Below are 57,671 nucleotides of genomic sequence, written 5' to 3'. Positions count from 1 at the left end.
CGTAAGGAATCTGCATCTTTTTCAGGAACATAAGTAAGTAGTCGCTGTATGGTATGGCATTGTGGCATAAGAATCTGTCGATTTGTCAGTCCTAAGCGATCACAAATACGTGCATTTACTCCCTGAAAAGAATTGTCAAGAGCTGTGTGAATGGCATAAATAGCTATATCATTCTTAATAGCTTTCATAACAGCACGTTCTACATAGGTTTTTCCGGTGAGCTTTTTAAGACCTTGGAAAATAATAGGATGGAAACTTATAATGAGGTTACAATTTTTGTCAATTGCCTCCTGCACTACTTCCTCCAGTGTATCCAGTGTAACCAGAACTCCTGTAACCACATTATTAGTATCTCCTACTAATAAGCCTACATTATCAAATCCCTCGGCATATGCTAAAGGAGTAGTCTCTTCTAGGAAATCTATAACTTCTTGTATTATCATTAGTAAAGACCGCTTTCAGTGAGATTATTTATCTTCAAGTATTTAGAGGAAGAAAGATATTGCTTGTTATTATAATAAGCGAAAACTAATGTACCTTCTTTAATAGTCTCAATGACATCTTTGTATATAGAGGCGGGAAGCACAGGACAGCCTAGACTTCTACCAAAGCGTCCATTTTTCTTTAGAAAAGACTCATCCATATACTCAGCCGTATGAATAACAATTCCTCTTTTATAGGCGTTAGAATTATAATTTCTTTCGTCACCGTGTAACTTTAGACTGAATCCAGCATCGCCATTGTAAGTTTTCCCTGTAACATAGAATCCTAGACTACTTTTATTGGAATCATTTTTGTCAGAGAAATAAGTAGCTGTCTCTATACCTGTTTTTTTCCCGTGGGCTACAAAAGTATGATATAGAATCAGCTGATTCTCTAAATCAATAGTATAGAAGCGTTTCTGGCTACTATTTTTGGTAAAATCAATAATAGAAAGTAGCCGTTTCTCATTGAGTTTATTTTGGATTTTCATATTCTGATATCCTATATAGGCATATCTAAAGGCGTTGTAATCAAGTCCATAAATATCTCCTTGTATTTGCTTGTAAATTTTTTTGATACTATGTTCAAAGATTTCTCTTTGTGAAAGTATATTCTCAGCTACAGCAGAAAGTTTATTGGTGCGAACATTCTGCTGTCCATAGGAAAAAAAGGGTAATGAGAAAAAAAGAAAAAGAGGATAAAATATATATTTTTTCATTTCTTAGGAATATTAGTTATTATGGTCGCAAATATCTAAAAAAGAAATGAAATACGCAATAGTCTTATAAAAGGGTTTTGTTAATAACTTGTGTTTCTGTCAATAAGCAAAATAAATTATATTTTATTAATTTACAGTATTTCAGATATTTATAAAATATTCTTTTAAATAAAGTAGTTTGTGTAAGGTGAAATATTTAACTAAAATAAAATTTTATTTAACTTTATAGCTTGTTTTTATTAAATATTTTATAAATCCAGGTTGCTGTAGCAATTAGAAAAAGTAAGCTAAAAAAAACAAGCAAAGAGAAATAATTAGCAGGCATAGTCAAATACTTCCAAATAGCCAAACCTTTGTAAGTGATAAGAGCTTCTGTTCCTATAAATGCTGTAAAATATAATGATATACTCCAATCAGGAAAGTGAATATTCATATTTTTTTCTAGAAAATGCAAAACTCCAGATACAATAACTCCTAGAAAAGTAAAATGTAAATAACTGATAATAAAATCTTTATTCAGAAGAAATACTTTTGCAATCCAAGGAAAAGAACCAAGAAACATAAGAACTGTTTTGATACTTAGCAAGAATAAAAAAATACTTAATAAAAGGGAGTTGTCCTTAGATTTTAGATATGTTCTATAGAGTTGGTAGATACTTATTAGGAGAAAGAAAGCACTTATATTTCCTATAATATAAAGAAGTGGATGTGCAAAAAAGCCTACTAGAGATAGGCTCACAGATCCTAAAGTACCTATAATAAAACAATAATAAGCTGTAGATAGTTGCTCATTTGAGTAGGTATTTTTCTTTTCTAATTCGCCTACTAAGAGCCCTATGAGTACTGCTAGGAACCAACCATTATACTGGAAATGTAGAAAAAAATAAATAGCACTCTGGTACCATTCACTATTCTTTCCTGTTAGCTGGATAGCAACAGGTAGAAGCCATATTCCTAAGCTGGAGATAATTAGGAAAAAGATTCCCCAACGGACAAATTGTACAGAAAAAGGCAGTTTAGGTAAGGAATGCTTAAGAAGAATGTTTTTTTTGCATCTTCTGAGGAAAAAAAAACTGAACCAATAACTAGAAATAATAAATAAAGAAGAAAAGATAATGGAATAAAGAAAATATCCTCCGAAAGGAAAAGTAAATAACATTCCCCAAATACTAATCTGTGTGAGGATAAGAATAGGAATGTAGGCTTTCCGGTCACTCTCTTCTAGGAAATATTGCCCTATAAGAGCTGTAAGAATACTATATACCCAGCCTAATAACCCTGTATGAGAATGGGCATGAGTAACATAACGAAAGTCAAAGAAAGCTCCTGTAATAAAAGCTATCCTTAGGATAAAACCAAGAGAGATAGTTATTATAAAATAAATGAATGCCCACCGAATATCTTTCCGAGTATCCATAATTAATGCTTAATAAAGGATTGTTTTATCTGAAATTCATAACAGCACAAAGGTATAAATAAAATATGATATAACAAAAAAATAGTTTGCTTATAAGCAAACTATTTTAATGCTAACAAAAATCAAACTAAGATATGAATATAATTTTCTATAAGAAATAACGCTCTTTTTCACCATTTTTGTTTTGTACAATGATAGCATTGCGTTGTGAATTACTGTTCTCAAGGATTTTTTTCACTGAATCGGTATTAGTAATCTCTTTTCCATTAATAGAAATAAGTACTTTTCCGGTTAAGTCTACACCATTTTCTATGAAAAGAGGGCTTGTTTGAGTGATTTTTACACCATTTTTTAGCTTAAATTCTTTTTTATCCTTTTCAGATAAGTCTTTTACAATAATTCCTAAATCATTAGCTACATAAGAACTATTTTTTTGTAAGGTAACAGTAACATCTTTGCTCTTACCATCTCTAAGAATAGTAACCTTTACAGTATCATTAGGACGTTTTGTGTTGATATGCCCACTAAGGTCAGAGAAAGTACGTATTTTTAAGTTATCCATCTGGGTGATAATATCCCCTTTCTTGATTCCAGCTTTTTCAGCTCCTGATTCCTCATCTACACTATCTATATAGAACCCTTCAGTTTGCTTGGTTTTGAGTTTTTCAGCTGTTTCAGAATTAAGTTCTGTACCTGCAATACCTAAAACTCCTCTTTGTACATTTCCATATTCTATAAGGTCTTCTACTACCTTTTTGGCAATATTACTAGGAACAGCGAAAGAATACCCTACAAAAGTACCTGTATTAGCAGAAGCTATGGCGGTATTGATTCCGATAAGGTCTCCATTGAGATTTACCAAAGCTCCCCCACTATTTCCTGAATTTACAGCAGCATCTGTTTGTATATAGGATTCTACTTTCCCATTATATTGGTTTCCTAAGTTACGTGCTTTGGCACTAATAATTCCAGCTGTAACGGTAGAGGTTAAGTTGAAAGGATTTCCCACGGCCAATACCCATTCTCCGATTTGGGTGTTATCAGAGTCTGCGAAGGTAAGATAAGGGAGTTTCTCTGGAGCTTTGATTTTCAGCAAAGCTATATCAGAACTACTATCAGAACCAATAATTTCTGCCTTATAAGTCTGGTTATTATTTAGGGTGACCTGAACAGAAGAAGCGCCACTAATTACGTGATTATTAGTGACAATGTAACCGTCAGGGGAAATAATAACACCTGAGCCAGTACCAGCCAAGCGTTCTTTACCATTACCTCTTTGTGGAGTATTTCCACTGAAAAGATCAAATATAGAAGTAATTTCAGGGGATATAGTCATATTCTTCACGTGAACGACACTATTTACAGTCTTGTTGGAAGCATTGATGAAACTATTTTCATCAAAATTGAAATTAGCTACTCGTTGGAAGTTTGAGGAAATTCCTTGAGAACTTTCAGAGATAATAGGGTGAGAATGCTCAGAAATATTTTCTTTTACAAGAAAATGATACCCTCCGATGGCTATAGCTCCTCCCATAATGGCAGAGAGTAAAGAAGTGAAATGTTTTTTCATATCAAAAATCTTAAAATAATTAATTATATTTATGCTTTTAACTTTTTAATTGCGAATAATACTATTCAAAAACAATGCCAAAATGAGAAAAAATAAAAATTTAACTTTTTATTAATGAATAATTTAATTTTTAAATAGTCTAATAGATTGATAGATAATAGCTTGCGAATAAAGAGTTTTATTACGTTACCTCAGTAGCTAATCGAGTGGAGATAATTAATTATTTTCTGTACAAACAAACCTTAAGATTGTATTTTTTTATATCATTTCTTTTTTGTAAATTTGTGCTTACAAAACTTGGATAAAAAGAACTTCTTATGAAGCATTTAAAAGATGGAGTAATTCCTTTAGAGAAAGATAAGATGGATCTCTTAGATGATGCTACCTTGGTGGATAAGGTAGAGAAGAGCATTATAGATTATATTAAAAATAACGCACTCAAAGTGGGTGATGCTTTGCCTAAAGAATTAGAAATAGCAGAATCATTAGGAGTAAGCAGAACCGCTGTTCGTGAGGCTATGCTACGCTTAAGAACTCTAGGGCTTATAGAATCACGAAAACATAGGGGAATGGTTATTTTGGAACCAGATTTGGTGCATAATTTTGAGAAAATGCTAGATCCTGCTCTGGTAAATGTGAAGAAACTTTCTTTACTTTTCGAATTGCGCTTGATGCTTGAAGTGGGAATGTCTGATTTTGTTTTTGCTCGCAAAACACCTCGACAACTTAAGGAATTAGAAGATATTGTAGACAATTCTGAGGAACAGCGCTGTGATGGTTTTAATTTCTCACTGGAGGCGGAGCGTCAGTTTCACGGGAAGCTCTATGAAATGGCTGGGAATGATATTCTAAGGAAATTTCAGGATATATTTATACAAATCTTCGAGTATATACACGATTTGAATAGGTATCAGGCAGCTTACATCCTTCCAGAAGGAGGCAAGCAGGTAACTCATCGTGATTTATTAGAAGAACTTAAGCACGGTACTCCTTCCTCTTTCCGAGAACTAATGAGAGAGCACCTGAATGCTCATTATATAAAGGTTCTAGGAATTAGTTATTAAACTTATTGTTTAAATGCCTCAAAAATACGATGTAGCTATCATAGGAAGTGGTTTGGGAGGACTTTTTTCGGCTCTTATTCTTGCTAAAGAAGGGAAAAAAGTAGCTGTCATAGAAAAAAATAGTCAATTTGGAGGGAACTTACAGACATTTTCTCGCAATTCTATTCTTTTTGATACGGGAGTACATTATTTAGGAGGTTTGGCAAAAGGACAGGCTCTTTATGAGTACTTTTCTTATGCAGGTATTGCTTCACGTCTGGACTTAGAACGTATGCCTATTAATGGGTATGATTATGTTACCTTTGGGACAGAGCCTATTTATTACCCTCACGCACAAGGGGGGGAGAACTTTATGAGGCAATTATTACCTTTTTTTCCTAGAGAAGAGGTTGCTCTTAGTCGCTATATAACTAGATTACAAGAATTATGTGATAGTTTTCCATTGTATAGATTTCGTAATGGGATAGGGTATGATATACATACTCTATCTCTTAATTTGAAGGAATATCTTAATGAGATTACCTCAGATACTCTTCTTCAATCGGTTCTTGTAGGAAATAATTTTTTATATGGAGGAGCTACGTCTTATACACCTTTGTACCTACACGCTCTTTCAGTGAGCTCCTATATGGAAAGTGCCTGGCGACTCAAAAAGGGAGGTTCTCAGATTACACATTTATTATTGGAACAATTACAAGCTCTTGGTGTAACTCTTTTTAGAGAGCATCAGGCTCTTGCCTTTGAAATTCGAGAGGAACACATATATTCTGTAATTACATCACAATATAAAAAAATTGTTGCTACGGATTTTATATCGGATATAGACATTAAGCAGTTACTTCAAATTGTAGGAAAGGAACACTTCAAACCTTCTTATTATAAACGTATAGAAGCACTTACCCCAACGAGAGGTGTTTTTTCCTTACACTTGGTTCTTAAGCCTGATAACATTCCTTATCAGCCTTATAATCTCTATTGGTTCAAAAGCTCTGAGCAGGTATGGAGAGATGCTGGGATTCCAGAAGAGAATTTCACCTCCTATATGCTTTCTATGAATCCTCCTAAGAAGGGAATTTATACAGATAATATGACGATTATGGCTTATATGGACTATAATCAGGTGAGAGAATGGGAAAATACTTTTAATACTGTAGGAGAACCTGAAGAGAGGTCTCAAGACTATACTCATTTCAAGAATAAGAAAGCACAGGAATTACTCTCCCTTTTATACCAGCGTTATCCCCAATTGAAAGGTAATATATTGGCAATTTATACAGCAACTCCCTTAACTTATAGAGATTATATAGGGAATCCTACTGGAGCTGTATATGGCTACCAGAAAAGTAGTGATAAGGTAGCTCATACACGTATTATGCCACAAACACATATTCCAAACCTATACCTAACAGGACAGTCTGTAAATATGCACGGACTTCTAGGAGTTGTTATAGGAGCGGTGGTTACTTGTAGTACATTACTTAGAAGAAAAATTAAGGATATAGGATAAATAAAAAAAACCTCTGTAGAATTTACAAAGGTTTTTTTTATCATTTTAGAAATCAATTATTACTTCTGAGTCTCCTCCAGAGGATTCAACAGGGTCATTTCCTTGGCAATTTAAGGAATAATTCTCTCCCTTAGGTTTTGCAAAGGCATCTTTTGAAATACCTAAGTCCTTATTTTCATATCCTTTTTTCATATAATATCCCCAGATAGGTAAGGCCATTGTTGCTCCTTGTCCAAGTTGTAATCCTCTGAAATGTACAGCTCTGTCTTCGGCACCTACCCACACTCCTGTAACTAGGTTGGGAACCATCCCCATAAACCATCCATCAGATTGGTTTTGAGAAGTTCCTGTTTTCCCAGCTATAGCATTAGTGAAAGCATACGGATAGCCTGTAATAACATTCTTATATACTGCATTATAGGAATCAGCACCTTTTGTGCGTAAGCGTACTCCAGAACCTGATTGAGTAACTCCCTCCATAAGATTAATTACTGTTCTGGCGACATCTTCACTTACTACATCGTGAGTTTCGGGAGTGTATTCAAAAAGAACACGTCCATTTCTGTCCTCAATTCTGGTTACTATAATAGGTTTCACATAGATACCATCATTAGCAAATACACCATAAGCACCCACCATTTCTAGTAAGGAGATATCAGCAGAGCCTAAAGCGATCGAAGGAAGCTCCGGAATTTCAGCAGTAACACCTAGTTTCTTTACGAGTTTCACTACAGGGACAGGTCCTACCTTATCCATTAGGTTTGCGGTAATAGAATTGATAGAGTTTGCCAGTGCAGCCTTAAGGGTCATCATTCTACCAGAGAACTTGCCATCAGTATTATGGGGGCACCATTCTTTTCCATTTCCATATTTGTTTGCCTCAATACAAGTTTTTACATCAGGAAGTTGATCGCAAGGGGTGTAATGTAATTGGTCAATGGCAGCTGTATATACAAAGGGCTTAAATGCAGAGCCCACTTGTCTGGCTCCTTGTGCTACCTGATCATACTTAAAATTACGATAATCAATACCTCCTACCCAAGCCTTGATATGTCCCGTTTGAGGTTCCATAGAAAGAGTGGCAGCTCGCAAGAAAGCTTTATAGTAACGAATAGAATCCATAGGTGTCATAATTGTATCTATCGTTCCTTTCCAAGAGAAAACTTGCATAGGGACTTTTTCCTCAAAAGATGCACGAATTTCCTTTTCAGAACGTCCTAATTGCTTAAGATGATACCATCGGTCAGAATTTTTTATAGCCCGTTCCATAATACGGTTCACTTCTTCTTGAGAAAGATTTACAAAAGGAAAATTTTTATTCTTTTTGGGATTATTTTCGTTGAAAAAAGCCTTTTGTAGGTTTTTCATATGCTTTTGTACAGCTTCTTCAGCGATAGATTGTAATCGGGAATCGATAGTTGTATATATTTTTAATCCATCAGAATAGATATCGTATTTGGAACCATCAGGTTTAGGGTTTTTCTCTGTCCAATCTTTCATAAAAGAGCGTAGATGTTCCCTAAAATAAGTTGCAATACCTTCATTATGACCTTCAGGATTAAAGTTTAGCACTAAAGGGAGTTGTTGTAGAGAATCTTTTTCCTTAGTGGTTAGGTAGTGGTTTTTTTCCATTTGTGCAAGCACCACATTACGACGGTTGGTTACTCCTTGAGGGTTCGTACGAGGATTATATAAGGAAGAATTCTTGAACATTCCCACAAGAGTAGCTCCTTCCTCTATTTTTAGGTTTTTAGGTTCTTTTCCGAAATAGATACGAGCAGCAGAACGGATTCCATCTGCATTATTTCCAAAGTCATATTGGTTAAAATACATTGTAAGGATTTCCTTCTTAGTGTATTGTCTTTCTAATCGAATGGCAATAATCCATTCTTTTATTTTTTGTACATAACGTTTGCTAACTTTTTTAGAACCTTCACGATGGAAAAGGAGCTTAGCAAGCTGTTGGGTAATGGTAGAGGCACCTCCACGCTTACCCAAGAATACAAAAGCACGCAGTGTTCCGCGCCCATCAATTCCGGAATGCTTTTCAAAACGCTCATCCTCAGTAGCAATAAGAGCATTCACTAGGTGTTCAGGTAACTCCTTATAAGTAACTGCTGTACGGTTATCATTGAAATAGAACTTTCCAAGAATTTTACCATCTGCTGAGATAATTTCAGTAGCTAAGTTTGTCTCAGGGTTTTCCAAACTCTCAAAATCAGGCATTTCTCCAAAAACGCCTAATGAAGCTAAAAAGAAGATAAAAATTACTGAGCCTATTCCTGCTAGAATACTTCCCCAGAAATATTTTAAAAGCCTTTTACGTGTGAAAAAAGGGGTTTTCTCTCTTGTTTTTGTTGTTATCATTTTTTATTCTATTAGAACTTCCAAATTCTGGGCAAAAATACAATATTATTTGTAAATATCACTTTTTTGCTGTGAATTTATGATTTGTTTAGAAGGAGCTAAACTCTATTCTTAATTATCTTAATCCCATAGTAGCTTTTAAGGGAAAGTGATCAGAGTAATTAATATGATTATATACTTTGTGGGAAGTAATTTTAAAATAAGGATCAGCAAAAATATAATCAATACGGAAAGGAAAATAAGGAAAATTATAAGTCTTACCAAATCCACTGCCACATTCTTGGAAGCTGTCAATAAGCCCTTGATCTTGTATTTTCTGATAAAGATAAGAGAAGGCAGTGTTGTTAAAATCCCCACATACAATAATAGGATAGGGACAACCAGAAGCGTGCTTACTGAAAAGCTCTACCTGAGATTGTTGGATAGCAAATCGTTTATGTAAGCTCAGGAGTATTTTGCGGGAATTTTCCTGAGTAAATTCGGTATCATCAATATGAAATGATTCAAAATGTAGGCTATAAAGACGCAGAGTATCACGTCCTACAATAATATCAGCAAAGATACCATTATTACCTGTATGAGGAAAATCCAAGGAACCGCTTCCTATAATAGGGTAATCACTAAGGATAGCCTGTCCTATTTTATCGGTATTATTTTTGTAGATAAATTTTTTATATTTATAAAAAGGGAAGCTTTCACTTTCTTTCTTATAGAATTCCTGTAAAGCAACAATATGAGGATGTTCTTCCTTGAGAAAATCAATAATTTTTTCACGAAGAGTTGTATCCTTACTCCATTGATAATGATTCATTAATCGGACATTAAAGCTCATCAGGCTCAGCTGTCCTTGCTCTGGAGTTCCCCCAGAGAATTGTATAAACCGATGAATAAAAGGTAATCCTACTAAAAAAAGAACTGAAGAAAAAATAAAGTTCCATTTTCGTAGCAATATCCATAAAAAGATAAAAAATATATTCGTAATCAGTAATAGTGGAGTAAAAACACTCAAGGTAGCATATTCGAAATACTTAGGAGGAATAAAAGGGAGTAGGTAAGCAAAAAGCAAAGTTAAGCCTACTCCCAGATTGATTATGAAAAAAATTTTTTGAATAAAAGTAAGATTTCCCCACATACTACTGAAATATAACTATTTATAGATGATATTATTCACGGATAACAAGAATTTGTCCTAGGCTTAGGTTAGCATTGTCCATTTTATTTAAGCTCATTAGTTGAGTTACACTGATTCCTGTTCTCCTTGAGATACCATAGAGAGTATCTCCTTTTTCTACAATATACATCTTAATTTTCTCCATATTGATTGGCTCTTTGGAAGAAGTATCTTCTGAGGGAGTAGTTTTTACTATTTGTTGCTTATCACCCTTAGGAACTACAGAAGTACTATCTTTCTTAGGGGCAATAGTTGTACTATCCTTCTTAGGAGCTATGGTTGTACTATCTTTCTTAACAGAAAGAGTTTCCTTTTTATTCGTATTAGCTACTATGGGAGCCTTTGCAGGAACAGCCTTTTCTTGGGTATTATTACCATTTGTTTTGGTGGAAATAACTTTTGTGGGCTGTTTCTTTTGGCTTACCACTACAGGAGGGGTATTAGGAATAGGCGAGAGAGGCTTCTCTTCCTTGAAAGCGTATCCTAATACTTGCTCATCATATTGATGAAGCTCATATTTATGAATTAGACTAATTAGCTTCTGAGCATAAGAAGGATCTGTAGCATATCCAGCTTTTTTGAGTCCGTGAGCCCATCCTTTGTAATCTCCTTGCTTGAGCTGGAATAATGAGGCATAACGAGAACGGTTTACAAGGAATTGAGAATGATCCTCAAAAGATGCTTCTGCGTGCTCATACTTCCGGAAACATTCTCCTATGGCGTCATCATCGTGGAAGATAGTCCCTCCTTCCCATCCATAATGGCACTTGATACCAAAATGATTACGGGCATGACGCGCAAGTCTTCCTTGTCCAGAACCACTCTCAAGGATAGCTTGGGCAAGAGTAATACTAGCAGGGATATTGTACCGTTGCATCTCTACCATAGCAATATCCTTATAGGTAGCAATGTACTCACGAATTACCGCAGGAGTTACCTTTACTGCCGAAGTAGCTTCGAGCTCTTCTGTGGTCTCGGGAACTTCTTTGTTAATAAAAGTTTGCGTATGCTTCTCTGTTAGTACTTTATCCACAGGGCGAGGTGTGATAGGTTTCCGTGAAGAGGAAACACGTTTTTGAGGTGCTTGACAGCTTACCAAAAAGAATAAGCACAAAAGGCTAAGTAATTTTTTGTTCATAATCAAGTATTTGTTTTCCTTTATTTTTAAGTTTTTGATTCATTCCATAGATTCCTTGTAATCCCCCTGTATGAATAGCCAAAATAGAACTATTCTTAGGAAAATAACCTTTGTAAATTAGGTCTGTAATTCCATAAATCATTTTTCCTGTATAGACGGGGTCTAGAGGAATATTTGTTTGTGCAAAGAAATCATTCAGGAAAGTAATAAATTCATCATTGACCTTTGCATATCCTCCTAGGTTATAATCGTGAATAAGTTCCCAATAATTCTGATTATCGGGCACCCATTTTCTAATTTCTTCTTCTAAGAAAACACCTTTTAGAGCAGGGAAACCTAAAACTTTCTGATGACTTCCAGCACTCTGAATCAGTCCTGCAATGGTTCCTCCAGTTCCTACCGCTGTGGTGATAAAATCATACTTTTGGTCTTCAGGAGTTAAAATTTCTTTTGTTCCTTCTATTGCTAGGGCATTTGTTCCACCTTCGGGTACATAATAATGAGCACCTAGAAGATTTCTGAGCTCTTCTTGGAATGCTAAAGTATGTTTTTCTCTGTATTTTTCTCGTGTTATGAAATGGAACTGCATTCCACATTCTTTAGCAAAATGTAAGGTTGGGTTTTCTTCCACACAAAGAGCTAATTCATCTCCACGAATGACTCCAATAGTCTCCATTCCCACTACCTTACCTGCATATGCTGTAGCGGCAATGTGGTTAGAATAGGCTCCTCCAAAGGTAACTAAGCGTTGGTAACCTTCTTTAAGAGCTTCTGCCAAGTTGTATTTTAATTTCCTATACTTATTCCCTGAAATATGAGGATGAGTTCTATCTTCTCGCTTGAGATAAAGCCTAATCCCCTCAGGATATAAAATAGGAACTTCCTGAGTCTCTATGATTGGAATGGGCAACATTTCTAGCCTTAATAGTAATTTTTGAGCAAAAGTACAAGCTATTTTTCTATAACCTTATCATTAAGAGAAATAGAGTGGTTTATAATACTTTATTTTTAAGAAAAAGAGAGAAAGTAAGAATATTAATTAAAAGATTGTGTTCTAATGAATTAGAAAGATAAATAGAAAGATATGAAGACAGATTTTTAACAAATAAAAAATAATTTTCAACAAAAAGGCTTTCGTTGTTAATTACCTATAATCATAAGAATAAATAAAAAGTTAATAAAATTCACAAAAACACCATAAATATAAAAAATTAATTAAATGAAGGTTAATTTCATAAATATAAAAATACTTTTCAATTTTATTTATTTTTTCTGAATAAAAATAGAATATCTTGAAAAAAAGTTGTACCTTTGCCTTAAAATTTCTAATTAATAATCAATCTAAATCAATCTAAAAGAAGATGAGAAAGAAAATTCTATTACTTATTTCTCTGTTATTACTAGTGGGAGGGGGGTATTTTACTTATTGTAAATATGTATCGCCCACACGTATAGCTCTAGTAAATTACCTGAGCTATCAGGCATCCAATATGGCTCTTTCTAATACAGATAAATTCATCAAGTATGAGGAAGTTCCCTTAGAAGAGCTTGATAGGCTTAAGGATTATGACTTTGTATTGGTATGGGCAATGGGCTTAAGGGTTACAGATCAGCAACGTAATCAGCTGATAGAAGCGGCTGAGAAAGTACCTTTTCATAGCTTTATGGTTACTAATCCTGATAATGATATCAGTAACTTAGACGAAAAGGATCTAGAACGTATCTCAAAGTATCTTGAGAGTGGAAATAAGGAGAATTATAAGAACTTGGCTCTTTATGTGCGGAAATATATTGATAAAAAATGGTTTGTTACAGAACCCTCTCCAGCGATAGGGCGTAAGGATAATGCTTATTTTCACTTAGATGATCAGCTTTCCTTTGATACACTTTCTTCCTATGAAGCCTATATAAAAAAGTATCATTTCTACAGAGAAAATGCTCCCAAAATAGCCGTATTAGCAGGTATTCACGATCCTTTTGCGGGGAATAAGGAGCACCTCAATGGAGTGATTACTGCCTTACAGAATAAAGGCTTTAATGTATATCCTTTTACAGCTCAGATAGATAAGCGAATGGAATTTCTCAAGGAAATAAATCCTGATGCAATTGTATATTTTCCTCACGGTCAATTGCTTATGGGGAATCCAGAACCATTTATCACTTACCTGAAGGAGAAAAATATACCTTTATTTACAGGGCTTAGTATTCTTTCCCTTAAGGAGAAATGGGAAGAGGATCCTATGGGGCTTTTTGGAGGATTCCTAGGGCAGACTGTAGTAATGCCAGAACTGGATGGGGCTATTTACCCTTATGTAGTCATTGCTCAAAACCAGAATAAGGATGGATATTATTTTTTGGATGCTATCCCCAACAGAGCTGATAAGTTTGCTCAAATTATACAGAATTTTACACAGCTGAAAACTAAGGATAATAAAGACAAGAAGTTAGCTATTGTATATTACAAAGGGGAAGGACCTGCTATTCCTGTAGCACAGGGTTTGGAAGTTGTAGAATCTTTGTATCATTTTTTGAAAAATCTTAAAAATCAAGGATATACTGTTGAAAACCTTCCCGATAGTGTAGAAGAATTTACTCAAGTGCTTCACAAGCAAGCAAATACCTATCGGGCTTCCTCTAAGGGTGAGATAGAGAAATTCTTTAAGGAAGGAAGTCCTGCCTTAGTGGAATCTCAAGAATTAGATCTTTGGCTTAAGGGAGCTCTTCCTGAGAAGCTTTATAAGGAAGTAGTCGCTCATAATGGAGCTTCTCCAGGGAATTACCTGACTACAACAAAGGAAGGAAAAGAATATCTAGGGATTTCTCAGGTAACTTTTGGAAATATAATCATTCTGCCTCAGCCACCTGCAGCACTAAGTACTGATGATGATTTTAAAGTACAGCACGGAGTAAAAGAAATACCTCCTTATGCTTATATAGGGGCTTATTTGTGGGTACAGAATGCCCTTAAGGCAGATGCTTTGATACACTTTGGTACTCACGGGTCTTTAGAATTCACTCCTAATAAGCAAGTGGCTCTTTCTGATTATGATTGGGGTGATATTCTTGTGGGGACAGTCCCTCATTTCTATTACTATTCTATAGGAAATATCGGAGAGTCTATAATGGCTAAGAGACGTTCTTATGCAACAATTCTTTCTTATCTGACTCCAGCTTTTACGGAAAGTGATATGCGTACTACTTTTAGTGAACTAGAAAAAGATATTCTTGCCTATGAAAAAGCAAAAAATCCTACAGATAAGAATGCAATCTCCCTACATATTAAGAAATTAGCGGTGGAAATGGGCTTACATCGTGATTTAAGGTTGGATAGTATTCTCTCTCAGCCTTATACAGAGGAAGAAATAGACCGATTATCTAATTTTGCAGAAGAAATTGCCTCAGAGAAAATAAATGGAGAGTATTATACAATGGGAGTTCCTTATACTCCTGAAAAAGTACTTTCGACTGTTTCAGCTATGTCCGTAGATCCTATTGCTTATAGTATGGCTACTTTGGACAAACTTAATGGTAAGGTAACAGATAAAGAAATAAAGAAAAAAACTTTCTTTACTGAAAAATATCTCAATCCAGCTAAGCTTCTTATAAAGGAAGTGCTTGCTGGGAAAGCTGTTACTAATGAACTTATCTGTAATTATGCTCACATTACAGAAAAAGATCTTAAGGAGGCAAAGGATTTCCTAGCAGAGCAAGCACAAGCTGGAATTCCCTCATTTATGCGTAAGCAAGCAGAGGCTAAGGACAAAGATAAATCTGTATCTGATATGACCAAGCCTACGGTTAATGAAACTAAGGATAGTGTAGCCAAAAAGCCTGATGCAGTAGGAAAAGCCACCAAAACAAAGAAAAAAGTGCAAGTACCTACTAAAAAAGAAGAACGAAAAGTACTTACTGAAGCAGAAATAGCAGAACTTGCTGCCAAAAAGGCTCAAACAGAACGGGCACGAGCCATTGTAGATATAGAAATGGCTATTACTAATATATCTTTTTACAAGGAAACCTTACAGAATAGTCCCTCTATAGAGGAAAAAGCATTTCTCAATGCGCTTAATGGTGGATATACACCACCTTCTTCAGGAGGAGATGCAGTAGCTAACCCCAAATCAGTTCCTACAGGACGTAATCTCTATGCAATTAATGCTGAAGCTACTCCATCTAAGTTAGCTTGGGATAGAGGAGTTGCTTTGGCTCAAAGTACCTTGGAGGAATATAAAAAGAACCATAATGAATATCCTAAAAAAATAGCTTTTACTTTCTGGAGTTCTGAATTTGTTGAAACAGAAGGAGTTACTATAGCTCAAGTACTTTATTTATTAGGAGTAGAACCTGTGTGGGATACTTTTGGTCGTGTAGGGGATATTCGTTTGATTCCTTCAGAGGAGTTAGGACGTCCTAGAATAGATGTTGTTGTTCAGACTTCAGGGCAGTTCCGAGACTTAGCAGCTTCTCGTTTGTTTCTTATAACAAAAGCTATTGAGATGGTTTCGGCATTACCTGAAGAAAAATATACAAATGAAGTTAGTGCAGGAACAGTGGATATAGAGAAAGAACTAGTAAATGCAGGAATTCCTCCTAAAGATGCCCGAGAGCTATCTACTTCTCGTATTTTTGGAGGATTACAAGGGGCTTATGGTACTAATATCAAAGGGCTTATTAATGCAGGAGATAAGTGGGAATCCACAGCTGATATAGCTAAGGTGTATATGCATAATATGGGTGCTCTTTATGGTTCTAAAGAGGACTGGAGCAAGTTCCAAGAGGGAATGTTTAGGGCTGCTCTTAAGCATACTGATATTCTTATTCATCCTCGTCAGAATAATACTTGGGGGGCTTTGAGCTTGGATCACGTATTTGAGTTTATGGGAGGAATGAATGCTTCTATTAAGGAAGTAACAGGAAAGGATCCAGATGCCTATCTTGCTGATTACCGCAATCATAAGAATATGCATATGCAAGAACTAAAGGAAGCTGTAGGGGTAGAGGCTCGCTCAACAGTTCTCAATCCTAAGTATATCAAAGAAATGATGAAGGGGAAAGCTTCTAGTGCAGGACAAATACAAGAAATTGTAGTGAATATGCACGGTTGGGAAGCCACACGTCCTGAACTAATAGATGATGCTTTATGGAATGAAGTATATGAAACCTATATAGAGGATAAGCACCAACTTGGAGTTACCCAATTTATTGAAAAAGAGAATGTGGGAGCTCTACAGGAAGTTACCGCAGTAATGCTTGAAGCAACTCGTAAAGGAATGTGGAAGGCAACTACAGAACAGATAAAGAAACTAGCAGACCTTCATACAGATTTGGCAAAAGAATTTGGAGTGGAAGCCTCTCAATTCTCTTCAGATAATAAGAAATTACAGGATTATATTTCTCAGAAGGCTTCTGTGGAGAAAGCACAAGCTTACCAGAAACAACTTTCCTTAGCCAAGAAATCTAGTGCGGAGATTTCACAGGACAAAGATAGTAAAGTCCTTAAGAAAGAAGAAAGCTCAACAGCAACAGAGCAACAGAAAGTATCTTTTGGTTCCTTATGGATAATCCTTGCTGTAGGAATTGCTTTTGTAGGACTCATTCTCTTTATCAGAAAGAGACGAAAGTAGATAACATCATATAAAAAGAGGCTCTAATGAGCCTCTTTTTCAATAAATAATAAAAATAGTTGGTTGTTTTTGTATATGTATATCTTTGCTTCTATGCTTCCATTCTCTTAATGTAAAAGTATGGATAGATTCTTCTGCTAAGGTGATATTACAGGCAATACAGAGTGAAGTATCAGGAGAGAGTGTCTGGATAATTTCTTGTAATAGAGCTTCATTACGATAAGGTGTTTCAATAAAGGACTGTGATTGCTTTTCCTCTCGAGCACGTTTTTCTAGCTTTTTTAGGGCGTTTTTTCTTTCTGCTTTGTCAATAGGCAAATATCCATTGAAGGCGAAAGATTGTCCATTCATTCCACTAGCCATAAGGGAAAGCAGGATAGAAGAGGGACCCACCAAGGGAATCACTCGAATACCCTTACGATGTGCCATACGAACAATTTCACTACCAGGGTCTGCAATAGCTGGACATCCCGCATCGGAGATAATTCCCATTGGTTTTCCTTCTAAGCAAGTAGTAAGGTAGCTCTCTTTATCTTCTGTGGCAGTATGTTTGTTTAGAGGAAATAGTTCCACTTGATTAAGAGGCTTTTGGGGAATCATCAGCTTGATAAATCGCCTTGCATTCTTTTCGTTTTCTACAATAAAGTGGTTACAGATTGAAATTACCTCCTTCACACGAGAGGGTAAAACTTCTTCTATAGAACTTTCTCCTAACAAATTGGGAATCAAATATAAATCTCCTAATGCCTGCATAATTAATGAATTTCTATTTTTTCTCCTAAGAACTTTGGCTGTACCCCAAAGGTCAAGTCCCAAAAGACTTTCACACGGGCAAAATACTCCCTTACTTGGGTCTTAAAACCTGAGTATTTATCCACATCCTTGGCATTAAAGCCAATAGCTTTGATACCATACTTTTGAGCCAGATAGATAGCTCTTTCATTATGAAAAGCTTGAGAGATGATAGTCAGTTCTGTAAGGGAGAAAATTTCCTTAGCTCTGATTATGGAATCCAGAGTGCGAAATCCTGCATAATCAAGATAAATTTTATCAGAGGGGACACCCATATCGACCAAGGCTTCCTTCATATCGGTAGGTTCATCGTAATCCTGCCTGCTATTATCTCCACTGATAAGGATAAAATCAATTTTCTTAGCTTTAAAGAGAGCTACAGCAGCTTCTACTCTATATTTGAAATATAGGTTGGACTGCCCATTTTTGAGGGTTTTACTAGTTCCTAAGAGTAGGGCTACTTTATTTTGGGGAATACTATCAATTTCCGTATAGCACTTCTCTTCACTAGCCTTGCGTATGGTACTATCAGCATTATGTATTACTACTATCACCATCGAAAAGAGGAAAAGAAGGAAGTATATACTTCTTCTAAGAAACTGTTTGGAGAGTTTTATTTTCCTTGCCATCTCTGTTTTGGGATTACTGTTACAGCAGGCAAAGTTACTATTATTTGTATTTGTAGCAAAAATATATTCAAAAAATATATGCTATTTCCTTTTTTTTTAGTATATTTGCTCTACGAAAAATAAAAATATATTTTATATGAAAGTATCTGTAGAGCTTACCCTTAGTCCGCTACAGGATGAATTTAGAGTACCTGTTATTCACTTTATCAAGAAGCTTCGTGCCTCTGGCCTTATTGTATATGAAAACCCATTGAGTACTCAGGTGTATGGAGAGTATGATCGTGTTATGGAAGTTTTGACCAATGAGGTGAAAGAAGTATTCGATCTTCTTGAGAGCGGGCTTATTTACATAAAAATAGTGAAATCCGACCGACACGAATATGAACCTTATTTTTGATTGGATTTTTGCACAATATCAGGGAGTTCCTACACACTTAATATATGTAGAAGTAATAGGAGTTTTTTTTGGATTAATTAGTGTCATTTTTTCAAAAAATAGGAATATATGGGTATATCCTACAGGGATTATTAATACTGTTCTTTTTGTCTATCTGTTATGGGAAGGAAGGCTCTTTGGGGATATGCTTATCAATGCCTATTATACAATAATGAGTATATATGGCTGGATATTGTGGGCAAAGAATAGTAAGGATGCTATTCACGTAGAAATCTCTCAGATGAATAGTTATGATACAAAGATAATGGTAGTATTATCTTTACTTAGTTGGTTTTTTGTAATGGGAGTTTATTATTTTAAGCCCTATATCAGTAATCATTTCTCTTGGGAGGGAATTGAATTAGGATTTTATCATTTTGTATGGACAGATTGGGTTGATGCTACTACAACAGCTATTTTTTTAGTAGGGATGTGGCTAATGGCAAGACGAAAAATAGAGAATTGGATATTCTGGATTATAGGAAATGTCATCTCTATTCCCTTATATATGTATAAAAATCTTATTTTAACGGCTCTTCAATATCTTGTTTTCACTATTATAGCCATTTTAGCTTATCAGGAATGGAAAAAGAACTTATACAAGCCTCAAGCTCTTGCAAGCGAATAGTATTTGTAGGCCCTGAATGTACTGGTAAGACAACTCTTTCACAGGAACTCTCTCGGATCTATTCCACCCAATGGGTGCCAGAATATATGCGCTTATATTTACAAGAAAAATGGGATAAATATCGTAAGGTATGTACTTGGGAAGACCTTCTTCCAATAGCCAGAGGTCAAATAGCCCTTGAAAATGAGCTGATAACTAAGGCAAATAAGTATCTTTTTTGTGATACTTCTTTGCTTGAAATCGTAATATACTCTTATATCTATTATGGAAAATGTGATCCTGTTATAGAGAGGTATGCTTGGGAACATCATTATGATTGGGTGTTCCTAACCTATACAGATGTACCTTGGCAGGCAGATGACTTAAGAGACAAGCCTTTTGAAAGAGAAGAAATTTTTATCTTTTTTAAAGATTTTCTGGAAAGAAAGCAAATTCCTTTTACCATATTACAAGGGAATGTACAACATAGAATACAACAAATAAATAAAAAGCTAAAGCAATGAAAGAATTAACCGAATATGACCAACTCCAATTGGGAGAGAAAGGAATTAAGGTCAGTAAGTTACAGGAACAAGTAGCTTTATTTCTTACAGGAGTACCTCCTGTGAATTTGGTAGCTCCAGCTCACGTAGGAACAGGAATTTTTTCCTTATCTCGTGATGAGGCTATCCAATGTGTAGCTACTTACCAGAAGAAAAAAAATAGCTTGGATATTTTAAAGTTTGTTCCAGCTTCAGGTTCCGCTACACGAATGTTTCAATTCCTTTCTGCTTTTACTAGTGACTTTAATCCACTTGAGCAAACTTTTGAAGCTTATGTAAAAGAAAGTGGCAATGTAAATGTACAGATATTTTTTGAACATCTTCAACTATTTGCCTTTTATGAATCTCTTCAGAAGTATATCCAAGCGCATCATTCTCTAGAAGGGCTCTCTGAGGATGAGCAAAAGCTCCATATTGCCAAAATTCTTCTAGAAGAAGAGCCTTTTAATTATAAAAATAAGCCTAAAGGACTTTTTCCTTTTCACAAATATGGGGAAAAGGTAGTTACAGCCTTTGAAGAGCACTTCAGAGAGGCTTTCTTATATGCTTCACAAGGAGAGGTTGTTAATATTCACTTTACTATTGGAAAAGAATATACAAATCAGTTTCTTAGCACTTTAGCAGAGATTCGTCCTAGCTTGGAAAAACAGTATGGAGTTCATTTTGAAGTATCTTTTTCTCATCAAAGTGAGAGTACAGATACAGTTGCTTTGACTTTGGATAACGAATTTTTCAGAGACGAGAATAACAAGCTTCTTTTCCGACCTGCAGGGCACGGTGCTTTACTAAAGAACCTTAATGAACTGAATGCTGATATTATCTTTATAAAAAATATTGATAATGTAGTAGCTGAAAATTATGGTGATGAGGCTATTTTCTATAAAGAGGTATTGGCTGGAAAACTAGAGGAAACACGTTCTAAAGTACATAAGATTCTCAAGCAGATACAGAACGAAAAACTCAAAAAGAAAGACCTTCCAGAGGCGTTAAAATTCCTTTCTCAACTTAATATTAAGGTGCCTTCTTATGTGTATAAGTTTGCTAAACGTTATATGATAGAATACATCTATCAGGCACTAAACCGACCCATACGTGTATGTGGAATGGTTAAGAATGAAGGTGAAATAGGAGGAGGTCCTTTCTGGGTGAGAGACGAAGAAAGAAATGAAAGTCTTCAGATTATAGAAACAGCACAAATAGATAAGAAAAATCCTAAGCAATGGGAGATATTACAGTCCTCTACGCACTTTAATCCCGTAGATATTGTATGTTGTATCAAGAATTTTAAAGGAGAAATGTTTGATTTGGAAGAATTTCAGGATAAGAAACTTAGTTTTATTACCGAAAAATCTTATAATGGAATTCCACTGAAAGCACTTGAGCTTCCAGGCTTATGGAATGGAGCTATGGCAGGCTGGATTAGTATCTTTGTGGAAGTGCCTCAAGTTACTTTTAATCCTGTAAAATCAGTGAATGATTTACTTAAGAAAAATCATCAAGGTTCATAATCATATGATCAAAAAATACCTATTAATATTTACCCTATTCCTTAATGGAGTAGGGTTTTCTCAAGAAAAGCTCAAGGAGGTGAAAGCACAGCTTTCACAGGAATCATCCTTGGGTTCGTCCTCTTCAGCTGTTTCTTCAAGTTCTTCAGATCAAGTAACGATAGATTCCAGAAGAAATTATTCTTTCTGGGATTCGCCCCTTGTGGGAATGTTACTTTTTGATATAGTCATACGTGTTCCTTATTCCCTACTCATAGAAAGTGGTTACGAATATAATGGACGTATGTCACGGGCTGAACTTTCTCCTTATCCTTACTATGAAAATCACATAGGCGATTATACTTATGATAAAAGCCAGCTGGATAAGTTCTCTCTCCTACGTGGAGAACTCTCCAACGAGCTTTTCTTAGGAAATCACATTTATCAGAATCATTTTCAGGCAGGCTTACGCTTTGCTAGCCGGTTTGGAGCTTCTTTTTCATATCAACATTTTTGGGAAAACAAGAAAGGATATCCTACAGAACACTTGGATTATCTTTCTTTAACAGCCGAATATTATAGAGTACGTACTCAGCGGGTTACTTTAGGGTGGGGAATAGGAGCTGGATACATAGGAAATGAAGTACACCAGTTTGGGTTGGTTCTTAATAATAAAGGGGAAGTCTTTGTGCGTTCTCCTTTTTCTCTTTCCTATGCATTACAATACACTTCTTTTGCTCATCAGAACTATTTTTCTTTTTCTGCAGGAGTTAATTATTATTACAAACGCTATAAGGGAGGTGTAAAATACAAATATAATAATCTTGCGTCCTCTGAATTTTCAGGAGTGAACCTTTCCTTAGGTGTTACTTTTTAATTTCTTGAAACTTAATTGAAAAAACTAACAATAATGAAACAAATTCTATTTCTTATAGGCATTATTTTATCTATTTCCTGTTCAAAAGCTACTCATACAGGAACTATTCCTTCTCATAATTCTTCTTCTACAAGTGTAATAGACCTCTCCCCAACTCTACAAAGCCAAATATTAGGTGGAGAACAACATTTTTCAGTATATCTTCCGCCTAGCTATGCTACAGAACCCAATAAAAGATATCCTGTACTCTATTTGCTACACGGTATGAACCAAAATTATAAAAGCTGGATCAATGAAGGAGCTTTACAAGCTGTTGCAGATGAAGTTATAGCTGAAGGTGCTAAAGAAATGATTATTATTTGTCCTGATGGGTTCAATTCCTTTTATTATAACAGACCTCAGATGCGTTATGAAGACTTTTTCATACAAGAGTTTATTCCTGAAATAGAAAGAAGATATCGTATTCTTTCTGAAAAGTCTCATAGGAATATAGCAGGGCTTTCTATGGGAGGTTTCGGGGCAACTTACTTAGCTTTTCAATATCATAACCTATTCGGAAATGCTTATTCCACAAGTGGAGGATTCATAGAACCAGCTATGAGTTTGCTTAAGGGAATTATCAACACTAAATTACCTACACAGAAAAACTTTTTTCCTTCTTATACTTTGGAATGTGGCGAAGAAGATAGTTTAGTAATTGAATCTAATAGAGTTTTCAGTCAGTTCTTGGACGAAAAACAAATAAACTACACCAAAATATTCCGACAAGGCACTCATAACTGGTTGTTTTGGAAAGAATCCTTACCTAAAATACTTCGTTCTGTGAGATAATTTTAATTTTTCTTCTATGAAATTTTATTTACTATCTTTTCTATTCTTTTCTATAGTTATATCTGCTCAAAATACAGCTAATAAAGATACTATTCCCTATAAAACAAACGAAAGATATGATCAGTTTTTTCCTAAACCTCTTCGTGGAAAAATAAAAACGATGCATACAGTCGGTTGCAAGATAGAATATCAGGGAGATACTCCTGTTGCTGTATATCATCTTTTCCATAAGAATAAAATTAATCCTTATACCTACACTTATCACTTTGATAAAAGAGGTAATGATATAGCTTTTTATACTTATGATGCGCTGGGAAATCTAATGGATTGGGAGATAAAAACTTTCAATAAGGAAGATAGTCTTACCTACCGAAAAATCTCTTATGTAATAGATAGTATTCGTTACTCTGCAGAAAGATTTAATTTCTATAATGATAAAAACTTACTTGTAGAGAGAAAAGACATAGACCGTTATGGTTCAAAAGTTTCTCTATATTTTTATAATGAAGCAGACAATATAATCAAAGAGGAAGACTATTATAAGGACAAATTATTCTATACAGCTCTCTATACTTATGATGCTAAGGGTAAACTCCTCGAAAAAAAAGAAAAAGAGAAAAATCCTAAAAAACATTCCACTACTATATACGAATATGATACCTTAGGAAATCTTATTCGTATTACAGAAAAAGAAAAAGGAGAAAAGCCCTATATCCTTACCAATAGAATTTATGAAAATAATACACTTATTAAAGAATATGATGATCATTCCTACGTATTGTACACTTATAAAGAAGGAAAACTTATAGAAACAGAAAGTTACTATAGAGGAATTGGAATTGACTATATCATAGATAGAAAAGTTATTACCAAATATAACGAAAAAGGTAAAATAATTAAAAAATTAGAATATCAAGGAAATATTTTAGAGCAAGAAACAAACTATTTCTATGATGAAAACGGAAAAGAAATCAAAGGTGTTTTATACAAGGGAGGAAAAGAAAAATCCACTTGGGAAAATAAGTATTCTCCTGAAGGATACCTTATAGAAAAGGCTTGGAAAAGAGAAAAAGGAAATCCAAAATCACTTTACTATTATGATGCTATAGGAAATTGTATCAAAATAGAGGAATATTATAAAGGAAAACTAAGTAATATCTACGAAAGAACATTTACCTATTATGAATAAAATATTTTAATACAATGAAACATTTTTTAATCCCATTTTTATTTATCTCCACTGCTCTATTTGCTCAAAATACAGCTAACAAAGTAGAAAGATATAAAATAAATCCTGCTATAAACGATGAGTTCAAAAAACCTCTTTTAGGAAAAGTAAAAACTATGCATACTGCCCATTATTTTATAGAGTATAATAAATATGACACTATAAAAAAGGAAATTTTTGATAATAATTATACTTATGGCTTTGATAAAGAAGGAAAAGAAATTCTATTTATCAAATATGATATGCACGGCAATATAAGTAGCAAATATGAAAGGAGATACAACGAAAAAGATAGTCTTACTTATCTAAGAGAATTTATATGGGGAGAAAACTTTGGAACTTATATAGAAGAAAAATCTTATTTCTATAATCCATTAGGACTATTACAAGAATTAAAAGGTTATAGTCTTAAAGAAAGTGATTCCCTTTCTCTTTACCGAAAGCTATACAAATATAATGACAAGCAACAGCTCTTAGAAAGTCATTATTACAACAAAGATACACTCACAGAAACTACTATCTATTCTTACAATAACAAGGGAAAGCTTATAAAGAAACTTGATTATTTAAAAGGAAAATTAGACTCGGAATACAAACTTGAATATGATGAAAGAGGCAACCTTATCAAAAAAGATTATTATTTTACACAATTCTCTATCAGTCAAAAAAGTATCACTAAGTACCAATATGATGACCAGAACAGACTTATCTTGGCTACAGAAAATATAGATGGAGATGAGAATATTCTCATTAAGAACATTTATAAAGACAACTTACCTATAGAAAGTTATGAGAAGAATAGAAGTGGAGACGAAATACATATATTTTATCATTATAAAGAAAACCAACTTATAGAAGAAGAAAAATATACCAGATTTTTTAATGGACATTATTACAGTACTACTAAAGAAAAAATACAATATGATGAAAAATGTCGTATAAAGAAATTCTATGATTATGAAGAAGAAAAAATAGTAAGAACTTATACTCATTATTATGATGATAAGGATAGAATAATAAAAATAGAACTATTATACAGCAATAACAGCAATAATAAAAAAGAATATTGGATAAATAGTTATGATATGGCTAATAATCTTACAAAAACTATTTATAATAATAATAAAGAAGCCGATAAAGATATTTATAGATATGACAAAAACAATAACTTACTCTCTGAAATAACTTATAAAGGAAATAAAATAATAAAAAAAATAATTTATACTTATGATAGCTATCAAAATCTTATCAAAATAGAAAAATATAATAATGGAAAGAACTATATCTACGAAAGAACTTTTACCTATTATGAATAAAATATTTTAATACTATGAAACATTTTTTATTTAGTTTGTTATTTTATTTTTCTTCTTGTTTTTATGTATCTCTTTTAGCACAAGAAGATGACCCTAATAGATATACTAACGAACATCTTAGAAACTTAGGTATTACTCCTCAAGGGAAAGTAAAATCAGTAGAGAAATTCATTTACCATTATGAAAATAAAAATGGGAAAGAGGTAAAGATATTCCCTAAGAATGCCAAAGTAGAACGTATGCCCGTACATAGCCGATACATCTTTGATAAAAAGGGAAATATCATAGAATTTTATAACTACTATACCGATGGGAAACTTTTCCAAAAGATATTTTACCAATACAACGCGGACAATCTACTTACAAAAGCCGATGAATACAAATACATAGAAGAAAATAATCCCCAGCACACAGAAGAAGAAATTTTCTACGAGGGAAAGGAGATAATTTCCAAAGAATACAAGATTGATGGTATTTTATCTAAAGTAGAAATGTTATTTGATAAAAACAAAAGAAAAGAAGCTGTTTTAGAATACAGAAATGACACGCTTATCAATAAAAAGAAGTATTCCTATAATAGTAAAGGAAATATTACACACGAAAAAAACAAATCTACTAGTCTTTTAAGTGATGAAGCTAACGAGACTTTTTATAAATATACTAAAGAAGGTACATTACTTGCTGAAAAGATAGAATGTTATCCTATGTTTTGTTTTTATACTACTTATCAATATTTATCCAATGATGAGGTATATGAAAAAACAACTTACACTACTTCATTATATGACGATAAAAATATTTCTGATAAGAAAACAAAATATTACATCTATGATTCCAAAGGAGCTATAGTAGAAATACAAATATACAAAGGAGAAGAATTTCGTTCCTATCACTGTATTGAAAACGATAAGGAAGTAGAAATTTATAGTTATTTTCTAGAAGGAGAGGTTAGAAAGACTCTTTTTTCTTACAACAAGGAAAATAAACTTATTAAGGAAGAAAATTTTGATTTACTCACTGGAAATTTTATTTCTGGAACGTACTATACATATGATGAGAAAGGAAACTTGCTGCAAATAAGTGATAAACCTACTTCCTCTCCTAATAGAACAATTTACCACTATGACAAATTCAATAACTGTACAGAGGAAATTTATTACAAGAATAATAAGCGTATTGCTATTGTAGAAAGAATTTTTTCTTATTACGAATAATAGTTTTACTATCTATAAATGTAGAAAAACAATTTTGTATTTTTCATTTTATACCTTGTATAAATAATAAGCAATATTGTTTTTTTTAATTTTATATCTTGTAAATCAAATAATCAATCTTGTTTATGCATATAACAAGCTGGTAAATTTGAAAAACAAGCTGTTATTTCATTTTTACAATATGATAAAATAAAAAAGCATTGATTATTTTACAATATCAATGCTTTTCATATAGAATATTTATATAATATGGGAAATATTTATGTGTAAAAATTTTAAACTAATTTTGTAATCTTTCTTTGTAATAAGTGAAAATATTCTCTTGAGATGATTTTTTGTTTTTATCTTGAGTTCTATAAGAGTTGCTTTGTGTAACATCGATAATACGAGCTTTCACGTGGTCATTCCAAGCTGTATGAAAGTTATCCCAAAGTTGTTTTTTTATATCTTCTTGATAAATAGGGCAGGATACTTCTACTCTTCGATTAAGGTTACGTGACATCCAGTCTGCAGAAGAAATGTAATACAAGGGATTACCATCATTACCAAATATATATAATCGAGAATGTTCTAAGAAACGATCTACAATACTTATTACTTCTATATTTTCACTTAATCCTTCTACCCCAGGGAGTAAGCAACATACTCCGCGAACAATCATTTGTATTTTTACACCTGCCTGACTTGCTTGGTACAATTTACGAATCATTTCTTCGTTTGTAAGACCATTCATTTTTAATTTCAGAAAAGCATTTTTTCCTTCCTTAGCTAGAGAAATCTCTTTATCAATAAGTCTTAAGAAGTTTCTTTTAGTATAATGAGGAGAAACTAATAGATGTTTGTAATGGAATACTTGAAAAGGTGTATCGAAAAAATCAAAAACACGATTTACATCTGCTAAAATCTCTTGGTTAGCTGTGAAAAGTGTATAATCAGTATATATTTTAGCTGAAGATTCATTGAAATTTCCTGTACTTATGAATCCGTAATGTTTTAATCTGTTATTTTCTTCTCTCTCTATGATTCCTATTTTACTATGGACTTTTAATCCTCTTATCCCGAAAATAATTCTTACCCCTTCAGCTTGGAGGAGTTCTGCATACTCTATATTGGCAGTTTCATCGAATCGAGCTTGAAGTTCTATCTGTGCAGTTACTTTTTTTCCGTTTTTTACGGCATTGATAAGAGAGTTAATCACTTGGGACTGCTTGGCTAATCGATAAATAGTAATTTTTATAGATTTTACTTTAGGATCAAGAGCTGCTTCACGTAGAAAACGAATAATATGAGAAAAGCTATGGTAAGGGGTATATTGTAAATAGTCTTGCTTAGCAATCTGAGCCAAAATACTTCCTTCAAGATTAAAATTCTTGATAGGGCAGGGCGTAAAAGGGGTGTGTAAAAGGTTTTTATGTCCGCAATCAGGAAAATTCATATAGTCTCTTCTGTTATGATAGCGTCCTCCAGCGATAATACTGTCGGTAGGCTGAATTCCCATCTTTTCTTTTAGGAATTGTAGCATTTTGGGGTCTATAAGTTTGTCATAAATGAATCGCACAGGTTCGGCAGCTTTTCTTCCTTCTACACTATTGGAAATCTTTTCTATAAAACTTTTACTGAGGTCTGGATCTAAGTCTAATTCTGCATTACGAGTGATTTTAATCATATAAGCAGAAATTTCCTTGTAAGGAAATAGATAAAAATGAGTGGAAAAACAAAAACGAATGATGTCGTCCAAAAGAATAATGTAAGTACGTTCATTAATCGGCGGTAGAACTACAAATCTTTCGAGTGTTTTGGGAAGTTCTATCAGTGCATATTGTATTTTTTCCTTTTCAGAGGCATTTTCTAGCACGAGACGAACAGCCAAGTAAGCAACATCGTCTTTTAATGTAGGGAGAGCCTCCACTTCATCTAAGAGAATTGTAAAAAGAAAAGGGCTAATGTTACGAACAAAGTAGTCTTTGAGATATTCCTTATGGTCGGGATGAATTTCGGTCTCGTTAATGATATAAATGTTCTCGTTTTTTAGTTCTTGACTGATTTTATCAAGAATCATAAGGCTTTTTTGCTGAAGAGCCACCACGCGAGTATTGATTTCCTCAAGGAGAGGATTTTTTTCTACAGGGGATTTTGTATTTTTCCAATCGCGCTTAATAATTGCATAACGGACACGAAAGAATTCATCGAGATTATTCGAAAAAATCCCAACGAATCTTAATCTTTCAATCAAGGGAGTTCTTGGATCATTGGCTTCTTGCAATACACGTTCGTTGAAAGAAAGCCAACTAAGGTCTCTGTTCAATTGGGGTGTTTTTGAGGAAATCATAGCATTATCTTTATAACTGTTTGTCAAGTAAAGAAATTGTCTCTACAGCTTGTTCGTAATCATTATTAATATCGGCTTGTGTATAAGGAGCATACCGAGCCAATTCACAATTAGAGATTATCTTTAGGAAACTCTCTATTAAGGGATTCTCTACACCTTTGAGGGATAATAGTTCTTGTATTTTCTCCTTATTAAGTTCGGTAGTTTCAATACGTAGTTTTGCTTTTAGGTAAGTATGTAATCCTTTTTCCAAAGATTCATAGAAAGCTTCTTTATCAGAAAGATTTCTTTTAGCAACAGAAAGGTATTTCTTAGCTAATCGATTAGAACGTCGGATTCTATTCTCAGGGCTATTATCATTATGTTTTTCATAGAAATACCACGATAAAATAACGATAGGAATGATTAGTAATGGAAGTAGCCAGCATAGGAAGAAAGTTACCGATCCGAAGAAAGAATGGGAAGCCATAGAAGAGAGATCTGCATCAAGTTTTAGTCCTTGGAAGTCCTGTGATTCTAAGGAAGGATTATCAGGTGTGTTTTCATTAGAATTAGCAGAATAGAGTTCTCCATTGATAACTTCTATATTGAACTCTTCAGAGGTAAGAGTTTGATATTTTCCAGTATTAGGATTGAAAAAAGAGAAATGGATAGGTGTAATAGGGTATTTTCCTTTATACTGAGGGATAAGGGTGTAAGTATGAGTAATATCTCCAACAATACCGGAAGGAGTACTATTAAGGTGCTCTTTTTCGGTAGGATTATAGGCTTCTAGGGCAGCAGGGAAGGAGAGCTTAGGAATATCAAAAAGCTTGAAATTACCTTTTCCAGCAATGACTACATCTCCTACAGATGTTTCTCCAGCATTAAGCCTTTGTGTGGGGAACTGTACAGAAAGAGAAAAATCTCCTACAGCACCTGAAAAATCAGCAGGTTTTCCTTCTTCAGGTAAGGGAAGTACCTTGATTTTAGTAGAAACTGTCTCTAGAGTTCTGCTACGAGTGGTGTAGAATCGGTTTCCAAATCTGTCTATTTTATTAATAGGCAACTGTAGAATGAAAGATATGGATAGTGGGTCTATAGTTTGTTCTCCTGCCTGTTGAGGATATAATAATACTTGTTTTAGGGTGATACATCTATAGGGTTTATTATTATGTATTACCTCAGCCATTTGGAATTTACTAGATAGCTGTTGGTTCCAAAAATTCTGATAACGAGGGATTTCAATCTTTTCATATTCCCTAATTCCAAATTGAGGAGCTATATATAATTTGTAGGTAACAGAAATAGGCTCATTTACATAAACTTGCTTTTTGGATACTTCAGCAACGATGAAAAGTTGCTCTTTTGTAGGTTCAATAGCCTCTGTAGGTTGTTGTTCTTCAGGGCTAAAAGGATCCATCCCAAAGGGAAAACCACCAAAGGGAAAATTATTAAAAGGATTATTACTAGTGGGGGGAATCGTCTGTGCCTGATGAGGGTTAGATACAGCTTCTGTAACTTCTAACGAAAAAGGTTTGGTCTTATATTCTTTACCATTAATAATTATAGAAGCCGCCCCTATGGTTAATTTTCCTTTTTTCAAAGGACGAAGAGTATAAGTATAGGTTTTCGAGAAGCTTTTTACTCCATTAATCCAAGAATATGAATTGGATTCGATAGGTCCTGTTGCATCAAAATCCTTGAAAGAAGGAGGAATGAAGTTATCTCCATTTTCATTCATTATGAAGTTCACCTGAACGCGCTCATTCTCACCTAATGTTTTACGTGAAGGTTCTGCAGTGAAAGAGATATTCTGAGCAGAGAGTAAGCTTACTGAGAGAATGAATATGTAAAGTAAAAAATTCCGCATAAGAGTTGTGTATTATGGCTTGATATTTAAAAGGGTAATCTTACCAATCTTTTTTATTAGAACGATTATTGGGTCTTCCTTTAATTTTTTCGGCATTTATTTTTTCTTGAGTTTTCTTCTCTTCATTATCTATTGCATTGAGAATACGCTTAATTTGTTCAGGAGTGAATTCTCCCTCTTGTGGTGTATTAGGCGTATTATTTTCATCAGAGTTGTTGTTTTCTTTATTTTTGTTGTCATTATTAGGGTTATTCTGGTTCTTATTGTCATCATCTTTAGGATTTGGATTCTTGTTTTGATCATTATCCTCTTTGTTTTTGTCTTTATTATCCTTGTTATCGGGATTTTTTTGGTTATTTTTATCGTTTTCTTGTTGGTCTTTATTTTGATTATTGTCTTTATTGTTTTTATCTTCTTGGTCGCTTCCTTTAGTATCTTTCTGATTATTGTCATCATTTTTCCCATCAGTTTTAGGATCTTTTTTCAAAAGATCTTTAGCGACAGCAAGGTTATAGCGTGTTTCTTCATCAGTTGGATTATTTCGTAATGCCTCCTTATAGAAAGATACAGCATTTGAATATTCCTTTTCTCTCATTGCAAGATTTCCTAAATTATGGAAAGCTTTATGTTTTTCTTCCTTGGTAGCATTTTTATTGATAGAAACCTCTTTATAATAGCTTTCAGCCTCTTTGTAGGCTTCTTGAGAGAAGAGAACATCTCCCATATTATAGATTGCAATAGAATTTTTTTTATCTTTAGAAATAGATTTTCGATAATCCATTTCAGCATCAGGTATTTTTTTTTCTTTGTAGGCTTTGTAACCTTCATAAGCAAATAACTGAGATTGCTTTTCTGCTTTTTGAGCTTTCTTAAGTTCTTCCTTGGAAAATTCATTCTTTTTTCCTTGAGAGAAGGATAAAAAAGAAAGCAGTAGAGTTATGAAAAAATAGGAGCTCTTCATTGTAAAAATAAATATCAAGTTTTATGGTACAAAATTACAATATAATTCTCATAGAATTTCTTTTTTGTCTTTATTTTAAGAATTTTAATGGATATCTCCTATGTAAAATACTAATTTATTTTTTATTTAATAGAATTGATAAAGAACTATCATTTATATATTTAGAGCAGATAATATCCATTTTTTTGAAAAATAGAATCTTAAAAAAATAACTTTTCCATTGAAAATTAGCGAAATTATTAGTACCTTTGAGGCTTGAAAGAGAATCCTATTTTATAAAAGAAAATGAGAGAAATTACTTTTGTTAATCCACAATTCTTTTGGTTGTTTCTATTACTCCCTTTACTTGTAGTATGGCAATGGTTTTGGCGAAAGAAAGAAACTCCTTCAGTGCTTTTCTCTTCTTTGCAAGGAATTCAAGGAATACAGACGTGGCGAACACAATTCCGATTTATTTTATTTGTTCTCAGGTTATTAGCAATTTCTTTTTTGATTATAGCTTTGGCTCGCCCACGTTCTTCTTCTGAGATTAGTAAGACAAAAGTTACCGAGGGGATTGATATCATCCTAGCTATTGATGTTTCCGAGAGTATGCTTGCGATGGACTTAAAACCTAATAGAATAGAAGCACTTAAGCGAGTAGCTTCTCAGTTCATACGGGACAGAGTCTCTGACCGAATAGGGATTGTTGTCTATTCAGGAGAGAGTTATACAAAAGTACCTGCAACCACAGATAAGAATATCGTATTGCAGTCACTTAGTGAGATTAAGCACGGAGAAATAGAGGATGGAACAGCTATAGGAATGGGGCTAGGAACAGCTATTAATAGGTTAAAGGATAGTAAAACCAAGAGTAAGGTGATTATTCTTATGACTGATGGGGTTAATAATACAGGAGTTATTGATCCCTTAAGTGCTTCAGAACTAGCCAAGCAATATGGTATCCGTGTTTATACTATTGGTATAGGAACTAATGGTAAAGCACTTTCTCCCATAGCTTATAACCCTGATGGCTCTTGGCAATATGGTATGGTGCCTGTAGAGATAGATGAGAAATTACTTACACAAATAGCTCAGACTACAGGAGGGCATTATTTTAGAGCTACTGATAATAGAAAATTAGTACAAATTTATACTGAGATTGATAAGTTAGAAAAATCAAAAATAGAAGAACTAAAATACTATCAATATCAAGAAAAATTTAGATTATGGGCATTCTTGGCATTGGTTTGCATTGTAGGAGAATTTGCATTAAGACACACTATATTTAGAGGTTTTGTATGATACATATTGAAGAAAAAATTTATTTCTATTTACTATTACTCATTCCATTCTTTGCTGTTGCTTACTTGGGATTACAATTCTGGAAGGCAAGAGCGAGCAAAGCTTTTGCTCAGCGGATTAGCCTTTCAAAACTTGTTCCAGAACGTTCCCTCTTCAAAACTTGGCTTAAGTTCGTCCTATTTGTTTTTATTTTTGCTATGATTATTGTAGGTCTTGCTAATCCTAAAGTGGGAACAAAGCTTGAAATGGTCAAGAGGGAGGGAGTAGATATTGTTTTTGCTATAGATGTCTCTAAAAGTATGCTTGCAGAGGATGTTAAGCCTAATAGAATAGAGAAAGCCAAGCGAATTATTTCTGAAACTATTGAGATACTACACGGAGATCGGATTGCTTTCATTCCCTATGCTGCACAGGCATATCCTCAGCTTCCACTGACATCGGACTATTCTTCAGCAAGGATATTCTTACAAGGAATTAATACGGATATGCTTTCTTCACAAGGAACAGCTATTGGAGAAGCCATACAAACAGCCATTAACTATTTTGAGAATAGTACTCAAACTTCCAAAATACTTATAATTCTTTCCGATGGAGAGGATCATCAGCAAGGGGCTTCTGAGATTCTTCAGGAAGTCAAAGATAAAGGCATACGTATTTTTACCATAGGTCTAGGCACTTTACAAGGAGCCACAATTCCAATTAAGGAAAACGGACAATTTTTTCCTAAAAGAGACCAAAATGGAGAGGTAGTTATAACTAAGCTTAATCAGGCTCTATTAGAACAAATTGCTCAGGAAACTAATGGAAAGTATTTCGATGGAGCTAATACACAACAAGTAATTGAGAATTTGCAAAAATCCCTTGAAAATATAGAAAAAAATGAATATGAATCACAGGAATTCTCTGATTATAAGGATCAGTTCCAGTGGTTTCTGGCTATTGCCCTATTTTTGTTATTAGCAGATATTTTTATATCTTATAGAAAAACGGCTTGGGTGAGAGCTTTAAATCTTTTTGGCGAAAAAAGTAAAACCAACAAATAGAATAGTTTATGAAAAAGAAAATTCGTATTTTTATTATTCTAATACTCCTTCTAGGAGTAGGAATATTCTTTTGGAATAAGAAGAATGATTCTCTTCCTGAGCAAGTATCTATTTCTTTGGAAAATAGAGATATAAAAGAGGAGATATACATACCAGGGAATGTATATCCTGTCAAAGAAATAGAATTAAAATCCCAAATATCGGGAGTTCTCGATAAAATTTTTGTAAAAATAGGTGATATGGTAGAGGAAAGCTCTCCTATAGCTTCTATCAGCCTTGTTCCAAGTACATTAGAACTGGAAAAGCTTGAAAATAATCTAAAAATGGCTCAGATTAATTTTCAGGCTGCTAAGCTATCTTATGAACGCTCTCAGAAATTATTTGAAGCGCAGACAATTTCTCAAGCAACAATGGAAACAGCCCAGCGAGAATATAATTCAGCTCGAGAACAGCTCTCTTCTGCTCAAAATCAGTTAGATATTCAGAAAACAGGAAAAATAAAAGGAAATAAAAATATTTCTAATATAGTTAAGTCAAGTATTTCAGGGACTATTATTGACCTTCCTTTACAAGAAGGAGCCTCAGTTATAGAGAGAAATACACTTAATTCAGGGACAACAGTAGCTATTTTGGCAAAAATGGGACAATTTGTTTTTCGTACTCAATTAGCAGAACAGTATTTGGAAAATATTCATTTAGGAGATAGTATTTCTTTAGTTTTTAATGCTTATAAAGATCTCAGAACCCAAGCTAAAATTACAAAAATATCCTCAAAAGGAACACTTGAGAACGGTATAATGAAGTACACCCTTGAAGCAGAGTTTCCTGTACAATCACAGATGCCAATCATTCGTTCAGGGTATTCTGCTACGGCTGAAATTGTTTTAGAAAGCAAGAAAGCAGTTCCCTCAATTGAGGAAAAATACATTGTTTATAAAAATGATTCATCTTATGTATGGGTAAAAAAAGCTGATAAATTAGAGAAAAAATATATAGAATTAGGTGTTTCTGATGGTAAATATACAGAAATCATCAAAGGAATATCCTCTAACGATAAAATTGTACAAAATGATTCAGCTAATTGATATAAAAAAGGCTTATCATACCGAGTTTGATACATTACAAGTGCTTAAAGGCGTTAATTTGCAAGTAGAGAAGAAAGAAATGGTTTCTATTATGGGAGCTTCAGGATCAGGAAAATCTACTTTGATGAATATTATAGGGCTTTTGGATACTTATGATAGCGGAACTTATCTTTTTGATGGAAAAGATATGAAAGAGCTTAATAACATACAGCGGTCTGCTTATCGTAGTAAAAATATAGGTTTTGTTTTCCAAGCTGCAAATCTTATTTCCTATAAGAATGTACTTGAGAATGTGGCTCTTCCGCTATTCTATCAGGATGTTCCAAAAAAAGAAAGAGAGAGATTAGCTATGGAGAAATTAGAACCTTTGGGATTAGCTAATTGGGCAAAACATTTTCCCAACGAACTTTCAGGAGGGCAACGCCAACGAGTGGCTATAGCGAGAGCTCTTATAGCAGATGCGCCTTTACTTTTAGCAGATGAGCCTACAGGGCAGTTAGATTCGAAAACAACGAATGAGGTAATGCAAATTTTTAAGGATATCAACCAAAGAGGTACTACAATAATTATTGTTACTCACGAAGAAGATATCGCAGCACAAACACAAAGAACAATCCGAATAGTTGATGGACTGATACAATAAAAAAGGCTATCCCAAAGGATAGCCTTTTTATAAAAAAATAATTTAAAAACTTTTATAAGAAGCATTTTTAAATTTTTTCAATAAAAACTTAGGAGTCGCTTTTTGATTTACTAGAATGGCTATAGTTTTGTAGCGAACATAGTTCTTACTGGCATAAAGATAACCCTTGTTATCATTTTCTGTACCCCAAGAATTTTTTACTATGTAATATTCTCTTCCGTTTTGATCCTTTGCAAGACCAACAATATGCATAGAATGGTCATCAAGAGTTTCATAGTTATCAAAAGCTTTTTGGCGTAATTCAGGAGTAATTTCTTTTTCTTTCCAATAGGTATGATAATAGTTGTTTTGTTCTTCTGTGGTTAGGGAGTCAAAATCTTTTTCAGGAATAATAGCTAGTCCATTTTGCCAACTAAAGAATTTTTCAGAAACATCAGCTTCCCAACCTACAGTATAACCTTTACTAAGAGCATAATCAATAGTTGTAATAAAGTCTTCCATATTTACATTGAAAGCATAATCATAGCTCCAGTTATCAGGAACAGCCATAAGTGTATTCTGGTATTTAGGTTTGTCTTCTACAGAAATCATTTCTATGTACTTTTCATCTTCTAATCCTACGACTTCCTTGGCGAAAGTATGCGGATTATACATTTTTCCATTGTATATAAACGTCTGAGGAACAGCTCCTAAGTAAGAATCCATTTTTTGCTCAAAGACTTCTCTCCAGTTATCAGGAAGCTTCTTCATCTTAACTAATTCTTTTAGATAAGGAGTTAGGTCCTTTTGCATTTCATCAAAGTTATTATAAGTAGCTCCATTAATAAGCCCAGAATAAGCTGATTGCGGAATAGCTCCATATTTACAGTAGCTATTTATTACATCGTGAGGTTCTCCTCCATCTCCCCAGTTCAAAGCTCCGTGCATACGAACATAATTAATGGCTTTATCAAGATAAATCTTTCGAGCAGTATAGATTTCAGCTAGGTCAATAGGCTGTTTTTTCTTTTTTAAAGATTCGGATTCTAGAAAAGAAGAACCCGCATAACTCCAGCAGGTACCACTCCAGCCTTGATTTTTTACTTCTGTGGCGTCCAAGGCTAAAATAGGGGTGATTTGGTAATACTTTTGTATATCCTTTCCTTTATTATTAGCCAAAGCATTAATGAGATTCTCTTGAGCAAATGCTTGCCCCATACTTATTAGTATAAGAGCGGAAAATATTTTCTTTATCATTTTTAATAATTTTAGAAATTTATACGTTTTTTATTTTTGTCCTAAATATTACTATCTGTTAAAATGAAAATGTCCAAGAAAGGATATTTATATTCACTAATTTTAAAAATGCTAATAAATCCTATTAAATATTAGTTTATAAAGCAAATATAAAGAGTAAATTCAATATCAATTTTCCTTGGACATCTTCTATTTATAAGAAAAACAAACTAGCTTACATAAGGAGCTTTTTTGAATTTTTTAAGCAAATCTTTAGGAGTTCCTTTCTGATTTACTAAGATAGCCATTGTTTTGTAACGAACATAGTTTTTAGAAACGTAAAGATAACCTTTGTTATCATTATTAGTTCCCCAAGAGTTTTTCACAATGTAATATTCTCTACCTTTCTGATCCTTAGCAAGCCCTACGATTTGCATAGCGTGGTCATCGGTAGTTTCATAATTATCAAAGGCTTTCTGACGCATCTCTGGAGTAATTTCCTTTTCATTCCAATAAGTGTGGAAATATTCTTTTTGTTCTGCTTCGCTTAGGTCTTTGTAGTCTTTTTCGGGAACAAGAGCAAGTCCATTCTTCCAACTGAAGGATTTTTCAGAAACATCGGCTCCCCAGCCCACAGTATATCCTTTGCTTAACGCATAATCAATAGTTCGGATAAGATCTTCCATATTTACATTGAAAGCATAGTCAAAACTCCAGTTATCAGGAACAGCCATAAGAGTGTTATGATACTTTGGCTTGCTTTCTACGGAAATCATATTGATATACTTTTCGTCCTGTAATCCTACGACTTCTTTAGCAAAAGTTTCAGGAGTGTACATCTTTCCGTTGTACATAAATGTTTTGGGCACAGCTCCTAAATAGGAATCCATTTTTTGCTCAAAAACTTCTTTCCAATTATCAGGAACTTTTTCTGTAGTTACAATTTCTTTTACATAAGCTTCCAATTCTTGGCGCATTTCTTTGAAATTGTTCTTAGTAGCTCCATTAATAAGCCCAGAATAAGCAGATTGCGGAACAGCTCCATACTTATGATACATATTAATTACATCGTGTAGCTCACCTCCATCAGCAAAAGTAAGAGCTCCGTGCATACGAAGGTAATTAATAGCTTTTTCTAAATAGACCTTGCGAGCAGTATAGATTTCTGCCAAGTCTACAGGTTGTTTTTTCTTTTTTATCATTTCTGACTCTAGGAAAGAAGAACCAGCGTAGCTCCAGCAGGTACCACTATGGCCTTGGTCTTTTACATCTGTAACTCCTATAGCAAATATAGGCTTAATCTGATAGTACTTTTGTACATCTTTTCCTTGATTGTTAGCTAATGCATTGATAAGGTTATCTTGCGCAAAAGCCTGACTTACACTCATTAGAATAAGTGCTGTGAACATTTTTTTCATCATAATTAATAATTTAAAATACTATTTATTTGATATTTATGTAATTTTTCGCGTCCGTTCAAGAAGGATAGTTCCATAAGGAAAGCACATTGTACTACCTCTCCACCAAGGCGTTCTATAAGTCTTGTAGCAGCAAAGGCTGTCCCTCCTGTAGCGAGAACATCATCGTGTAGGAGGACTTTTTCCCCTGGCAAGATGGCATCAGTGTGGATTTCTAAATTGCTACTCCCATATTCTAAACTGTAACTTTCAGTAATAGTTTCAGCAGGGAGCTTTCCAGGTTTCCTAATAGGAATAAATCCCACTCCAAGTGCTTGAGCTATAAGAATTCCAAAGAAAAAACCTCTACTTTCAATAGCAGCGACTTTATCTATTTTGATATTTTTTAGTGGAGCTAGCAATTCTTCTAACATAGCCTGTGAGGCTTCTACATTTGCTAGTAAAGGAGTGATATCCTTGAAGAGTACACCTTTCTTAGGAAAATCAGGAATATCACGTACAAAATTCTCAATGTGTGAATGATTCATTATTTTATATAAAATAAAAATATTAATAATAACTTAAGGCAAAGGTACAATTTTTTTTTGAGAAAACCTATTACTTTGTCCAATAATTTTGGGTTAAAAGAAGTGCTTTAGAGTTTATTCATAACGAATGAGTTCAGGAATATGATAGTTAAAATAAGGGAGTCTGAAGTCTGTATTGCCAATTCCTGTAAATTTTTGTATATTATTTCCAACTCCAGGAATTCTAGGAAGGAAAACAAAAGAAAATTGGAAGTTTCCTAAAGGAATATAGTCATTTGTGATATAAAAACCAATACCAAATTTGGTAAATACCTCATCTTTGAGTACAGAATGAGTTTCATTACCAATGAATCCTATATCAGCCATTAGGAAAGGACTCATACGGAATCCTAATAGAGAAAAAGGAGAGTACGATTGTGTTTGTAATGTAAATATAGATTTACGAGTTCCTGAGAGGATAGGGCTATCAAATCCAAGAATCCCTGTACGACCATTCAGTGTAATCCGATCTTTTATAAAATCCTTTCTTGAAAATCCTAGAACAGAGTGCCATTTGGCAAATTGTCTAAAATGCCATCTTCCTATTCGGAATAAGGGGGAAAAATAAGTAAATTCTCCACTGAAGGTTGTCTGTTTGTGTTTTTTATCAAGGAAAAAACTCCCTAATTGGATGTTTCCAGCAAAATATCCTAGGGGAAAATAATCGCCATACATTACCCTCCCACCTAAATAAGGGCGTATTTGGGAGAGATTTTCTTGAAACCCTCCTAGAAGAGTGATGCTTTTCCCTATAGGGATATCTTCTATATCCTGATGCCTGAAAATATATCTATCTTGCTCATATCCAATGTGATTGATTCCGATAGATGTGAGTAAGGTTTTTCTATCAGAATAAAAATGATTTTGATCAAGAAAGGTATCAGGAGCTTTTAGGTAATCCAGTTCATAATACCTTAAGGAAAGAACTAAGTTGGTAACACGGTTATTAGGAGTATATTTTTGCAAAATAGGGAAAGAAATACTTCCCCAGATGTTTTTGCCTAGGACTTTGAAGTCCTGCCGATAAAGGGAATCATTCTTTAGAATACGGTCTTCAAAAGTGCGTTGGTAGGCATTCGCTCCTGCTGCCCAGCGGGTATAGAGGGAATAATAAGGACGAGTTAAAGACCAATATTTATAATAATATCTATCAAAATCAAGAGAGTATCCTAAGGCAGTATTAAGAGTTGTTGCATAAAGGTTGGGAATTTCGTAATCAAAACCAAAACTAGGACGTGTACTTCCTGAGAGTTCCTGGCTGTATCGGGTAGATATTTGATGTCCTAAACCTAGGAAATTTCTCTCAAAAATACGTATAGTCCCGTGATTGAGAGAACCATCAGCATCAGCATATAGGCTCCAGCTATCAAGAACTTTTACTCTTATATCAATAGAATCTTTACTTGTGGTAGTGATGGGGAGAATACTCACCCTGCGGATATGATATTGATTACGAAGAATACGAGCAGATTCTTTTATTTTTACAGAATCCAGAGGTAGATATTGCTTAAAAAGGAGCAATCGTTCTACAATTTTATTCTTAGTTTTATTATGGAAGATATTTCCTAGATATTCCCATTTATTAGGCGTTTTAGTACTATCTTTTTCATCAAAACCTAATGGATCATAGGTGGTTATCTCAATATTACGAATAATTTTTCCTTGAAAATCTCTCCAAATGGATTCTTCCTTTCTCTTTATAGGAATAGGGGTAGAAGGATTAGTTTTTATGGAGGAAAAAAAGAGTTCGTGGAACTTACGACCAAGTTTGCTTCTTTGTGTTTTGAGTTCTATTTTCTTATAAAGAGAATCATTTTTAGCCTTCAGTGAGTCATTTAGAATGCGCTTGGTACGCAAAGTATCCTGCGCCAGCGTAAACTGACACCCTAAAAAGGCTATAAAGACTATAAGAAAAGACAGTTTTTTCAAAATTATCCTTGCATTTTTTCTCCAAAAGCCAAATCACCTGCATCACCTAAGCCTGGGACGATATAACTATTTTCATTCAAGTGATCGTCTATGGTGGCAATCCATAAGTGGGCATTTTCTGGGAAATGTTGGCTGACGTACTCCAATCCTTGTTTAGAGCCAATGACTGCAAAAAGATGTATTTCCTTAGGAGTACCCAGCGGTTGGAGAGAGTTATATACATTGACAAACGAACGCCCTGTGGCCAGCATAGGGTCGGCCAAGATAAGGATGTTGTCCTGAAGGGAGGGAGAGGCTAAGTATTCGACTAAGATTTCAAACTCGGAAGGGGAGGTATGTTTGCGGTAGGCGGATATAAAGGCGTTGTCCGCTTTGTCAAAGAAATTCAATATACCTTGGTGCAATGCTAGTCCTGCGCGAAGTATAGAACATACCACAATCTTATCCTGTATCAAGGGAATATCCTTTTCCCCCAAGGGGGTGGTAATCCGCTGTACTTGGTAGGGGAGCGTCTTGCTCATCTCATAGCTCAAGAGTTCCCCTATACGCTCTAAGTTCTTTCTGAAGCGCATTCTATCCTGTTGGATATCAACATTTCTAAGTTCTGCCACAAACTCCAAAAATAAGGAGGGGACCTGGTCAAAAGAGTGAATGATCATTTGTTCAAAAATAAATTTTTTTATTACGCAAAATAACGATATTTTTGCAAATAAAACAAGGAATATGTTTAGTAAATTAGCCTATGACATTTTTTGGGAGAGTATCCTACGCTATCATATAGCCGATGATGTGAATCAACCCTTTGAAAATCCGTACGATAGCAAGACTATTGAGCACCTATTGTACCGTAAAAATTGGATAGATACCGTACAATGGCACTATGAAGATATCATTCGTGATCCTGCCATTGACCCCAAGGAAGCTCTCCTACTCAAGCGAAAAATAGATGCGTCCAACCAAGACCGTACCGATACCGTGGAGTATATAGATAGTTATTTCCTACACCAATATAAGGATGTAACCCCACAAGCAGGGGCAACCATTAATACCGAGAGTCCTGCTTGGGCGGTGGATAGGCTTTCTATTTTAGCCCTAAAAATCTACCATATGCAACAGGAAACCGAACGCACAGATGCCACAGCCGAACATATAGCCAAGTGCCGTGAGAAACTTCAAGTACTCCTTCAGCAGCGAGAAGACCTCTCTCTTGCCCTTGACCAACTCTTGGACGACATCGCCGCAGGACGAAAATATATGAAGGTATACAAGCAAATGAAGATGTATAACGATGAGGAACTGAATCCGATCTTGAGAAAGGCATAAGTCATAATTTTAAAAAATAACGTATATTTGCCTCTGTAAAAAAGATACACGTGTTAGAAAAAAAGAACTTAGATTATGAAAAGGTTGTTTTGGTGGGAGTTATTACCTCCACCCAAAATGAAGAGAAGGTTAATGAATATTTAGATGAATTAGCTTTCCTTACCTATACTGCAGGAGGAGAAGTTATTAAGCGATTTACTCAGCGAATGGAAGCTCCTCATCCTAAGACTTTTATAGGTACAGGGAAGATGGAAGAATTGGCACAGTTTGTTGAAGAGAATGATATAGGAACTGTCATTTTTGATGATGAACTGACGCCTGCCCAACAGAATAATATAGAAAAAATCCTACGAAAGAAAATTCTAGATAGGACAACACTTATATTAGATATTTTTGCTCAAAGAGCTCAAACAAGTTATGCACGCACTCAAGTAGAACTTGCTCAGTATCAGTATCTTTTACCTAGATTGACAGGACTTTGGACACACTTAGAACGGCAGAGAGGGGGGATAGGGATGAGAGGACCTGGCGAGACAGAGATAGAAACAGACCGCCGAATTGTACGTGACAGAATAGCTTTGCTTAAGAGGAAATTAGAAACAATAGATAAGCAAATGGCTACACAGAGAGGCAATAGAGGAGCCTTGGTACGTGTAGCTCTTATTGGTTATACCAATGTCGGAAAATCAACTCTAATGAATCTTATTAGTAAGAGTGATGTTTTCGCAGAAGATAAGCTTTTTGCTACCTTGGATACTACAGTGCGTAAGGTTGTGATTGGAAACTTGCCTTTTCTTTTGAGTGACACTGTTGGTTTTATCAGAAAGCTTCCTACTCAACTTATAGAGTCTTTCAAAAGTACCCTTGATGAAGTAAGAGATGCTGACTTACTCCTGCATATAGTGGATATTTCGCATCCTAATTTTGAAGAACATATTGCTTCTGTTAATCAAATACTTTCTGAAATAAAGAGCCTTGAGAAACCAACTATAATGGTTTTTAATAAAATAGATGCTTATACACATCAGGAAATAGAACAAGATGACCTTTTGACAGAAAGAACTTCTAGGCACTTTACTCTTGAAGAGTGGAAACAAACTTGGATGAACCGTATGAATGGCGATACACTCTTTATTTCTGCTATTAATAAAGAGAATATTGAGGAATTTCGTGAAAAAGTATATAAAAAAGTACGAGAAATACATATCACACGCTTCCCTTATAATAATTTCCTCTACCCAGATATCCTTATAGAAGAGGAACAATAGGAAAAGTTAATTACAATAAAGTAAAATGATATTAGAAATACAACATCTACTAGAAGAAACTAAGAATCTTACAGAGGTAGAAATTCTTCATCTTCTGGTTCAGAAATATCCTAATGGGGTTGTCTTCTCAACTAGCTTTGGAATGGAAGACCAAGTAATAACAGACTTTATTCTTAGAAATAAAATACCCATAAAAATCTTTACACTTGATACAGGACGATTATTCTATGAAACCTATACCACTTGGGAAAATACCAATTCATTCTATCACACACGAATTACTCCCTACTATCCTAATGCACAAGAGATAGAGGAATATGTTCAAGAGAATGGAATCAATGCCTTCTATGACTCAGTCCCTTTACGCCAACAATGCTGTTATATTCGTAAGGTAGAGCCTCTTAAAAGAGCCTTGGCAGGAAATAAAGTATGGATTACAGGACTTCGCTCTGAACAATCTCCTAATCGAGAAAAAATGCCTATCATAGAATGGGATGAGTCCAATTCTATTATAAAATTACATTTAATTCTACATTGGACAACAGAGGAAGTACTCTCTTTCCTAAGAAAGAAAGGAATTCCTTATAATCCTCTGCACGATAAGGGCTATCCCAGTATTGGCTGTGCTCCCTGCACTCGACCCATCAAGCAAGGAGAGGATTTCCGAGCTGGAAGATGGTGGTGGGAGAGCAAGACCAATAAGGAGTGTGGCTTACACGTACATAAATAGTATTACAGTTCTTCTTCAATCCATTTTTTGAAACTATAGAACATCTCAGGAGAGATATTATGTCCACAAGGGAATATTTCAAAATAATTTGCAATATGTAAACTTTTTAAGAAGGAAATAGTCTCTTGTGCCCATTCTATAGGAATGACACTATTGGAAAATCCGTGTAACATACACACTTTCAGCTTCTCAAAGTTATTCTTTTGATAGCCAAAGATTAGTAGTTTTTTATCTATAAAACTATTTAGAGCAACTACCTTTTGTACTTTTTCAGGATATGAGATTGCTAAAGAAAGTCCTAGAATACCTCCTTGATCAAAACCTAGAAGTGTAATCTTATCAGTGTCCAGACAATATTTTTTACAACATTCTTCAATAAAAGTTAGTAGCTTATATTGAGTTGCTTGTGCCTGAACAATGTCACACCATTTGGAGGAAACTAGTTCAATGGCATACCAGAAAAATTCTGTGTCAGATAACTTGTAAGGAGCTTGTACAGAGATAATTGTATACTCTTGAGGGAGTTCATTGGCCATAGAAAATAATTCCTCTTTGTCTTTTCCATAACCGTGTAGTAAAAAAATTGCAGGGAATTTCCCATTTTCCTGCTCTTTAGTAGCAGGTCTTACCAAGTAGTTTAATGAAAAACTTTTCAATTTTGGTTTTAAAAAAAGTAAATACGAACGTGTCCTCTACAGGAGAGGGGATAGGAATTCTTTGTTTAGGAAAGAAATGAATTTAATTTAGGTGAAGAAATTGCTTGAGTTGCTTTTTGGTTAAAAAAAGTAGAAACAAATTATTCGCCTAATGTTTGAGCATAAGAAAGTACAACTTTTGTCAATAAAAATTGGTTAAGGTTTACTTGTTGATTGATTTTTTTGAGTAAGGAATTAATATTTTTGCATTTTTTTTAAAGAATAAGTCTCTTCTATCCAGTAATTACACCGAGAATATTTCCTTTCATTTTTTCTCCTAGAAAAGCACAGTTTTTTGAAGAAGATTTTATGGAATTTACGGTAAAAATGGATTCACCCTCAATGGTGAAAAGTGTTATATTCGCTTTAGCTCCCTCTTTAATGGAGTAGGAGGGAAGTCCAAAACGTTTTTTGGCATTGGTAAGCATTTCAATAGTCTTTTCTAACGAAAAGTGCTGTAAGAGGATTCCAAAACTATTTTCTAAACCAATGGTTCCAAAATCAGCTAAGTCAAACTCTTTAGCTTTGCATTCAATATCAAGAGGGAAATGGTCAGAAGTAACCATATCTATAACTCCATTTTTTACACCTTCCTGTAGAGCTTCTACTTGTGATAGATTTCTCAAAGGAGGAAGTAATTTATAATTTGTGTTGAAATTATCTAAAACATCATCTGTCAAGTGTAAGTTATAAGTAGCTACACTACAGGACACATCTAGTCCTTTCTCTTTGGCTTGAGTGATGAGTTCTAATGATTTTTTTGTGGAAATAGTAGGGATATGAAGCCTGCCTCCAGCATATTCTAAAACAGCCAAATCTCTTGCAATAATAATTTCTTCAGCAAGAGCAGGGATTCCTTTTAGGCCTAACCTAGTGGCAGAAATATGCTCATTAACCACTCCTTTACCCATAATGGAAGAATCACAAGCAAAAGAGATCACAATACCATTAAAAGGTTGTGTATATTGTAAGGCTATTTTTAACAAATTAGCCTGAGAAATAGTTCGTTTGTAATCTCCAAAAGCAACTGCTCCAGCTTGTTGCATATCATAGAGCTCAGCCAGATAAGCTCCTTGGCTCTGAGTGGTAAGAGCTCCTATTGGGAATATTTGAGTAGTACTTCCTTCGGAAGCTTTTTTTAGATAACTAATTTGGCTACGTGTATCACTGATAGGATGTGTAGTAGGATTGAGCATCACCTGAGTGAAACCACTTTGGCTAGCTACTTGTAAGCCATTATTTAAGGTTTCACGTTCTTCATATCCTGGTTCTCCGAAACTTACACTACTATCAGCCCATCCTTGAGAGACATAACAGTTGGATATCACTTTGTATTCTTCAGTGGAAAGAATCTCTGGAGCTATCTGCTTGATAACCCCATTTTCGATCAGGATATCTTGTTTTTTCAAGTGGTAAGGACTGCTACTATCTATAATAGTTACAGTCTTTAGAAGCGTTTTCATAATAGATTTTTATCTTTGCGCAAAGATAATTATTTTTTTCTAATTCTCAAAATTTTTCTTTAAAATATTTTTAGGAAAAAATATAATTTTTTAATATATAGAATATCAATTATTTATATCAAATCTAAAAGTAGCTCTACGACCAAAATCAACAGGATTAAAGTTTTTCCAGAGCTTCTGTATAGCAATATTATCTTCTAATTCAGGAGTAATAATGCATTTTTCAATTCCTTTTTCCTTGAATAGTAAATAACAATCACGGAATAGCATTGCAGGGATTCCTTTAGACTGATATTCAGGACTAATTCCTATAAGGTAGAATTCTAATATTTTGGGATTTTTTCGAGCCTTCCATAAGTGGAAGAACCCAAAAGGAAAGAGATGACCTCTTGCTTTCTGGAGGGCTTCAGAGAAAGAAGGAATCATAATGGCAAAGCAGATAATTTTTCCATTTTTATCTAGGATAAATTTGATAAATTCAGGAAGTACAAAAGGAATATACTTTTTCTTAAAATATTCTTTTTGTTTTTCAGAGACAGGAATAAAAGAGGAAAGATTTGCATAAGAGGTGTTGAATAAGTCGAACATTTCATCTATATAAGGAATAATATCCTTATTTGTTTTTATAGGAGCGTAGGAAAGCCCATAACGGCGTTCTACCACATCTCCAGCTTTCTTGTAAGTATCATAATTCACATCTTTGAGGTAGAATAAGGACTCTACATATCCTTTTTCTTTCTGCCAACCTAATTGGTTGAAATGTTCTACATAGTAAGGATAATTAGTCCAAGTGACCATTCCTCCTATGTGATCAAAACCATAGGTCTGGACCCCCACTTTATCCATATTAGAGAATCCCATAGGACCTTCCACATAATCCAGTTCTTTTTCTTTTCCTTTCTCTATGGCTTTTTCTAGAAGTGCTTTGGTGACTTCTATATCATCAATCATATCTAGCCACCCAAAACGTACTTTTCTCACACCTTTGTTAATCTCATAATGATTAATGATAACAGCAATACGTCCTACTATTTTTTGCTCTTTGTAAGCAAGATAGAAAAAGGCTTCACAATATTCAAAAACGGGGTTTTTCTTAGGATCAAAAGTAGCCAATTCCTCTGAGATGAGAGGCGGAACCCAAGTTTTACTATTTTTATATAATGAAAAAGGAAATTTTACAAAATCAAGCATTTCCTTTTTATTGTTAATTTTTTTTATGGTAATCATTACGTTTTCTTAAGGATAAATAATTAGAATAATTTTTTATATATTTTGAGTGCAAAAGTACAATTTATTTTTGACAAAAAGGGATTCATTTTTTATTAGTTTTCCAATATTATTTTTTGTAAATTTGCCTCAATTTTATAGTGAGAGTTATCAGTGAGAGTTATTCCCTCCAAAAGAACATTGCAATCCCTACGTTTTCGTATCTTTGTGAGCCTTATTGGTATCACTATAATATCTTTTGTAGCTATAGCTATAGTTACAATTTTTCAGTATAGAAAACAATCTCAGACTTATCATAGTGAGCGTCTTCTGCATAAGGAGCAACAGCTGATAATGCAAATACGTTATGTATTCTCTCAGACAACTTTTCCCGTGGAAGACAAATATATCCCTCTTATTTTCCGAGAAGAGATATACCGTATAGCAGATATAGAGAATACAAACTTTAATCTTTATAGTATTAATGGAACTTTCTTGATAAGTTCTCAAGCTGCTCTTAGGAATAATGAATTACATCAGTGTATCTCTGATACTATACTTGATCACTTGTCTAATTCTGTGGATAAGCGGTTAGTCTTCCAAACGGTTACCAATGAAGATAGTTTTCAATATTCCTATTCTTATATTAATGATTTACAATATAAACCTTTATTGATTCTGCATATTCCTCATTTTGAGAATGATACATTCAATGAGGGTTTTTTGCTTAATTCATTGTATAATTTGGGTTGGGTATATGTGGTAATTTTGCTTATTACCATAGGAATTGCTTTTCTTATTTCGCGGTATATCACTCATTCTTTCAAGGTGATACAAAAGAAACTTAGGACAACACATTTTTTGGGAAAGAATGAGAAAATTAACCTCAAAAATACAACCACAGAAATAGGAGAACTCATTTTCTCTTATAATGAGATGGTTGATGAAATAGAAAAAAGTAAAAAAGCTTTAGCTAAAATAGAACGAGAGCGAATTTGGAAAGATATGGCAAAACAAATAGCTCACGAGATAAAAAATCCACTAACTCCTATGCGATTAAGTGTGCAGAATTTTGATCGTAAGTTTGACCCTCAAGACCCGCAATCTCAAGAAAAGGTACATAATTTTACACAAATGCTCCTCCAGCATATAGATACTCTTAGTGATATATCGGATGCTTTTTCTTCTTTGGTTTCTATGCCTGTTCAAAAGAAAGAAATAGAGGATATGAATACTATTATTAAGCGGACTATAGCGGTTTTTGATATACCTTATATTCATTTTACAAGTGAATTAAATCATATTTACATTTCTGTAGATAAAAATCAGATTAATAGAATGCTCACCAACCTCCTTAAGAATGCAATATATGCCACAGAGAATGTTATAGAACCTAAAATAGAGATAATTTCTTCTGTAGAAGATAATGAGGTCTGTATAATAGTTAAGGATAATGGAAATGGAGTTCCCTTGGAGCTGCAAGAACGAATTTTTGAGCCTAATTTTACTACTAAGAATTCTGGTTCTGGCTTGGGACTAGCTATGGTGAAACATATTGTAAAAGCACATAATGGAGAGATTACTCTAGATTCTCAAGAAGGGGAGGGAGCTACCTTTATAGTAAAGCTAAAGATGGATCATATATAATAACTATAATGTAAAATTATAATAAAACATTAGCGAAATAAACTATAAAATTAACTTGGTAACCTTTGAAAGAAATCTTACTTTTACGGTCAAATTTTTGAATAGATAAAATTAAAATTATAAATAGTTAATTGTTAAATTTCTAAAAAATGCAAAGAAGAAACTTCTTAAAAAATTCGCTATTAGCAGGAGCAAGTTCACTCTTTATTCCTTCTATAGCAAAAGCACAAGCCACAGAGGCTTTTGCTCGCAAAAAAGCCAAGAATATTATCTTTTTGGTAAGTGATGGAATGAGTATAGGAACGTTGGTAATGGCTGATCTTTATTCCAAGCGCATTTTAGGTCGTAGTACTGCTTGGATTTCCCTTTATGAACAGAACTTGGCTGTAAAAGCCTCTATGGATATGCAATCTGCAAGTTCTTTGGTTACCGACTCTTCTGCGGCAAGTTCCTCTTGGGGCTGTGGGCATAGAATTATCAATGGAATGATTAATATAGGCGTAAATGGAGAGGAATATACGCCTATTTTCCAAAAATTTAAGAAAGCAGGCAAAAAGGCAGGTTGTGTAACCACAGTTCCCATCACCCACGCAACTCCTGCAGGCTTCTGTGTTAATAGCAAAGAAAGAAAATCACAACCAAAAATTGCTGAAAAATATCTTGATTTACGCTTTGATGTAATGATGGGAGGTGGAGATAAATATTTTAATCCAGAAAAGCGAAAAGATAAGCGAGATATGTATGCCGAATACAAAGCAAAAGGATTTACAGTGGTTAAAAATGTAACTCAGATGAAAGAGGCTCCTAAAAATGCACCTCTTTTGGGAGTTTTTGATCACGATCCATTACCTTACACCATAGATGAAACTCATACCAATGGATATAAGGAAATTCCTACTTTGGCACAGATGACAGAGAAAGCAATTGAGATGATGAAGGACCATAAGCAAGGTTTTGTTCTACAAGTAGAAGGAGGAAAAGTGGATTGGGCAGCTCACGGGAATGATATAGGGGCGCTTATTTTTGATCAATTAGCTTTTGATGATGCTGTTAAGGTAGCTATCGATTTTGCCAAGAAGGACGGAAATACCCTTGTGGTGGTTACTTCTGATCACGGTAATGCGAATCCAGGTCTTATTTATGGAGAAGAATGTAATAGAAATTTTGATAATATAGCCAAATTCCGCCATTCTAATGATTATACGCTTCAAAGTATCAATGTAAGTGATAGTATAAGCAAAGTCAAAGAGCTTTTGATGTATAATTTTGGAAATATTCCTTTTACAGATGAAGAGGTAGAACATATTTTATACTATTATAAAGGCGAAGAGCGAGAAGGAGGGCTCTATAATTATCTAAATCTTCCTTATTTCCTATTGGGAGAGCTCCAGAGAAAATATACATCGGTAGGATGGATTAGTATGGATCACTCCTCTGATTATACAGAATTAGCAATGTATGGACCAGGCAGTGAAAAATTACCTCCTTTTATAGAAAACTACAAACTACATAACTTCCTTCTCCGAGCTGCTGAGGTGGATATGTTGGAAACTTATTAATTACAAATCAATGTCATACAAAATTTTATTTTCGGATATAGATGGCACTCTCTTAGATGCTCAAAGAACCCTTTCAGAGAAAACGATAAAAGTTCTTTCTGAGCTCAAAGATCGCCTACCCATTGTATTGGTTTCTTCACGAATGCCTGTACAGATGTATTATTTACAGGAAAAAGCAGGGATTTTAAGGATGCCTCTGATTGCTTATAATGGAGCCTTGGTACTGGATGGGGAAAAACAACTTCATTCGGTAGAAATTCCCATTACCCTTTGTGAGGAAATTGTAGCAATGAATCACCAATATGCTGAAGGCAAAGTACATATTAGCTTCTATAACTATAACGAATGGTATGTACCTCAGACAGATGCTTGGGCAGAGAGAGAAGAGCGAAATACTTGTACAAAACCCGTGGTAAAGCCTAATGAAGAGGTTATTTCTCTTTGGAAAGCTCAGAATAAGGGAGCTCATAAGCTAATGTTAATGGGAGAAGAGCATTTTATAGAGAAAATGTGGCAACTGTTGCAGGAAAAAATGAGCGGACAATTACAACTCTACAGAGCAAAGAATACTTATATAGAAATCACCTTACAAGGAATTTCTAAGCTCACAGGGATAAATGTTTTCCTAGCACATCACCCAGATATTACTCTTGCAGAGGCAATCGCTTTTGGAGATAATTATAATGACCAAGAGATGCTTGAAGCAGTGGGCTTAGGAGTAGCTGTAGCCAATGCTCGTGAAGAGGTTAAAGCAATAGCCAATGCCACCACTCATCATCATAAGGAAGATGGAGTAGCTCTCTATCTGTCAGAGTTATTCCAAATAGAATTATAAAGAATGGTAAAGATAGGTTCAGTATCCTTGGGAGAATTTCCCTTACTATTAGCCCCAATGGAGGATGTAAGTGATCCTCCTTTCAGGATATTGTGTAAGCTACACGGGGCAGATATGCTTTACAGTGAGTTTATTTCCTCTGAAGGGCTTATACGGGATGCAATGAAAAGTAGGCAAAAATTGGATATTTTTGATGACGAGCGCCCCGTAGGTATCCAGATATTTGGAGGAGATGAGGAAGCAATGGCTCTTTCGGCTCGAATAGTGGAAACAGTCTCCCCTGATGTAGTAGATATTAATTTTGGTTGTCCTGTTAAGAAAGTGGTAGCCAAGGGAGCTGGAGCTGCTGTTCTTAAGGATATTGACCTGATGGTACGCCTCACCCAAGCAGTTGTTAAGAGTACTCACCTACCTGTAACGGTCAAAACACGTTTAGGTTGGGATAGTGATGCTATCAATATAGAAGAGGTAGCCGAACGCCTGCAGGATGTAGGCATACAAGCTCTCTCTATCCACGCCCGCACTCGTACCCAGATGTATAAGGGGCATTCAGATTGGTCATATATTGCTAAAGTAAAAGACAACCCCCGCATTCATATTCCTATTTTTGGAAATGGAGATATTGATTCTCCTGAGAAAGCACTCCTTTACAAAAATACCTATGGAGTAGATGGAATAATGATAGGAAGAGCAGCCATTGGTTATCCTTGGATATTTGATGAAATAAAACAATACCTTAAAACAGGTGAAAAGATTGCTCCTCCTACCATAGCTCAACGTGCTCAGGCAGCCTTACAACATTTGCTTTGGGCGGTAGAGTGGAAAGGAGAACGCTTAGGAATCCTTGAGACCCGCAGGCATTATACAAATTATTTCAAAGGTATTCCTCATTTTAAGGAATACAAACAGCAATTAGTAACTATTGATGAACTTCCTGTCCTTAAGGAATTATTAGAGAGAATAGCCCAAACAACATTTTTTTAGCGTTTGGGCTATTTTAATGTTTCAGTACTTCTTCAATGAAATCCAATACAAACTCACTGTTTTTCAGTTCGTAACTGAGACTTATAGGGGTAATTGTTCCTGGTATTTGCAATTTCATTGCGACTTTGTAGTTTATTCTCTTCATTGATTCCCGTAGTAAATCTTTTTGAGTAATGAATCGCGTCATTTCTTTTATTTTACGATAGTTTGAAATAATTGGTAGCCTACATATTTTTTTAAATAAGGATAAATATTTTGATAGAAAAGATCCCAATAACTAGCTATACGGCTTTCTATACGCTTTTGATAAGAAGGATTTTCACGAAAGAAATCCCTTAATTTATTACGAGTATCATTAGGAAGTTTGTGGTGAAGCACTTCTAATATTTCTATCACATAATCCCCAAAAAGTTTGGCGATAAAGGGCAAAGCAAAATCTTCTTTCACCTCCAATACTTTTCTTAAGTAATATTCTCTTAAATGACCATTACAATGACACAAATACAAGCAACTAAGCATTTGCTCTTGAACTAAAGTCAGACTTTGGGTATTGTATTCTCCAAAATAGACTCTTTGAGGTAACTCCAAAAATTCCCCTTTGAGGCAAACAGCTTCCGTTCCTATAGTTTTGAAGTCCTTAGGGTTATTTTGCTGTAGAAAATCTGCTATTTTAGTAGCATCTTTCTGCAGGTAAGAGGGAAAGGATTTTTCTATCATTATCTTTCTTTTGTTTGTAAGGGAGTAGTATCATAACCCAATAACTGCAAAAAGAGTACCCCATTGAGGGGAGCTATTTTATTACTTCCTATCCACCCTTGTGCTGTACCCCAGTCAATAAGTTTGGGGATATATTTAGGTTCATTGAGGTTGATGTTATCTTCGGTTTGTGTAGTTTTATTCAGCAATTTGATATTTCCATTCAGAGGTTGCCCCATAAATTCATCTTCAATCGTGATAAAATCAACACACAAGGGCGTATTTTTCTCCCCATTTAAGAAAATACGTACCGAAAGTAGCGAGTTTTGATCCTTTTTCCTATTATAGACGGTATCTACCCGATATAAATATTCTTTGTCTTTATGTATTAACTTCCGAAGTTTTTGTTTCATAATTTTGAATTCAACCAAGAAAATAGCTTTCCTTATGAGTATATACCCATCACTTCACGGGTATATATCTAATGCTTTATCTGTATATATGCGTAAGCCTGCGGGTATATACCTGTAAGCTCACGCATATATAGGTGTGATAAGAGAGGTTATTTCTTGTATTTTTCGTACTTAACGGTTTTGAGCATATCGCGGAGGTCGGCACCTGGGCGGAACTGAATTTTGTTACCCTTGATGTGTGAAGCGGTGAACTTCTCGGCAGAAGGAGCGCCCTCGCTGGTGAGGGTAATTTGGAAGTTACCAAAGTCACCCAACTTCACAATTTCGCCCTCTGATAGGTGCCTAACAAGCACTTTGGTAAGGTCGTTAAGCACAGCCAATACATCGGTATCCGATACAGTAGTGCTATTTTGAGCAATTTCTTTGGCAAGAGCCTTTAAAGAGATTTCTCCATCAGCTTTGGCACTGGCATAAAACTTGGGAGTCGCTGTTTTATCTAACAGATTCTTACGCTCTACTACATTGTATTTTACAGGCATAAAATATAAGTTTAAATGGTTAGTGAATTATTGAATATTATTACAAGCTTTTATAAAAGACTTTCCGAAATCTGTAATTAGGTAAAATGATTTTGGATATTCTATTTTTTTAATATTGAATCCTACTGCTTTTCGTACAGAATATTTCTCTAAAAGAGGTTCATATAATGCTTCATCCGATAGATGTCTGCCTTGAGCTATATCTAATATTCCCATACTTACTAAATTATCTAAATAGACACCTTCATTTTCAGGAAATTCTAAATGTACTCTATTGGAAATTAAGGTTCTATTTCTTACTGGCTCTAAATAACTTCCTTCATCATTAGTTATAATTTTAATTGATAAAGACAAAATATAATCTTCATCTACAAGATACTTTATAATTCTTGCCTCATCAACTGATAATCTTTCTATTAGTTGCACAAAGCTTGGGTGAGCCAAATTAACAGTATCTACAGAACTTGCTTTTGTTAGTAAATTTGTAAATAAATCAGCAATTTCATCATTAGTTGTATAACCTAATCTTTCCATTATAGGAACTCCTATTTGAGGATTGACTTCACATTTCTTTTCATCAGGAATTTCTTCTAACTTTTTAGCATACTCTTTTAACCTTTTAGAAAAGTTAAGCTTAACTTTTTCATTTACATACTGAATAGGTACTTGAAATAATGTTACAAGCTCTACAACACTACCAAGTGTTGTACCTAAGGTTTTTATAGAAGGCTGAAGAAAATCTGTATACAAATTTCCTACTAATTGACTGCCTGTTTCTTTAACAAAATTCGTTAGTTCTTTGTTTTCTGACATAATGATAAGTATTTAGACTTTATATTTTTGGCCGACCGTGCTACGGACTAGTCATTCAGTTTCAGCACCGCCATAAACGCACTTTGTGGTATTTCCACATTCCCTACTTGGCGCATACGCTTCTTACCGGCTTTCTGTTTCTCTAAGAGCTTACGCTTACGCGAGATATCCCCTCCGTAACATTTGGCAGTAACGTCCTTACGCAAGGCTTTAATGGTCTCACGCGAGATGATTTTAGCCCCAATAGCTGCCTGTATCGGAATGTCGAACTGCTGGCGCGGTATGAGCTCACGCAGCTTCTCGCACATCTTCTTACCTATATTATAAGCATTATCGGCGTGGATAAGAGCCGAAAGCGCATCGACGGACTGCGAGTTGATAAGAATATCCACCTTCACAAGGTTAGAAGCACGCATTCCGATAGGGGAGTAGTCAAACGAAGCATAGCCCTTGCTCACCGTTTTGAGGCGGTCGTAGAAGTCAAACACTATCTCGGCCAAAGGCATATCAAAGTTTAGCTCTACACGCTCAGGGGTTAAGTAGTGCTGATTGGTTATCTGTCCGCGTTTTTCTATACAGAGCGACATTACTTGCCCTACGAAGTCCGATTTGGTGATGATACTCGCTTTGATGTAAGGCTCTTCTACACGGTCTAATTTGGAAGGGTCGGGCAGGTCTGATGGGTTATTAACGATAATCGCTTTTTCAGGTTCTTTCTTGGTAAAGGCGTGATAACTTACGTTGGGCACCGTGGTAATTACGGTCATACCAAACTCGCGCTCTAAACGCTCTTGCACAATCTCTAAGTGTAGCATACCCAAGAAACCACAACGGAAACCAAAGCCCAAAGCCGCCGAACTCTCTGGGGTAAACACCAGTGAAGCATCGTTTAGCTGTAGTTTTTCCATCGAGGCGCGTAGCTCTTCGTAATCTTCAGTATCTACCGGATAGATACCCGCGAATACCATCGGTTTTACGTTCTCAAAGCCGTCGATAGCCTCCTTACAGCCATCTACTGCCGAGGTAATGGTATCGCCCACTTTCACCTCGCGCGCATCTTTGATACCGGTGATGAGGTAGCCCACATCGCCGGCACTAATCACTTGCTTAGGCACTTGGTTGAGCTTGAGGGTACCCACCTCGTCGGCATCGTAGGTCTTGCCGTTGGACATAAACTTGATTTTCTGCCCTTTGCGTATCTCGCCATTCATCACACGGAAGTAAGTCTCCACTCCGCGGAAAGAGTTGTATACCGAGTCGAAGATAAGGGCTTGCAGCGGTGCTTTAGGGTCGCCTTTAGGAGCAGGAATACGCTCGATAATCGCCTCTAAAATGGCCTCAACGCCCAAGCCGGTCTTACCGCTGGCAGGGATAATATCATCAGGGGAGCAGCCCAGTAGGTCTACAATATCGTCTTTCACCTCTTCGGGGTTAGCGCTGGGTAGGTCTATTTTGTTGAGTATGGGTATGATTTCAAGGTCGTTTTCAAGAGCCAAGTACAGGTTAGAAATCGTCTGAGCCTGAATGCTTTGGGCTGCATCTACTATCAGTAGCGCCCCCTCGCAAGCAGCTATAGAGCGCGATACTTCGTAAGAGAAATCCACGTGACCGGGGGTATCGATAAGGTTAAGGATATAAGTTTCGCCTTTATACACGTACTCCATCTGTATAGCGTGGCTTTTGATAGTGATGCCGCGCTCGCGCTCCAAGTCCATATTATCTAGCAATTGGTCTTGTTTTTCGCGTTCGGTTACAGTTTGGGTAAAGTCGAGTAGGCGGTCAGCAAGGGTACTCTTACCGTGGTCGATATGTGCAATAATGCAGAAATTACGGATATTTTTCATTCGTTTAATATTCAGTATAATAATGTTTAAGGGGCAAAGATACGAAAAAAAGTGAATATACTTTTAAATTAATATTATATTCAATTAAAATAGTTTTCCTATTTATATAATCAGCAAAACGAAATGTACATAAATTTAAAATGAAATGTACATTTTTTTTGTAGAAAAAGACAAGTGCAACCTTATAATAACACGGAATATACTCCGTGTTTTTTCATTAATAAAACTTTAACTTTCTATCCGTAAAAAAAGTAATCAATTTATTTTGCACATTCAAAAATAATGCGTACCT

At 34.7% G+C, this 57,671-nt stretch carries 50 protein-coding genes (1 of these 50 running past the window's edge); 23 read left to right on the top strand and 27 right to left on the bottom strand.

The window, feature by feature from the left end; genetic code table 11:
- From RYK20_RS02495 to RYK20_RS02480, 4 genes are all read right to left on the bottom strand, one after another.
- Positions 1-443, bottom strand: partial view of a Nif3-like dinuclear metal center hexameric protein gene (locus RYK20_RS02495; protein WP_314894302.1) — the 5' portion only. Its footprint begins 652 nt before the window's first position; the window shows 443 of its 1,095 coding nt (coding positions 1-443); the start codon lies at positions 441-443; the stop codon falls past the left edge of the window.
- Positions 443-1,201, bottom strand: coding sequence for a murein L,D-transpeptidase catalytic domain family protein (locus RYK20_RS02490; protein WP_297980434.1), 759 nt, complete (start codon positions 1,199-1,201; stop codon positions 443-445). The genes RYK20_RS02495 and RYK20_RS02490 overlap by 1 nt, the downstream gene beginning before the upstream one ends.
- A 223-nt stretch (positions 1,202-1,424) precedes the next feature.
- The gene (locus tag RYK20_RS02485) at positions 1,425-2,618 is read right to left on the bottom strand and encodes a hypothetical protein (RefSeq protein WP_314894301.1); all 1,194 of its coding nucleotides are present in this window, start codon (positions 2,616-2,618) and stop codon (positions 1,425-1,427) included.
- Between the two features lie 148 nt (positions 2,619-2,766).
- Positions 2,767-4,188: a trypsin-like peptidase domain-containing protein gene (locus RYK20_RS02480; protein WP_314894300.1), complete on the bottom strand. Its 1,422-nt coding sequence runs from the start codon at positions 4,186-4,188 to the stop codon at positions 2,767-2,769.
- Positions 4,189-4,505: 317 nt separating this feature from the next.
- On the opposite strand from RYK20_RS02480, the gene RYK20_RS02475 reads away from it, so the two are divergent.
- A complete protein-coding gene (locus tag RYK20_RS02475; RefSeq protein WP_297978446.1) occupies positions 4,506-5,252 on the top strand; it encodes a FadR/GntR family transcriptional regulator in 747 nt (248 codons plus the stop codon).
- Between the two features lie 13 nt (positions 5,253-5,265).
- Positions 5,266-6,759, top strand: coding sequence for an NAD(P)/FAD-dependent oxidoreductase (locus RYK20_RS02470; protein ID WP_314894299.1), 1,494 nt, complete (start codon positions 5,266-5,268; stop codon positions 6,757-6,759).
- 45 nt (positions 6,760-6,804) lie between these two features.
- Here RYK20_RS02470 and RYK20_RS02465 read toward each other — a convergent pair whose 3' ends face one another.
- The 4 genes from RYK20_RS02465 to RYK20_RS02450 all read right to left on the bottom strand — a co-directional run bounded on the left by RYK20_RS02465 (position 6,805) and on the right by RYK20_RS02450 (position 12,348).
- Complete coding sequence (locus tag RYK20_RS02465; protein ID WP_314894298.1) at positions 6,805-9,126, bottom strand: transglycosylase domain-containing protein; 2,322 nt, start codon at positions 9,124-9,126, stop codon at positions 6,805-6,807.
- A gap of 115 nt (positions 9,127-9,241) precedes the next feature.
- Positions 9,242-10,192 (bottom strand): endonuclease/exonuclease/phosphatase family protein, encoded by a 951-nt coding sequence (locus RYK20_RS02460; RefSeq protein ID WP_314894297.1) that lies wholly within the window; start codon positions 10,190-10,192, stop codon positions 9,242-9,244.
- A 97-nt stretch (positions 10,193-10,289) separates the two neighbouring features.
- Positions 10,290-11,435 (bottom strand): glucosaminidase domain-containing protein, encoded by a 1,146-nt coding sequence (locus RYK20_RS02455; protein ID WP_314894296.1) that lies wholly within the window; start codon positions 11,433-11,435, stop codon positions 10,290-10,292.
- Positions 11,416-12,348, bottom strand: a complete 933-nt coding sequence (locus tag RYK20_RS02450; RefSeq protein WP_314894295.1) for a pyridoxal-phosphate dependent enzyme — start codon at positions 12,346-12,348, stop codon at positions 11,416-11,418. Before RYK20_RS02450 ends, RYK20_RS02455 begins: the two co-directional genes overlap by 20 nt.
- A 448-nt stretch (positions 12,349-12,796) precedes the next feature.
- On the opposite strand from RYK20_RS02450, the gene RYK20_RS02445 reads away from it, so the two are divergent.
- Positions 12,797-17,059, top strand: a complete 4,263-nt coding sequence (locus RYK20_RS02445; protein ID WP_314894294.1) for a cobaltochelatase subunit CobN — start codon at positions 12,797-12,799, stop codon at positions 17,057-17,059.
- A 39-nt stretch (positions 17,060-17,098) separates the two neighbouring features.
- On the opposite strand, the gene RYK20_RS02440 is transcribed toward RYK20_RS02445, so the two are convergent.
- Positions 17,099-17,812: an SAM-dependent methyltransferase gene (locus tag RYK20_RS02440; protein WP_311455747.1), complete on the bottom strand. Its 714-nt coding sequence runs from the start codon at positions 17,810-17,812 to the stop codon at positions 17,099-17,101.
- A 2-nt stretch (positions 17,813-17,814) separates the two neighbouring features.
- Complete coding sequence (locus RYK20_RS02435; protein WP_314894293.1) at positions 17,815-18,480, bottom strand: ElyC/SanA/YdcF family protein; 666 nt, start codon at positions 18,478-18,480, stop codon at positions 17,815-17,817.
- Positions 18,481-18,616: 136 nt separating this feature from the next.
- On the opposite strand from RYK20_RS02435, the gene RYK20_RS02430 reads away from it, so the two are divergent.
- The 9 genes from RYK20_RS02430 to RYK20_RS02390 are packed head-to-tail and all read left to right on the top strand — an operon-like array spanning position 18,617 to position 27,039.
- On the top strand, positions 18,617-18,877 hold the full coding sequence (locus tag RYK20_RS02430) for a thiamine-binding protein (RefSeq protein ID WP_314894292.1): 261 nt from the start codon (positions 18,617-18,619) through the stop codon (positions 18,875-18,877).
- On the top strand, positions 18,861-19,544 hold the full coding sequence (gene pnuC, locus RYK20_RS02425) for a nicotinamide riboside transporter PnuC (protein WP_314894291.1): 684 nt from the start codon (positions 18,861-18,863) through the stop codon (positions 19,542-19,544). The genes RYK20_RS02430 and pnuC overlap by 17 nt, the downstream gene beginning before the upstream one ends.
- On the top strand, positions 19,499-20,047 hold the full coding sequence (locus RYK20_RS02420; RefSeq protein ID WP_314894290.1) for an ATP-binding protein: 549 nt from the start codon (positions 19,499-19,501) through the stop codon (positions 20,045-20,047). Before pnuC ends, RYK20_RS02420 begins: the two co-directional genes overlap by 46 nt.
- A complete protein-coding gene (locus tag RYK20_RS02415) occupies positions 20,044-21,594 on the top strand; it encodes a DUF4301 family protein (RefSeq protein WP_314894289.1) in 1,551 nt (516 codons plus the stop codon). Before RYK20_RS02420 ends, RYK20_RS02415 begins: the two co-directional genes overlap by 4 nt.
- Entirely contained in the window at positions 21,560-22,450 is an 891-nt protein-coding gene (locus RYK20_RS02410) for a hypothetical protein (protein WP_314894288.1), read from the top strand. Before RYK20_RS02415 ends, RYK20_RS02410 begins: the two co-directional genes overlap by 35 nt.
- 33 nt (positions 22,451-22,483) lie before the next feature.
- A complete protein-coding gene (locus RYK20_RS02405) occupies positions 22,484-23,281 on the top strand; it encodes an alpha/beta hydrolase-fold protein (protein WP_314894287.1) in 798 nt (265 codons plus the stop codon).
- A gap of 16 nt (positions 23,282-23,297) precedes the next feature.
- Positions 23,298-24,470 (top strand): hypothetical protein, encoded by a 1,173-nt coding sequence (locus tag RYK20_RS02400; RefSeq protein ID WP_314894286.1) that lies wholly within the window; start codon positions 23,298-23,300, stop codon positions 24,468-24,470.
- 14 nt (positions 24,471-24,484) lie between these two features.
- Positions 24,485-25,825, top strand: coding sequence for an ATPase (locus RYK20_RS02395; RefSeq protein WP_314894285.1), 1,341 nt, complete (start codon positions 24,485-24,487; stop codon positions 25,823-25,825).
- Positions 25,826-25,839: 14 nt separating this feature from the next.
- Positions 25,840-27,039 carry an RHS repeat protein gene (locus RYK20_RS02390; RefSeq protein ID WP_314894284.1) on the top strand — a complete coding sequence of 400 codons (1,200 nt, stop codon included), beginning with the start codon at positions 25,840-25,842 and terminating at the stop codon, positions 27,037-27,039.
- 280 nt (positions 27,040-27,319) lie between these two features.
- Here the strand turns inward: RYK20_RS02390 and ppk1 are convergent, their stop codons facing one another.
- From ppk1 to RYK20_RS02375, 3 genes are read right to left on the bottom strand one after another with little or no spacing between them, the layout of a single operon-like run.
- Positions 27,320-29,368, bottom strand: a complete 2,049-nt coding sequence (gene ppk1 / locus RYK20_RS02385; RefSeq protein WP_314894283.1) for a polyphosphate kinase 1 — start codon at positions 29,366-29,368, stop codon at positions 27,320-27,322.
- A gap of 10 nt (positions 29,369-29,378) precedes the next feature.
- Positions 29,379-31,220 carry a BatD family protein gene (locus RYK20_RS02380; protein ID WP_314894282.1) on the bottom strand — a complete coding sequence of 614 codons (1,842 nt, stop codon included), beginning with the start codon at positions 31,218-31,220 and terminating at the stop codon, positions 29,379-29,381.
- Positions 31,221-31,260: 40 nt separating this feature from the next.
- A complete protein-coding gene (locus RYK20_RS02375) occupies positions 31,261-32,181 on the bottom strand; it encodes a tetratricopeptide repeat protein (RefSeq protein ID WP_314894281.1) in 921 nt (306 codons plus the stop codon).
- A gap of 285 nt (positions 32,182-32,466) precedes the next feature.
- Here RYK20_RS02375 and RYK20_RS02370 point away from each other — a divergent pair, with 285 nt between their 5' ends.
- The 4 genes from RYK20_RS02370 to RYK20_RS02355 are packed head-to-tail and all read left to right on the top strand — an operon-like array spanning position 32,467 to position 36,236.
- On the top strand, positions 32,467-33,465 hold the full coding sequence (locus tag RYK20_RS02370) for a VWA domain-containing protein (RefSeq protein ID WP_297977985.1): 999 nt from the start codon (positions 32,467-32,469) through the stop codon (positions 33,463-33,465).
- Positions 33,462-34,508 carry a VWA domain-containing protein gene (locus tag RYK20_RS02365; RefSeq protein ID WP_314894280.1) on the top strand — a complete coding sequence of 349 codons (1,047 nt, stop codon included), beginning with the start codon at positions 33,462-33,464 and terminating at the stop codon, positions 34,506-34,508. Before RYK20_RS02370 ends, RYK20_RS02365 begins: the two co-directional genes overlap by 4 nt.
- An 8-nt stretch (positions 34,509-34,516) precedes the next feature.
- Positions 34,517-35,593: an efflux RND transporter periplasmic adaptor subunit gene (locus tag RYK20_RS02360; RefSeq protein ID WP_297977983.1), complete on the top strand. Its 1,077-nt coding sequence runs from the start codon at positions 34,517-34,519 to the stop codon at positions 35,591-35,593.
- On the top strand, positions 35,577-36,236 hold the full coding sequence (locus RYK20_RS02355) for an ABC transporter ATP-binding protein (protein ID WP_314603819.1): 660 nt from the start codon (positions 35,577-35,579) through the stop codon (positions 36,234-36,236). Before RYK20_RS02360 ends, RYK20_RS02355 begins: the two co-directional genes overlap by 17 nt.
- A gap of 42 nt (positions 36,237-36,278) precedes the next feature.
- On the opposite strand, the gene RYK20_RS02350 is transcribed toward RYK20_RS02355, so the two are convergent.
- The 5 genes from RYK20_RS02350 to upp all read right to left on the bottom strand — a co-directional run bounded on the left by RYK20_RS02350 (position 36,279) and on the right by upp (position 42,023).
- Positions 36,279-37,472, bottom strand: coding sequence for a C1 family peptidase (locus RYK20_RS02350; RefSeq protein WP_311455772.1), 1,194 nt, complete (start codon positions 37,470-37,472; stop codon positions 36,279-36,281).
- Positions 37,473-37,681: 209 nt separating this feature from the next.
- Positions 37,682-38,872, bottom strand: coding sequence for a C1 family peptidase (locus RYK20_RS02345; protein ID WP_314894279.1), 1,191 nt, complete (start codon positions 38,870-38,872; stop codon positions 37,682-37,684).
- A 2-nt stretch (positions 38,873-38,874) separates the two neighbouring features.
- On the bottom strand, positions 38,875-39,396 hold the full coding sequence (locus RYK20_RS02340; RefSeq protein WP_314894278.1) for an adenine phosphoribosyltransferase: 522 nt from the start codon (positions 39,394-39,396) through the stop codon (positions 38,875-38,877).
- 114 nt (positions 39,397-39,510) lie between these two features.
- Positions 39,511-41,364 (bottom strand): hypothetical protein, encoded by a 1,854-nt coding sequence (locus tag RYK20_RS02335; protein WP_314894277.1) that lies wholly within the window; start codon positions 41,362-41,364, stop codon positions 39,511-39,513.
- Between the two features lie 2 nt (positions 41,365-41,366).
- Complete coding sequence (upp, locus tag RYK20_RS02330; protein ID WP_298824839.1) at positions 41,367-42,023, bottom strand: uracil phosphoribosyltransferase; 657 nt, start codon at positions 42,021-42,023, stop codon at positions 41,367-41,369.
- A gap of 64 nt (positions 42,024-42,087) precedes the next feature.
- Between upp and RYK20_RS02325 the strand changes: the two genes are divergently transcribed.
- The 3 genes from RYK20_RS02325 to RYK20_RS02315 are packed head-to-tail and all read left to right on the top strand — an operon-like array spanning position 42,088 to position 44,685.
- A complete protein-coding gene (locus RYK20_RS02325; RefSeq protein ID WP_314894276.1) occupies positions 42,088-42,687 on the top strand; it encodes a DUF4254 domain-containing protein in 600 nt (199 codons plus the stop codon).
- Positions 42,688-42,737: 50 nt separating this feature from the next.
- On the top strand, positions 42,738-43,955 hold the full coding sequence (gene hflX / locus RYK20_RS02320; RefSeq protein WP_311455777.1) for a GTPase HflX: 1,218 nt from the start codon (positions 42,738-42,740) through the stop codon (positions 43,953-43,955).
- A gap of 25 nt (positions 43,956-43,980) precedes the next feature.
- Positions 43,981-44,685: a phosphoadenylyl-sulfate reductase gene (locus tag RYK20_RS02315; protein ID WP_314894275.1), complete on the top strand. Its 705-nt coding sequence runs from the start codon at positions 43,981-43,983 to the stop codon at positions 44,683-44,685.
- 2 nt (positions 44,686-44,687) lie between these two features.
- On the opposite strand, the gene RYK20_RS02310 is transcribed toward RYK20_RS02315, so the two are convergent.
- The 3 genes from RYK20_RS02310 to RYK20_RS02300 form a co-directional block, all read right to left on the bottom strand.
- Positions 44,688-45,341: an alpha/beta hydrolase gene (locus tag RYK20_RS02310; protein WP_297977973.1), complete on the bottom strand. Its 654-nt coding sequence runs from the start codon at positions 45,339-45,341 to the stop codon at positions 44,688-44,690.
- 272 nt (positions 45,342-45,613) lie between these two features.
- Complete coding sequence (locus RYK20_RS02305; protein ID WP_314894274.1) at positions 45,614-46,843, bottom strand: dihydroorotase; 1,230 nt, start codon at positions 46,841-46,843, stop codon at positions 45,614-45,616.
- Between the two features lie 105 nt (positions 46,844-46,948).
- A complete protein-coding gene (locus tag RYK20_RS02300) occupies positions 46,949-48,070 on the bottom strand; it encodes a GTP cyclohydrolase (protein WP_314894273.1) in 1,122 nt (373 codons plus the stop codon).
- A 153-nt stretch (positions 48,071-48,223) separates the two neighbouring features.
- Here RYK20_RS02300 and RYK20_RS02295 point away from each other — a divergent pair, with 153 nt between their 5' ends.
- From RYK20_RS02295 to dusB, 4 genes are all read left to right on the top strand, one after another.
- Positions 48,224-49,696 carry an ATP-binding protein gene (locus RYK20_RS02295; protein ID WP_314894272.1) on the top strand — a complete coding sequence of 491 codons (1,473 nt, stop codon included), beginning with the start codon at positions 48,224-48,226 and terminating at the stop codon, positions 49,694-49,696.
- Between the two features lie 149 nt (positions 49,697-49,845).
- Positions 49,846-51,255, top strand: a complete 1,410-nt coding sequence (locus RYK20_RS02290) for an alkaline phosphatase (protein WP_314894271.1) — start codon at positions 49,846-49,848, stop codon at positions 51,253-51,255.
- A 10-nt stretch (positions 51,256-51,265) separates the two neighbouring features.
- On the top strand, positions 51,266-52,090 hold the full coding sequence (locus tag RYK20_RS02285) for an HAD family hydrolase (RefSeq protein ID WP_314894270.1): 825 nt from the start codon (positions 51,266-51,268) through the stop codon (positions 52,088-52,090).
- Positions 52,091-52,093: 3 nt separating this feature from the next.
- Positions 52,094-53,074, top strand: a complete 981-nt coding sequence (gene dusB, locus RYK20_RS02280; RefSeq protein ID WP_314894269.1) for a tRNA dihydrouridine synthase DusB — start codon at positions 52,094-52,096, stop codon at positions 53,072-53,074.
- Positions 53,075-53,087: 13 nt separating this feature from the next.
- Here the strand turns inward: dusB and RYK20_RS02275 are convergent, their stop codons facing one another.
- From RYK20_RS02275 to lepA, 6 genes are all read right to left on the bottom strand, one after another.
- Positions 53,088-53,261 carry a hypothetical protein gene (locus tag RYK20_RS02275; protein ID WP_297977966.1) on the bottom strand — a complete coding sequence of 58 codons (174 nt, stop codon included), beginning with the start codon at positions 53,259-53,261 and terminating at the stop codon, positions 53,088-53,090.
- Positions 53,262-53,266: 5 nt separating this feature from the next.
- Positions 53,267-53,791, bottom strand: a complete 525-nt coding sequence (locus tag RYK20_RS02270; protein ID WP_297977965.1) for a hypothetical protein — start codon at positions 53,789-53,791, stop codon at positions 53,267-53,269.
- Positions 53,791-54,183, bottom strand: a complete 393-nt coding sequence (locus RYK20_RS02265) for a hypothetical protein (protein ID WP_314894268.1) — start codon at positions 54,181-54,183, stop codon at positions 53,791-53,793. The genes RYK20_RS02270 and RYK20_RS02265 overlap by 1 nt, the downstream gene beginning before the upstream one ends.
- Before the next feature lie 149 nt (positions 54,184-54,332).
- On the bottom strand, positions 54,333-54,722 hold the full coding sequence (locus tag RYK20_RS02260) for an HU family DNA-binding protein (protein WP_314894267.1): 390 nt from the start codon (positions 54,720-54,722) through the stop codon (positions 54,333-54,335).
- Positions 54,723-54,749: 27 nt separating this feature from the next.
- Positions 54,750-55,535 carry a DUF4393 domain-containing protein gene (locus tag RYK20_RS02255; protein ID WP_314894266.1) on the bottom strand — a complete coding sequence of 262 codons (786 nt, stop codon included), beginning with the start codon at positions 55,533-55,535 and terminating at the stop codon, positions 54,750-54,752.
- A 47-nt stretch (positions 55,536-55,582) separates the two neighbouring features.
- The gene (gene lepA / locus RYK20_RS02250) at positions 55,583-57,379 is read right to left on the bottom strand and encodes a translation elongation factor 4 (RefSeq protein ID WP_107782137.1); all 1,797 of its coding nucleotides are present in this window, start codon (positions 57,377-57,379) and stop codon (positions 55,583-55,585) included.
- Positions 57,380-57,671 lie beyond the last annotated feature (292 nt).

This window comes from uncultured Capnocytophaga sp. (assembly GCF_963525585.1).
Classification (GTDB): Bacteria; Bacteroidota; Bacteroidia; order Flavobacteriales; family Flavobacteriaceae; genus Capnocytophaga.
This window is presented reverse-complemented; position numbering and strand designations above follow the sequence as displayed.

Excerpts from the sequence above, each read along its gene's own strand:
- RYK20_RS02490 (WP_297980434.1), bottom strand. The coding sequence starts at position 1,201 with ATGAAAAAATATATATTTTATCCTCTTTTTCTTTTTTTCTCATTACCC.
- RYK20_RS02485 (WP_314894301.1), bottom strand. The coding sequence starts at position 2,618 with ATGGATACTCGGAAAGATATTCGGTGGGCATTCATTTATTTTATAATA.
- RYK20_RS02480 (WP_314894300.1), bottom strand. The coding sequence starts at position 4,188 with ATGAAAAAACATTTCACTTCTTTACTCTCTGCCATTATGGGAGGAGCT.
- RYK20_RS02475 (WP_297978446.1), top strand. The coding sequence starts at position 4,506 with ATGAAGCATTTAAAAGATGGAGTAATTCCTTTAGAGAAAGATAAGATG.
- RYK20_RS02470 (WP_314894299.1), top strand. The coding sequence starts at position 5,266 with ATGCCTCAAAAATACGATGTAGCTATCATAGGAAGTGGTTTGGGAGGA.
- RYK20_RS02465 (WP_314894298.1), bottom strand. The coding sequence starts at position 9,126 with ATGATAACAACAAAAACAAGAGAGAAAACCCCTTTTTTCACACGTAAA.
- RYK20_RS02455 (WP_314894296.1), bottom strand. The coding sequence starts at position 11,435 with ATGAACAAAAAATTACTTAGCCTTTTGTGCTTATTCTTTTTGGTAAGC.
- RYK20_RS02450 (WP_314894295.1), bottom strand. The coding sequence starts at position 12,348 with ATGTTGCCCATTCCAATCATAGAGACTCAGGAAGTTCCTATTTTATAT.
- RYK20_RS02445 (WP_314894294.1), top strand. The coding sequence starts at position 12,797 with ATGAGAAAGAAAATTCTATTACTTATTTCTCTGTTATTACTAGTGGGA.
- RYK20_RS02440 (WP_311455747.1), bottom strand. The coding sequence starts at position 17,812 with ATGCAGGCATTAGGAGATTTATATTTGATTCCCAATTTGTTAGGAGAA.
- RYK20_RS02435 (WP_314894293.1), bottom strand. The coding sequence starts at position 18,480 with ATGGCAAGGAAAATAAAACTCTCCAAACAGTTTCTTAGAAGAAGTATA.
- RYK20_RS02430 (WP_314894292.1), top strand. The coding sequence starts at position 18,617 with ATGAAAGTATCTGTAGAGCTTACCCTTAGTCCGCTACAGGATGAATTT.
- pnuC (WP_314894291.1), top strand. The coding sequence starts at position 18,861 with ATGAACCTTATTTTTGATTGGATTTTTGCACAATATCAGGGAGTTCCT.
- RYK20_RS02420 (WP_314894290.1), top strand. The coding sequence starts at position 19,499 with ATGGAAAAAGAACTTATACAAGCCTCAAGCTCTTGCAAGCGAATAGTA.
- RYK20_RS02415 (WP_314894289.1), top strand. The coding sequence starts at position 20,044 with ATGAAAGAATTAACCGAATATGACCAACTCCAATTGGGAGAGAAAGGA.
- RYK20_RS02410 (WP_314894288.1), top strand. The coding sequence starts at position 21,560 with ATGATTTACTTAAGAAAAATCATCAAGGTTCATAATCATATGATCAAA.
- RYK20_RS02405 (WP_314894287.1), top strand. The coding sequence starts at position 22,484 with ATGAAACAAATTCTATTTCTTATAGGCATTATTTTATCTATTTCCTGT.
- RYK20_RS02400 (WP_314894286.1), top strand. The coding sequence starts at position 23,298 with ATGAAATTTTATTTACTATCTTTTCTATTCTTTTCTATAGTTATATCT.
- RYK20_RS02395 (WP_314894285.1), top strand. The coding sequence starts at position 24,485 with ATGAAACATTTTTTAATCCCATTTTTATTTATCTCCACTGCTCTATTT.
- RYK20_RS02390 (WP_314894284.1), top strand. The coding sequence starts at position 25,840 with ATGAAACATTTTTTATTTAGTTTGTTATTTTATTTTTCTTCTTGTTTT.
- ppk1 (WP_314894283.1), bottom strand. The coding sequence starts at position 29,368 with ATGATTTCCTCAAAAACACCCCAATTGAACAGAGACCTTAGTTGGCTT.
- RYK20_RS02380 (WP_314894282.1), bottom strand. The coding sequence starts at position 31,220 with ATGCGGAATTTTTTACTTTACATATTCATTCTCTCAGTAAGCTTACTC.
- RYK20_RS02375 (WP_314894281.1), bottom strand. The coding sequence starts at position 32,181 with ATGAAGAGCTCCTATTTTTTCATAACTCTACTGCTTTCTTTTTTATCC.
- RYK20_RS02370 (WP_297977985.1), top strand. The coding sequence starts at position 32,467 with ATGAGAGAAATTACTTTTGTTAATCCACAATTCTTTTGGTTGTTTCTA.
- RYK20_RS02365 (WP_314894280.1), top strand. The coding sequence starts at position 33,462 with ATGATACATATTGAAGAAAAAATTTATTTCTATTTACTATTACTCATT.
- RYK20_RS02360 (WP_297977983.1), top strand. The coding sequence starts at position 34,517 with ATGAAAAAGAAAATTCGTATTTTTATTATTCTAATACTCCTTCTAGGA.
- RYK20_RS02355 (WP_314603819.1), top strand. The coding sequence starts at position 35,577 with ATGATTCAGCTAATTGATATAAAAAAGGCTTATCATACCGAGTTTGAT.
- RYK20_RS02350 (WP_311455772.1), bottom strand. The coding sequence starts at position 37,472 with ATGATAAAGAAAATATTTTCCGCTCTTATACTAATAAGTATGGGGCAA.
- RYK20_RS02345 (WP_314894279.1), bottom strand. The coding sequence starts at position 38,872 with ATGATGAAAAAAATGTTCACAGCACTTATTCTAATGAGTGTAAGTCAG.
- RYK20_RS02340 (WP_314894278.1), bottom strand. The coding sequence starts at position 39,396 with ATGAATCATTCACACATTGAGAATTTTGTACGTGATATTCCTGATTTT.
- upp (WP_298824839.1), bottom strand. The coding sequence starts at position 42,023 with ATGATCATTCACTCTTTTGACCAGGTCCCCTCCTTATTTTTGGAGTTT.
- RYK20_RS02325 (WP_314894276.1), top strand. The coding sequence starts at position 42,088 with ATGTTTAGTAAATTAGCCTATGACATTTTTTGGGAGAGTATCCTACGC.
- RYK20_RS02315 (WP_314894275.1), top strand. The coding sequence starts at position 43,981 with ATGATATTAGAAATACAACATCTACTAGAAGAAACTAAGAATCTTACA.
- RYK20_RS02305 (WP_314894274.1), bottom strand. The coding sequence starts at position 46,843 with ATGAAAACGCTTCTAAAGACTGTAACTATTATAGATAGTAGCAGTCCT.
- RYK20_RS02300 (WP_314894273.1), bottom strand. The coding sequence starts at position 48,070 with ATGATTACCATAAAAAAAATTAACAATAAAAAGGAAATGCTTGATTTT.
- RYK20_RS02290 (WP_314894271.1), top strand. The coding sequence starts at position 49,846 with ATGCAAAGAAGAAACTTCTTAAAAAATTCGCTATTAGCAGGAGCAAGT.
- RYK20_RS02285 (WP_314894270.1), top strand. The coding sequence starts at position 51,266 with ATGTCATACAAAATTTTATTTTCGGATATAGATGGCACTCTCTTAGAT.
- dusB (WP_314894269.1), top strand. The coding sequence starts at position 52,094 with ATGGTAAAGATAGGTTCAGTATCCTTGGGAGAATTTCCCTTACTATTA.
- RYK20_RS02275 (WP_297977966.1), bottom strand. The coding sequence starts at position 53,261 with ATGACGCGATTCATTACTCAAAAAGATTTACTACGGGAATCAATGAAG.
- RYK20_RS02270 (WP_297977965.1), bottom strand. The coding sequence starts at position 53,791 with ATGATAGAAAAATCCTTTCCCTCTTACCTGCAGAAAGATGCTACTAAA.
- RYK20_RS02265 (WP_314894268.1), bottom strand. The coding sequence starts at position 54,183 with ATGAAACAAAAACTTCGGAAGTTAATACATAAAGACAAAGAATATTTA.
- RYK20_RS02260 (WP_314894267.1), bottom strand. The coding sequence starts at position 54,722 with ATGCCTGTAAAATACAATGTAGTAGAGCGTAAGAATCTGTTAGATAAA.
- RYK20_RS02255 (WP_314894266.1), bottom strand. The coding sequence starts at position 55,535 with ATGTCAGAAAACAAAGAACTAACGAATTTTGTTAAAGAAACAGGCAGT.
- lepA (WP_107782137.1), bottom strand. The coding sequence starts at position 57,379 with ATGAAAAATATCCGTAATTTCTGCATTATTGCACATATCGACCACGGT.